Below are 55,487 nucleotides of genomic sequence, written 5' to 3' on the forward strand. Positions count from 1 at the left end.
ACGCGCAGTGGCGTGCCCACCCCGCGCCCGAACAGGTTGAGGAGACATGCGGACGACCACCGTGGGCGACGTGACCCTTCTCCTGCCCGACCTCGATCCGGAGGACCTCGACCAGGTCAGCGATCTGTCCGACGATGACGTCCGCGACGGCCTCGTCGATGGGGTCTCATGGCGTGGTGAGCAGTTTGCGGAGCAGAGCATCCGAGGTTGCCGGATCACCGGCGCGGACCTCGGTGAGGTCAGCTGGGAAGCGGGGGCTCTCTACGGGTGTGAGATCGTCGTGACGGACTTGTCCGGCGCGACCCTCACCGGCATCAGCATCGAGCGGTGCTCGTTCACAGGATCCAGGTTCACCGGCACCCGGTTCACCGACGTCCGCCTCAAAGACGTCCTGTTTGACAGTTGCCGGTTCGACTACGCCACCCTGAATCGCGTCAGCGCTGCCGGTTCGGTGGCCTTCACCAACTGCACCCTTGGCCACGGCAGTTGGTCGTCCTGCCGCCTGTCCGGCGTTGCCCTGCGCTCCTGCGATCTGAGTGACCTGGAGCTGGAATCCTGCCGCCTCGACGGCGCCGATCTGCGGGGCAGCCGGTTGCAACACTTCAGGACACCGTTGGACAACCTTCACGGCGTCGTTCTCGGTGAAGACCAGCTTCCTGACCTCACCCGCTTAGCCGTCGACGCGCTGAGTATCGTCGTCCGCGCCGAGGGTTGACCGAGGCCGAGGCAGATGATCACCTGACCATAGGTCGAGGCCGCCCTTGCCTGGGTGTCCACCTCAAACTCGGCGTCGCCTGACCTGACCTGCGCACCTTCATGGTTCAGCGCGGCCGATTACCTGCTTGCGGTCGCACGTCCGTCCTCGAGGTAGACGCCGCCATGTCCGATGGCGGTGACCGCTGCCGCTACCCGCCGAGCCAACCGAGGAATCAACACCTCGCCGAGGTGTTCCGGCTCGATGAAGTCGTACCGGTCCAGCTCGTCGGGGCACAGGCGGATCGTCGTGACCTGGTCCGCTGTCAGCACGCCGCCATCGAACACGAACATGAGTCCGCCGTCCCACGGTGGGCTGGCCGGCACCCAGTCGACGCACAGCAGCGCTCCTGCGGACACCGACAGGCTCAGTTCCTCCCTGACCTCGCGGACACATGCGTCCGCCGGGGACTCGCCTGGTTCCACTGTCCCGCCGGGGATCTCCCACACGTCCTTGTACGTCGGGTGAACTACCAATACCCGCCTGGCCTCGTCGCGGAGGACGATGCCGGCGGCTGCGCGGACGCGCGTCACGTTGGCGATGTAAAAGAGATCAGGTTCGGTCTGTGTCTCGGCCACGCGACCGACCCTACGGGCCCGCCTCGCGTGTTTCGCCTGGATCGAGCGGGTCCGGTGACCCTGGTTGCCGAGCACTCCAAGCAGGCCGGCCCGGCACTGACGCGAAAGAACGCGGAGCTTGCCCTCTACGGTCCGGCCGGGACGACGCCGAAGGTGGCCGGGGACAACGTCCAGGGATACGACGTGTTGTTCTACGACGCGTCGGGCAAGCTGGTGCTGGGACGCCAGATCAAGACGTTCGCCGGCAAACCCAACCAGTTTCCGAACCGACTCCGCGCCGCAGCGCCCACCATGGAATACGACGGAGAGCTGCTGATCCAGGTAGCGCCCGGTGTCGACGCGGCGGCGGCCGAGGGCATGATGAAAAGCTTCTGGGGCAACCGCTCCGATGCACGGCTAGCCGCCTACCAGAACATGTGGGTGGCGTTCCGGTCTCCGGACGGCAGGCCGCTGGGCTTGTGGATGCCGGGCGCGCGTGGCATGGGCGTGCCGGGCTGAACGGGGGACGACCGATGGGAATTGACGCCACCTTGTTCTGCCTGTGCCGACGGGTCCAGCTTGTCCTCGGCAAGCCGGTGCGTAACTCGTGGGACGACATCATCTACTTCGCCTACGCGCACCCGAGTACGCCGAAGCACAGTCAGTCGGGGCGGATGTCGGGGGCGTTGTGGAAGATCTTCGCGGAGCATGTCGGCCACCAGTTGCAGGTGATCTACGACTCTCAGTTGGAGTACGACGAGATGTGGGAGCCGCCTGGGCCTCCGGTCATGATCGGCGGCGATGAGCCTGGTGACACTGAGTTCGATGACTACCTTGCCGATTGGCCCGAGGATGACTTCGCCGACTACCCGAGTAACGGGTGGGATGTGTCGAAGGTCGGCTACCTTGCCTGTTTCCGTTGTCGGGAACGGCTCTGCCTAGGTCAGGCGGTGCGCGACGCCGACGGTCGGGTGTTGTTCTTCCATCGTGGTGGTCCGGAGGCTCCGGCCAACTCCCGGCAGCCGGTGCTCAACCGGGCGGCCTGGCGGTTCCTGGCCCGCCACTCCACGCATGAGCTGCCGATCGTCGTCGGCCCACCGTACGACCGGGAAACCGACAGTTACGTCGAGATCGGCGGCCAGCGGCCTGACGACGTGCCGTTTGACGACTACCTGGCCAACTGGCCCGGGTAGGCCGGGCGCATTCACCCGGCGTCGCTCCGCATCAACGGACGACGCCACGCCGACAGCCCACCCGAGGCGCGTCACGGTGGTGAGCAGGCCGTATAGCATCATGGCTATACGGCCTTGACCTTTGTGGGACATGCGTGGGGCGTACGTGAGACGTGCGCCTTCTGCGCCCGGAGCGGCGGCGGGATCGCTTGGGGTCCGGCTGCCGAGTCGGGGCGGGGGCTCGGACTTCGACGGGCCGCTTCCCGTCTGACTGCGGGGGCGTCGACCTGGGTTGCGGGCGGCGTGGACGAGGACGAGGAGGGCGGTGGCCTCGGCAGCGTCGGCGAGCAGTTCGGGCAGGACGCTGGTGTACGTGTCCGCGGTCAGCACGATGCTGGCATGGCCGAGTAGCGCTTGGACGGTCTTGAGGTCGGCGCCGGCGGCCAGGGCGAGGCTGGCCGTGCCATGTCGAAGATCGTGAAGGCAGACCGGTGGCAGGCCGGAGACGATGACCAGCCGCCGGAATCGGCGGGTCAGCCAGTCCGGGTGCAGCGGTGAACCGTCCGGTGTGGTGAACACGTAGTCAGAGTTCTGCCACTGGTCGTCGGCCGTGTCTCGCTCTGTCTGTTGCCGGCGGCGGTGCTTGCGCAGGAGGCGGATGGTGGCTCGATCGAGGGCGATGGTGCGACGGCTGGCGGCGGTCTTCGGCGGGCCGACATGCACGGTGCGGCCGTAGGCTATGCGTCGTTGGGCGGTGGTGAGCGTGCTGGCGTCCAGATCCACGTCGCACCAGCGCAATCCGGCCGCTTCGCCACGGCGAAGCCCGCGCAGCGCGATCAACCACCACATTGGATGGAACCGGTCGTCGGCGACGGCGGCGAGAAACGCGGCCAGTTGCTGCGCGGTCCAGACCGCAACGACGGGTCGCTGTCCCTGCTCCCGCCATGCGGTGATCTTATGGTTGGTCCACACCTCGGCGTGCGGACGCCGCGGCCCGGGCAGTTCGACGTGCCGGGCCGGGTTGTCGGAGCGCAGCCTTCGCGGACGGCGGCGTTCAGCGCCGCGCGCAGCGTGGCGCGGATGCGGTGCAAAGTGCCAGGCGTCGGTGGCTGGCCGCGTCCGGTGTCCGAGACGGCGAGCGCGCGGAACATCTCGGCCACCTGACGGCCGCTCAGCTCGTCCAACTGAATCTGGCCGAGGTGGGGACGAGGTACGCGTCTACGTGATGTTGGTAGGATCGCAGTGTGCTGGGCCGGATGCTGGTCCGGCTGGTCAGCCACTACCGCAGCCACCGGGACACCCCACGCCCGGACGCCGCCGGAGCCGAGTGCGGGACTGAGCAGCAGATCACGCGCGGACACCGCCTCGCGGCGGCTGGCATAGCCGCCGCGACGGACCCGCTCCCGCCGCCCCTGCAGCCCGGCGATCGCGCAGTCGAAGTACCAGCTTCCGTGTCCCCGCTCCGCCAACGCCGGGCAGGCGGTACCCATGAGCCGTCGGCTGCGGGCATCGCGACATCCGCAGCGTTTGAACACTCCGCCGTTGTTTCCCATAGCCGACCTCCCAGTGCGCTCTTCGACGGGCTTCCACGGTGGCCCGAGGCTGCCGAGCCATCGACGCCCTTTCGGGGGACACGACCTTGGTAATAGATCGTCGGCTGCACCAGATTCGGGTCGGCCTTGCTCGGGGGAAGCCCGCGAGCAAGGGCTGGTGCCAGGCTTCACCGCGTGGTACGTCACGGTCAGTCCGGCCGTACAGCGGGATCGCCGAGGTCAGAGATGCGGAACCGGACTCGTGATCGGGCAGGCAGTCGACAGATGGGACGACGCCGCAGCTGGAGCCCGCCGACTACTCGGCGTGACAGGTGGACGGCTCGGCGACGGCCGGATCTGTCGAGAAGAGGGTATAGGAAAGACCCGTTCGGCGGAGATCAGGTGCAGATCTGACCACGCCGAAGGTCTCCCGGGATTGTGGAGACCTCTTCGTCGGTGAAATCCCGGCCACCGATGATCTCGCAGAGGTGCTTCTGCCACAATTCAGGGTCGAGGGACATGGGTCCCCCGGTCTTGTCGGGGTCGATGCGGATCACGTGACTCAGGCTCTTCGTCACATGCATGAACGCTCCGTTGCCCTCGTCGGCGGTCGGGTGGCCGAAGTAGTAGGAGTCGGTGAGTCCGCCTTGTTCGATCCCGTACACGCTTAACGTGTTTCGCGTTCCGAGCAGGTATGTACCGTCATTCCCGGCGAATCCTGCCACGAATTGCACCTGTGTGCTCTCGACGATGCTCGGCAGCGGCCCGATTTCCCGTTTCAGCGGATCCAGACGCCACAGCTCGAGGATCGAGCCGCTGAGCAGCAGCGCCATGTATCGGCCGCTGGGGTCGAACTGTGCCGCGATCGTGTCCGGTGGGGTGTGGATCGTTTCGACCACCTGGCCCGACGCGACGTCAACGAGTAAAACGTCTGGGTGTCCGGCGGCGAAGATGGCAACCGCTCCTCGGCGCGGGGATCGACCCGCCGCCACGGCGTCTTTGTCGGCCTCCGGCCGGAACCGTGCTATGTCGAGCTTGTTGATCTCCTCGCCGGTGTTCGCGTCCCAGCGCTGGAGCATCGTGTCGGAGACCGTCACGACAGCATTCTTGTCATCGAAAAAGTACGTGAAGGTGGAGGTTGCTGGGGCGATGGTCATCGGGCCGGGGTCGGCGACACCAGACAGGAGTTCTGACAAAGGTTCATACACCCGTGGTGTATGGGCCTTTATCGTCGTCTGCAGCTCCAGTGTCCCTGCGTCCCGGACTGTCACGAGGTTTCGGCCCTCGCGTTCGAGTAGCCGTGTTCCGGTGGTGTCGAACTGGATGTTGTCACTGCCCTCGAAGTCCCAGTGGGGCTCCAGCCGTTCGGCTACCGCCAACTCGTCGCCGTACGACTCGGGAGCGAGCGACCGGAGCGACAGCCGGCCGTCCCGCAGGACGTTGTAGATCCGGGTACCGTCCTCGGAGATCGTTGACCAGGACGTGCTCTGGTGGTTGTCACCTGACCGCGGAACTTCCACATACGTGGAAGCACCGCCAACCGGTGCGGTTCCGTACAGCGTGCCGTTGTGCTCGAGGAGGGAGTAGCCGGACACGGAGACTCCCGGTCGTGAGATCACCTCGCCTCGTTCGAGGTCGATCAGCTCGGGTTTGAGGTACAGCAAGCGTGCCGTGGCGTCAATCGTCAAGCGCGGTGGGCATCGTGTAGGCGAGTCCGTGACGTAGGGCGTGCCGGCACGTGTTCCGTCGGCAGCACGATAGCGTTCGATCACCGGTCGGCCGCCTTGCACCCGGCAGGTCACCGCCGTGGTGCGGTCGCCGGACATGGTTGCCGCAGCGATGACCGGTGTGACGTCGTGAACCGTACCGGTCTCCATATCGATCGACACGAGATGTGTTTCGCCGCCCGTTTCGCCGTCATCCACGCGCGCGATCAGCCTTCTCGGATTCGCCTCGAACCAGAGGTCCCAGCGCAACTTGTCGACGACGGGGACACGGTGCGTGACCGCGCCACTGCCTCCATGCGCCAGGTCCCAGACGACGACCTGGTCCCACACCCGGGCGGCGACATGACGGCCGTCAGCCGAGATCGTCGGGTCGACGTTGACACTCCATCCCCAGAACTCTTCCATGCTCGTCGGTTTACCGAAGAACTCGAACTCTTCTCGGTCCTCCGGTCGGGTGCGCGGAACGGCGGGATCCGGCAGGCTCCGGACCGGCCCGATCGCCGCTTCCTGGGTGGGGTCGATGTCGAACCAGGCCCCGCTCCCATCCTTGTGGAACACGACCACGCGGCGGCCGTTGGCGGCGAGCCGGGCGTGGCGAACCGGTTCGGTGATCGGGACACGGTGCCTTGTGAGCGGACCGGACAGCACACCGGTGAGCACGTCCGTGGTGTGGTCCGACCACTCGATGACGACGTCACCGTCGCGGCTGTAGTCCCGCTGCGTCCCGTCGGGGATTGCCGAGACGAGGCGATCGGCTTCGCTGAATTCCCAGTACATGCGCATGAGCTGGTTGCGGGACTCGCGGGTCGGCGCAACCTGATACGCGGCGAGTGCTGTCATGACGGACAGCGGCGGGTCGGTGGCTTCCAGGTCCTGTGCCGCCCGTACGAGGGTGTGCGAGTCAGCGATCGCCTTGTTCTCCCGCGCCTGGACGAGCCCGAGCCCGCCCAACGTCGCGAGCACCACCGTGGCGGCCGCGAGGCCGCCGAGGCCGCTGCGGCGCCATCGGCGGGTCCGGATGCGACGGCGTCGGGCCGTGCGTCCGGCCGTCAGGTATCGGCGCTCACGGTCGTGCAGATCTCCGCGGTACGCCTGCTCCCAGACGTCGGCTTCCTCGATCGCCGCGTCGCCAGGCAGTAGTGCGTTGTCATGGCTGTGGGACTCCCAGCGGGATACGTCGCGGGCCAAGCCCGCGCGCCAGAGCAGAAACGCGCGGTCGTCATCGATCCATCGCGCGTACCGGCCCCACTGCCGCATGAGCACCTCGTGTACGACCTCCACGACTTCCTGCCCGACATCGCCATGGATGCTGAGCAGCCGCTCGGTGGCAAGCCGTTGCGCAACCCGCCACTGCGCGGGATCCGTCTCGGACCTCGATACCCTCCGGCGCACCGGAGTAGCGTCGGCATCCGGGATGTCCACGAGCCGGCGCAACAGCCCACGACCATGCGCCTTCTCCTCGTCGTCGAGCCCTGCCCACACCTGCTCGGCTCGTCCCCTGATCGCCCCCGTCACGCCGCCGAGCGAATGGTAGGCGGCGTGCGTCAGCACGAAGGGTGCGTCCGCTAGCCGGGAGTCGTCCCAGCAGCGGTCCCAGAGCCGTTCCATCAGATAGCCGAGCATTGACATCGGTGTGGATACCGATCCCAGATCGCGAAGGATCAGGTCGATCAGCCCGTCTTCGTACTCGACCGGTGCGGCCTGCTCGGACGCGGTGAGCACGGTCCGCAAACCGGTGGCGTCGAGCGGGCTCAGCGTGTAGACGCTGTCGGATCGCGTGAGCTGGGCATAGCGGTGGTCGCTGAGCAACGTTCCCAAGGTGTCGGGCCGCATCGCCAATACGACGCGCGCGGTGGGCAAGAGGTCGGCTGCCGCAACGAGCCTCAGCATCTCCTCGCCAGGTGGGGTTGCCAGGATCTCCTCGACCTGATCGAGGACGACCAGGTGGCGGGCGTCGGGGAGCGCGTCGAGCTCCCGCTGGATCCGCTCGAGCAGGTCGCCCTGGCTGTGGTCCGGCCCGGTCTCGCCGGCCGAGCCTCGGAATAGGGAGATCGCGTATCCCTGTGCGCGGAGCACCGGGACGACCCCGGCGCAGATCAAGGACGACTTCCCGGCCCCCGAGTCGCCGACGATGCTCACCCACCGGTGATCCCGAAGCAGCTCGACGACCGCTGTGGACTCCTCGTCGCGAGCGTGAAACACCGCACCGTCGGACTCGCCGTAGGCTGCGAGCCCGCGAAACGGCGAGCGCGGCCTCGCGAGCGCGGCGAGCTCGGGTCGTCGGGCGAGCCGCGCCACCGCGCTGAGCAGCGCACGCGTCGGTATCAGCGTTCCGGCTGGGTCACCGATCATCCCGAGTGCGCGGCCGGCGGCGTCCCGGACCGCCGCGCCAACGAATCCGTTGCCGAACGGATAGCCGCCCGGTTCAGAGTCGAGCTGGATGCCGCCGGACGTATCGGCGGCCCGAAGCGTCGCCTGCACCCAGGCTCCTGTGTCGATCCCATCCGGGAATCCCAGGACTTCGACGCGCTGACCCCATGTTGGTTGCGCTTCCACAAGCCTGGCCGGGCTCGTGCCGGGGAGGGGTTCAACGAGTTCCAGCAACACGACTCCTGGTTCCGAGCCCGTCACGACGGCGGCCTCGATCCGCTGGCCCGGACCGCCTGGAATGCTCTCCACGCTGACCCGGGACGCCGTCCCGGTCGTGGCCGGCGCCGCCACGGCGAGGGTCTGCGTCACCAGGAAGGCCGGTCCGGAGGTGTGCTCAGCCTCGCCCACAACGCGCAGGAGGTGGGCCGTCTCCCGGGTGGTTGTCTCCTCCGATGCCATCATTTGCCCCCCTGGCCGCAGATGTCCCTGGTGTCCGTCGGGTCTCCCGTCAGGTGAGCCAGCTCGCCGGCGGCGAGGTCCCGATGTCCGACCACCGCACACAGCGTCCGCTGCCACAGGCCAGCATCGAGCGGGACGACCAGCGGCGGGCCATCGGAACGTTGGTAGCTGACGCGGCCGCCGCCGCTCGACACGTCGTGCGGGATCCCGGACGACTCGCCGCCGAACCGGAACGACTCGATCTGGGTTCCTGTGCCGAGGTCGTAGGTCCGGACAGCGTTGTTCGCCGCCAGAAGGATCCGCTGCGCTCCGAGGAAGCGCGCGACGTACTCGTCGTCCTCGCCGACCTGGAACGGTCCTAGGACCAGGTCCAGCGATCCGGATTCCCGGACCTCGATCGTCCCGTCGTGGCTGTGCAGGACGACGTAGTTCCCGGCGGGATCAAACTGCACCGACGTCGTCTGCGGACCGGTCGGCAGCTCAGCCACGATTTCACCGGCAGCGAGATCGACCACCCGCGTCCTCTCGAAGTCCGGGTACGTCACCGCGATCTGCCCCGGCGACGACGTCGGCGCGACACTCGCCAGGGTTCTTCCCGCACCGGCAGGGCGCAACACCGACAGGTCGGACCGGGCGGCCTCGTCACCGGTCTGGGTGTCCCAGTACTGCACGACGTCGTCGGAGACGGTCACCAGATTTCCAGCGGCGTCGAAGAAGTAGGTGAAACCGTCCTTGGGGTAAGCGGCGGTCACGCCGGGGTTCCCGGCCAGGTCGCGGACAGCAGCGCGATCCTTCGGCGTATCGCTCTCCGGCGGAGAGACCGTTTCGACCGTCGCCCGTTTCCGCAGCGTTGCCGTGTCGCGGACGACGACCACGTTCGGTCCCTCCCGGTCCGCAATCAGCTCGCCGCGTGGGTCGACCCGAATACCGTCCCTCGCGCCGATTGCCCACCCGGATTCCCGGACCTCGACCTCGGCGATCACCTGACCGGGAAACTCCTCGGAGCGCAGCTGGAGCCTATGGTCGGCCGACGCGGCACCGGCTCCAGCATGGTCGACGATGCTCAACGTCCGCGTGCCGTCGCCCAGCAGCACCTCGTCGGCGAGTTCCGCCGTGTCACCGCCCGACGTCGCTACCTCGATATAGCCCAGCGGCACCCCGTCCGAAGGCTGCCCGAGCTGGTAGTAACGCCCGCCTCGCTCCGCAAGGACGCCCTCGCCTGGAGCACCCAACCAGCCGGACGGCACGGGTAACCGCGCCACCATTGCACCCTTATCAAGGTCGAGAACAGCACCCCCGGTCACCAGGAGTTGGCCGGAGCTGTCGGTCCCTTGCAGCAGACACACGGTCGAGTCGTCCTTGTAGGGCGTGCCGAAATCGACACCGTCGGCGACGCGGAACCTCGAGAACTCCACCGTGGACGCGCCCTTCCGGCAGCGGATAAGGGTGTTGCCGTCACCGGACAGCAGCCACTCGTCGCCGCCAGGAGCGACGACCCGGCTCCTCCCGGTTCTCAAATCCACCTCGACGAGGTTCTGCCGCAATGACCCAGCTTCCGTCACGATCGGCATGAGGACCGTCGCCGCATCGGGTCCGCCAAGCCAGAGAGCCCACAGGGTGTGGGCAGACGCGGGCGCGTCGTGGGTGATCCGGCCGCTTCGGACGTCCCACCGGACGAACCGGTGCCACACCCGGGCCACGACGTACCGGCCGTCCGCGGAGATCCTCGGCCGCTGGTTCTGCCACCACACGCTGGGGCTGGGCGCGTCGCCCCGGTCTGGGACCCGCTCCCGAGCGTCCTGCAGGTCGTACAACGGCCCGCGCAGGTCGGGCGAGTCGCGACGGACATCGAACCAGATCGCCGCTCCATCCTCGCGGAAGGCCACGACGCGGGTCCCATCCGCCGACACATCGACCAACTGGACCAGCCTCTCGTCCGTCACATGCGCCGACCGGATCGTCCCCGAAAGCACATCGACGTGAACAGTCAAGCGCCCGAACTCGCTGACGACCGCTACCACGTCGCCGTCCGCGCTGTGTGCCATCCACCGCGGGGAGCCGAGCCCCGCCGGCAGCACGCGCGCGTACTGCCGGTATTTGACGTACAGCGCCAGCATCCGGTCGCGCGCCTCGTCCGTCGGCGCCGTCCGCCATGCCGCGACGCCTGCCAGTATCCCGAGTGCTGGATCCGCCCGCTCGATCTCCGCCGCGCTCTCGGCCAAGACTCGCGACGCCGTCAGTCGCTGCTGCCCTGCGGTCGTGACCCGGGACGCGACAAGCACGGTGCCCAGCGCGAGCAGCAGGACCAGCACGGTCGCTATGCCCACGAGCGCCCGGCGCCGCCGTATGCTACGGGTGGCCCGCCGCGTCCGGCCGGCGACCAAGTACTCGCGCTGGACCGCTGTCAAGCTGTCGCCGCGCTCCCGCTCCCAGCGCGCGGCCACATCGAGCTCGGCGTCGCTGGGCAGGAGCTCGGCACGCCTGCCACCATCCTCGGCCCAGCGCTCCGCGTCATAGCGCAGGTTCTCAGACCAAACCAGGAACGACCGGTTCTCGTCAACGAACTCACGAAGGCTCCCCCACACACGGAACAGGGAGTCGTGGGCAAGCTCCACGATCACGTCGCGATCGCCGATCGCCTCCGCCGAGGCGTCAGGTTCGAGCGAACCACCGGAGACCAGCAGCCCTGCCGTCGTCAACCGTCGGGCAAGTTGCCGCTCCGGCTCGGCGAGGTCGGCGGCATTCACGACCCGGCGAGTTGGTTCAGCCGTGTGCGACGAGATGCGCACCAACTTGGCGAGCAGGTGCGGCAGATACTCCTCCGCAAGCCCCACGGGGACCTCGTCGAGCCAATGCCTCGCCGCCCGATCAAGTGCGCCGCCGACACCGCCGGCCCCGTCATAGGCGCGATGGGTCAGACAGCTGCCTGGCGAACCGTCCCACAACGCCGCGAGGGTGTGGCTCAGCAACGGCATGGCTGCCGCACTCGCCTGAGCGTCAGCGACGATCCGGTCGACCAAGCCGTCCTCGTACCGAGGAGCCGGCGCCGATGCGCCCGCTCGCGTCACGACGGCACGCAGTCCCTCTCCGTGGAGCGGGCCGAGCGGGTACAGCCGTCTACCCTGAACGGCGCGCCGCAGAGTCGGATGCGCGAGAGCCTGCCCTAGAAAGTCGTGCCGCAACGTCGACACGACGCGGACGCGTGACGGCAGACCATCGCCGAACAGCGCCCGGGCGAACCCATCTCGCACCTCCGCGGGAAGGTCGAAGAACTCCTCGAGCTGGTCGACGACGACCACCGTCCGGTTCTGCCCCACGCTGTCGGCAAGGCCGCCCACTACAGGCGTTCGGCCATCGACGGGGCGAATCACGACGACGTCGTCACTGGACTCTCGAAGCCATGGCACCACTCCCGCTAGGAGCAGCGACGACTTCCCGGAGCCAGACGGCCCGACGACGGTAACCCACCGCTCCGCGTTCATCCGATCGACCAACGCACGGACGTCCGCGTCTCGACCGAGGAACGCCTCGCGCATCGTCTCCGGGTACGGAACGAGGCCGGGAAACGGCGACGGCTGCCACAACTCGCCACGCAGCACGGGCACCGCAGCGAGCAGGTGTGCCGAGGGAATCGCGTAGGCCGCGCGGACCTCGCCCAGGTCCACCATCGTGATCATGCCGACCACCGCCTGCTGCGCCTCATCCCAAACCGGCCCGCCGCTGAAGCCCCGCTCGACCCGGTAGCCCGGCCCGCTGCCCTGATCTATCTGGAGCCACCCGGACGCGACCACGCCGCGCAGCGTTCCCGCGTGCCAGACTCCCTGCGGTCGCCCCGCTGGAATCCCGAACGCCCAGACCGGCAGGTCACCCTGTACGAACGGCGGGTTCCCCGTGCGCACTGGTCCAGTTCCCCCCACAGGTCTGCGTAGCCGCAGCACGGCGACATCGTCCGAGGCGTGCCGTGGCATCGCGACCGCCGACCAGTGCTCTACCGTGGCCTCCACCACGGCATCCTCGCTGGGGTAGAAGGCGGGCACCAGCTCAACACCTTTTCCGGTGGCGTCCTCACCGCGCGACGTGCCTGTCGCATTGTTGACAACATGGGCGCAGGTGAAGGCCAACGTGTCCGCAACCAGAAAAGCCAGACCAACAGTATGTCCACCGTGATCTCGAACCGAAAGGATCGACCTCCTGAGCGCATTGGCACCGCGTAAGACCTCGGCGACAGCCATCACCGCCTCCATTAATCAGCCCGACAACGTCCGCAGAGCGGTGGATCACCGAAGATGCGTTTCAGGTCCACCTAGGACCTGTCTACTAGAGTCTGCGAAGCAGCCGCCAGCGGTAGAATTTCAGGAGGCAATATGGTCCCGCCCGACCTCATCGAAGTACCCACGGACGGCGGACGGAGTGTCCTTGTCGAGATTCGTCGGCCGGACAGCGACGCCCTGGTGCCCGCCTCCCGGCCCGGGCACATGGTCAAACGTGCCTCTGAGACCCTGGACGCAGTGCTCGCCACCGTACACCCCGTCGTGGGATCTCTCGCGAAATGGGCCCGAGCGAGCGGCCCGGACCAGGTCGAGGTGGAGTTCGGCCTCTCACTCACCGGCGGGTCGTCCGTCATCGTTACCAGTGGCACCGCAGCGGTCAACTTCCTGGTTCGCGTCACCTGGACCGGAGGCCGAGAGAACAAGACGCTCAGTTAGCGGTCGTTGAAGAGGGTGACCTTGAGCCCACATCATCTAGTGCTCCACCGTGGCGAACCGCGTTCCGTCGCGAGGTGGAGCGGGAGGGCCACCATCGGCTCAGGCAGCCGGCGCCGACGCTGTCGTCACGTTCCGGTTGGTGACTCCTGAAGAACGGAACTTAGCCCGGTGGCCGGCGGACATGGCGGCCAGTTCGGCGACGCTGCGGACTGATACCGACATGATCTCCAAGTGTGCCGCATCAGCCCTGACGACAGCACGTTGATTACCGTCGGTCGCAGTCATGATGGCAGGGCAGACCCCGGATGGGTGATCGATGTGCGCCCGGCAGTTTCGGTACGCGATGACATAGCGCGTCATTTTCCGACAGGCGATCGGCTGGCGGACCGGCATGAAAAGCAGAATCCGGTAGAACTCCGTCAGTCGGGGCCTTTTTCGCGTACGCGGGTACGACAGCCCATCCGTCGGAGCTTGATCAACGCAGGGCTGTGATGTTGTCGAGCTGATCGGGGCGAAGGTTCTCCCTGATGATGCCGGGCGGTCGCGCCCGGTCAGGCGCGCACGCGACGACCTCCTCGGGGGTGATCGCGTAGTCGACGCTGAAGTCGTGATCGGCGTGGGGAAGTTCCTCGTCAAAGAGTTGGCTCTGGTGGACGGTGGTGGCTATGACGGTGTCCCTGGTGACCAGCCCGACCTCGGTCAGGAGCGCGATCTCCAGGTCGGAGTAGCCAGCGCCCTTGCCGACTCGTACGCCGTTGCGTCGGCTGATCGCGACGCTGCCGCACACGATCATGTCCACCGGCCGCATGTCGTCGAGGCCGACTGTGGGGGCGATCTCGGGCACGCCTGTGCTCGTGGCGAAAGTCTCGAAGGGGACTGTCAGCATCGCTGGTCTCGTCCTTGTCCTGCCACCGGCTCTGAGCGTTGTCGAAACCGCCGGTCGGCTGCCCCGAAGCGCTTGCCGGTCTGCCTGATCCACGGGCCCGGAGAGGTGACCGGCACCGGCTGAGGGTAGTGGTCGCCGCAGTTGTGTTCCGTGACAGCACCGCTTCCAACAAGCCGGGCAGTCGCGCAGCGGCGGGACTGCCGAGGTGACGCCGAGTTGGCCGTTCAGGACGTTCCCGGCGCCTGAACATCCAGCCCTGTTCGTTGAATCCAGGTCAACGATCCTAGTTCGATCTTGGCTTGATGGATGCTGCCAGCCGCCGAAGACTGCAGGTCATACCGCTTCGACTCCTACAGATGGGAATCCATGCATGAACATCGAAAGCACCGTCGAGCCGGTCGCGCCAGCGGGCGCGGGGCCCCGAACCACAAGTACTCGAACTCGTCCAACGAGCCCGTTGCTGATGGGCTGCGGTATCGCCGCGGGCCCGCTGTTCCTGGCGGCGGGCGTGATCCAGGGCCTGACCCGCGAGGGCTTCGACTTCACCCGCAACGCCATCAGCCAGCTCAGCCTCGGAGATCTGGGCTGGATCCAGGTGATGAGTTTCGTCGTCTGCGGAATGCTGATCATCGCTGGCGCGATCGGCCTGCGGCGGGCGCTGCGGGACGGGCCAGGCGCCACCTGGGCGCCCCCACTGGTCACCGTGTTCGGCGCCTCATTCCTGGTCAGTGCGGTGTTCGCCGCCGACCCCGGTGCCGGCTTTCCCGTCGGCACCTCCGACGGCCCGACCACCTCTCTCAGCACCCACGGCGCCGTCCACATGGCCGGCGGCATGATCGGCTACCTGGCGTTGTGCGCGGCGTTGATCGCGCTCGCGCGTCGTTTCTCCGCCCAGGGCCGGCGTGGCTGGGCGCTGGCTTCTCGCATTGTTCCGGTGGTCGTCGTCGCCGGTTTCGTCGGTTCGGCGGCAAACGTCCTGCTCTTCTTCGTGGGAGCGGCCCTGGGTCTTGTGTGGCTCTCCGCGACGATCGCCAGGCTCGCCACGACCCCCCAGCCACCGCTTCACCAGTCCCGCTGACCGTGTGGATGGCTCGGACGCTGTCATCGCGGGTTTGCTCACCGCAACCGGCATCAAGCAGCGCCTCGTACTGCCGACCTCGCTACAACCCAGGGCCGAGACGGCGATTCCCGCGTCACGTCGGCGATGTACGAGGAGACTCAGGCCCGGTCTGCGTCACGGCTGTAGGTGCTCGGAATCCGCTGGCCTCGGATGGCGATGCGGGGACCAGACGTCGCTGGTGAATGCGGCCTGGAGGGGGCGATCACGGGCGGGTGATCTTGGCTCGGTCGATCTCGCCATCCGCGACTGTGGTGGGTGGCTGGTGGACTGCGAACCGAGGACCTGGAACGCATCGCGAGCTTGACCGACACTGTGACAATAATGATCATGAGTGTGGGTCGAATGTCAGCCTTCGGCCACGTCAACTCGCGTCGTCGCCCCGGAGGTTCTCGTATCAATGGATGTCGCCCTTTCGCTCCTCGTCGGGATCCCGATTGGAGTCTTTCAGTCGATTCTTATGCTCTGGATAGTGTTCCGGGTGTTTTCCCCACGGCTTGCCTGGTCCTCGCCGATGGCTGTGGCGGCGGGTGGAGGTAAGGACGCGGCGGAACTCGCCTGTACGGTGTCCAACGTCGGGCGTCGCGACGCAGTTGACGTAGCCTTTCACGCCGACCTCCGAGTTGACCACGAAAAGACCGTCGACGGGGTGACGCGCTCACTTATCAAGCTTCCCTTGAATTCGTCGTGGATGCCCCGGCTCCGTCGCGGCAGCATGAGGCGCATTCGAATCGAAGACTCTCGTGTGCCTGCCAGTGAGTGGAAGCGCCTCAAGCTTCGGACGGGAATTGAGGCTGAAACACTCATGGACGTCATCCAGGGGTGCCCGACCGCGCACATCCGCCTATACGGGCTGGCTTCGGATCCCTTCAGTGGATCTCGTCAGGTCTTCATTTCACTTGATCTCTACGCTCGTGACTTCGAGCCGGTCGAACCCCCGTTGGACGCCTAACTTGTGCGGCGGAACGAGGTGGTCGTTGCGCGCTGGCGCTCGCCAGAGCACGTGGGTGGCGTTCCGGTCTAACGGCTGGAAAGAAGCTCACCGGTAATCGTTGGACCCATCGCGACACAAGCCAGGGTGAGAGTTGCCGAGGCAATGGGGGTTCGGGTGGGTCCACCGAAGAAAAGGGACGAGGGCTGGTTCACCGGCCTCTACGTCGCCGAGTACGCGAACGTCGTGAGGTATGGCCTGCGCCGACTCCCGGACTCCGACACGTCGGTGGAGCTCGCGCAGGAGGTCTTCGTCGTCGCTTGGCGTCGTCGTGACGAGGTGCCGGACCGCAGCCTGCCCTGGCTGTACGGGGTGGCCCGGCGGCTCCTGGCGAACCACTGGCGGTCGCGGCGCGGCGCCCCCGATGTGCTGCCCATCACTGGTGCCGACCTGGCGCGGGTCGCCAGCTCGTCGGGTGCCGATATCACCGTCGGGGTCGCCGACGTCCGGGCCGCGCTGACCAATCTCAGCGAACTCGATCAGGAAATTCTCCGGCTGATCGGCTGGGAGGAGTTGACGGTGTCCGAGGCGGCGCAGGTTCTCGGCTGCACTCGGGCGACCGCGGCGGTGCGCCTGCATCGCGCCCGCCGCCGCCTCGCCGAAGCGATGTCGGACCGGCCCGCTCAGTCTCGGCGCCGCCCCGTGCTGGCGACCACGCGAGAGGAACTGTGATGTTCGGAGCAGAGCGCACCCGTACCCTCCTCGGCCCGGTGGACCCGGCCCGGACCGCCGCCGTCGCGCCGCCGCCGGTCTCGGCGCAAGAACTGATCAACCGCGCCGGCACCACCGAGATGGACGCCGGGCGTCGTCGCGTACGCCCGACCCGCCGGCTGGTTCTGACGGCGGGGACGCTGGCGGTCGCGGCCGGTGCCGTGGCCGTTCTCCAGCCGTTCGACAGGCCCGCACCGGACGTTCCGGGCGGGCCCGGGATTGCAGCGGGATCGGTGCTCGTGCCGGTCTCGTACCAGTTCGACACGAACCCGCCGGAGGCTGGCCCGCAACTGCGCGCGCTGGCCGCCAAGATCAAGGACGCGGAGTACGACCATCTCGACGGGCGCTACATGTACCACCACACGAAGGTGTGGGGCGATCCGGTGATGACCTCCGCCGACCGCCGTCACCACGTCGCCTTCGCTGGCGAAACAAGGGTCTGGCAGGCCGCCGACGGGACCGGCAGCCAGATCAACAAACAGTTGGAGCCGCAGTACCCCGATCAGGAGTCCCGCGACTACTGGCAACGCAACCTGGCCTCGCTACCCACAGTTGACGCCACGGCGGCTCCGGCCATGATCCCGCTGCCGCCCATGGAGCTGACGCCACCGTCGGCCGACCCGTCGCAGCTGCGCGAACTGCTCAAGGTCGAGTACGGGCCGGGCGCCGCGAGTAAGGAGGTCAGCACTCTCTATTCGCGGTTCGTCGTACCGCGTGCGGCCCGAGCGGAGATCCTGCGGGTCCTCGCCGACGTGCCCGGCTTCCGCTGGCGGGGGCAGGTGACGGATCGCGCCGGTCGGGCCGGGCTCGCCATCACCTTCGACGACCGCGAACACGACGCGCAGTCTCTCCTGATCTTCCATCCGAAGACAGGTGAGCTGCTCGCCCACGAGCGACTGACGTTGTCGCCCGTGCGGATCAGCGCGTACAAGGTGATTCTCGATGCCGCCTGGACTGATCGAATTGGTTGAACGCCGAACTGCGGGGCCGCTCCTTCCGGGAGCGGCCCCGCTGCAATGTCGGATTCCAGAGCTGGGGGATCAGCGGTTCGCTGGCTCGCTGCTCGGGGCTGGCTGGACGCGCTCGAACCGTACCCGGCTCAGCCAGCCCGGTAGGTCGCTGAGCACGTACAGTTCGCCGTGCACGTCGGCGTCGATGGCGGTCGGCTGGATGGGGAAGTTGCCGATGATGGCGGACTCGTAGCCACCCCAGGGCTTCGGGCGTACGGCGAAGGCGAGGGTCGAGCAGTAGTCGCTGGCGACGTAGGTGCCCCAGGCTTCCGGGGTCGCGGACCCTCGGTACACCACGCCGCCGGTGACCGAGCAGCTCTCCGTCATGTAGTGCTCGTACTCGAAGACCGGGTCGGTGTACTTCACGCCCGGCCGGCACTGCTCCGGGTCGAACACCGGGGTGCCCTCGCGGCAGGACCAGCCGAGGTTCGCGCCGCCCTGCCACGGGCGGATGTGGTTGATCTCCTCGACCAGGCCCTGGCCGACGTCGCCGATCCAGAGTGAGTTGTCGAGCTTGTCGACGGAGAACCGCCACGGGTTGCGCAGCCCGTAGAGCCAGATCTCGGGGCGTGCGTCGCGGTTGCGGACGAAGGGGTTGTCGGGGGGTACGCAGTAGGGCTTCGCCCCGCAGCTGCGGTTGACGTCGATCCGCACGATTTTGCCGAGCAGGGTGCCGAGGTCCTGGCCGGCCTTGTACGGGTCGTTCGCGTGGCCGCCGTCGCCGAGGGACCAGTAGAGGTAGCCGTCGCGGCCGAACGCCACCTGTCCGCCGTTGTGGTTGTTGTACTCGGCGTGCTCCTGGGTGAGCAGCACCTGTAGCCGCTCAGGAGCGGTGATCGGCAGTCGTGCCAGGGTCAGGGCGCCGTCCGGGAGGCTGGTGTAGGCCACGTAGAGCATCCCGCTCCGCGTGAAGTTCGGCGCGGGGGTGATGCCGAGGAGGCCGCGCTCGTTGCCCGACGTGTCGACCAGGGCGGTCAGGTCGAGCACCGGCTCGGCGGCCAAGCCGGTGTCGGGGTGGTAGGAGCGGACGGTGCCGTTCTTCTCCGCGATCAGCATCCGGCCGTCCGGCAGCCCGGTCAGCGCGATCGGGCGCTGAAGCCCGAAAGCCACCTGTTCGGCTACCACGGTAAGTTCGGTGAGGGGCACTTTGCCGGGGCGGGGTGCGCCGGCCGTGGCGGTGCCGGCGGCCGACGCCGACAGGAGCGCGGACAGGACCAGGGCGAGCAGGCCGGCCAGTACGGGTACTGGGCGCCAACGCGGTCGCGACATGTTCTCAGCTCCTTAAGCAGGTGGTGGGAGTGCGCAGGCTGGGAGCGTGCCCAACACTACATCAACTCTTATCAATGCATTACATGAGACGTGGCATCGGCGGCCGGTGGAGTGGTCTTCGTACGATGACCGCCATGGATGTTGCGATCGTGACGAACGCGGTCGTGGCCGCGGTCTCGGTGATCACCGTCGGGGTCTCGGTGTTCTTCGCGCTCCGGCAACTGCGGCTGTCGCAGAGTGCGAACCACACCCTGGTCGCGATCGAGCTGCTCACCCGGGACCGGATGAGCGACGCCTTCCTGGACAGCCAGCAGTTCGTGCTCACCGAGCTGAGGGCGAGGTGCTCGCCGGAGCTGCGGGTCAGCGATCTGCCGCCCGACGCCCGTAAGCATGTGAACCGGATCGCGTTGTACTACAACGGCCTGGGTCAGATGTTGGCCTTCAACGTCGTCGACCCGGCGCTGCTGATCGGCACGGGTGGCTTCCGCGCCCGGGAGGCGTGGAGTGTCCTGGAGCCGTACATCCTCGCCGAGCGGGCGGCCCGCGGGGAGTCGTACCTGGCGAACTTCGAGCATCTCGCCGTGCTCGCCACCGAGACGCCGTGGTCGATGGCGGTGCGCAAGCTGGGCCTACGCCGATTCGACAGCTACCCCGCCGACCTGGGCCTGGCGACCGGAGCGGGTAACGCGGATGGGAAGGCACCGGCCGCTGAGCCGGCCAGTGAGCGTGGCGTCAGTTCTGCGGGCTCCGTTTGACAGCCTCCGCGCCTACTGACCGAACGCGGGTCAGGTAGGTCGGGGTCGGCCCGCCGCCGGGCATCAACGGCCGATCGCTGGCCGCCGCCTGCTCGTCCAAGACATGCGTCGGAGTGACTGATGTTCACGTGCACATTGCGCGCCATGGTGGTGACCCCAACCGGCGCGTCACACCGCTCTGGATCATCAAGCTGTGATTCACATCGATCTAAAGCACTCTGGTCGAGCTGGCCGGCCGGTGCGGTACCACTCGTCGTACCTGCTATTTTTCCGGTCGTCGGGATGAACTCCTTGAGTGCCCCGTAACTTTGTGGCAATCTCACTGCCATCGATGCGTAGCGTTGTGTCGTCTCTTGTGGTCTGCCCCTTGAGCACGTGAGTCGCCGGGCGATGTTAGCGCTAACCCGTCGAAGTGACGCGACTCTGGAAGGTGCTGAGACACATGAAGAATCTCGTACATCCGAGCGGTTCTCCGCGACGAAGGTGGTCCACCACGGCGACGATGCGTGCGCTGGCGGTCGGGTTGCTGGTGGCCGGTATGGCGCTGGTGCCCGCCGGTCCCGCCAGCGCGGGCACCACGTTGGGCACCGCGGCGGCGGAGAAGGGCCGCTACTTCGGCGCAGCCGTCGGTACGTACAAGTTCAACGACAACACGTACATGACGGTGCTGAACCGCGAGTTCAACAGCCTGGTCGCCGAGAACGAGATGAAGTGGGACGCGACCGAGCCGCAGCGGGGCGTGTTCAACTTCAGCGCCGGTGACCGCATCGTCGACCATGCCCGGTCGCGGGGCATGAAGGTGCGGGGGCACACGCTGTTGTGGCACGCCCAGCAGCCCGGCTGGGCGCAGGGTCTGTCCGGCGGTGACCTGCGCAACGCCGCGATCAACCACGTGACCCAGGTGGCCAGCCACTTCCGGGGGCAGATCTACTCCTGGGACGTGGTGAACGAGGCGTTCGCCGACGGCGGCAGTGGCGCGCGGCGGGACTCGAACCTGCAACGCACCGGCAACGACTGGATCGAGGCCGCGTTCCGCGCCGCCCGGGCGGCCGACCCGGGCGCCAAGCTCTGCTACAACGACTACAACACCGACGGCATCAACGCGAAGTCGACAGGCATCTACAACATGGTGCGCGACTTCAAGCAACGCGGCGTGCCGATCGACTGCGTCGGCTTCCAGTCCCACCTGGGCACCACGATCGCCGGTGACTACCAGGCCAACCTGCAACGCTTCGCCGACCTCGGCGTCGACGTGGAGATCACCGAGCTGGACGTCACCCAGGGCGGTAACCAGGCCAACATCTACGCCACAGTCACCCGCGCCTGCCTGGCGATCTCGCGCTGCACCGGCATCACCGTGTGGGGCGTACGGGACTGTGACTCCTGGCGCGGCGGCGACAACGCCCTGCTCTTCGACTGCGCCGGCAACAAGAAGCCCGCGTACACGGCGGTCCTCGACACCCTCAACGGCGGCAGCACCCCGAACCCGACCGGCAACAGGTTCCGCAACGACGCATCCGGACGGTGCCTGGACGTCAACGGTGCGAGTTCGGCAAACGGCGCACAGATGATCATCTGGGACTGCCACAACAACGCCAACCAGCAGTTCACCCAGAACGGGCGGGCGTTGCAGGTGATGGGCAAGTGCCTGGACGTGCCGAGCAACGCCGCCGCCGGCACCCGGGTGCAGATCTACGACTGCCACGGTGGGGCGAACCAGCAGTGGGTGATCAACAGCAACGCCACGATCAGCAACGCGCAGACCGGGTTGTGCCTGGACGTCAACGGCGCCGCCACCGCCAACGGCTCCGCGGTGATCGTGTGGGGCTGCCACGGCGGCGCCAACCAACGCTGGACCCGGGCCTGAGCTGATGAGCGCGACAGTCGGCACCGCACAGAAGGGAACGACTATGGACCTGTCCCGCTCACGTCGCCACCTGAGCCGGATATTCACCTGCGCCCTGGCCGCTCTCCTGGCGGTGCCGACTGCCGTGCTCGGTAATGCCTCACCGGCCGCCGCCGACACCAGCCAGTTCCGCGGTGTCAACTGGGCGAGGTTGGGAGACAACTTCCACGGCGGACCGCTGGTCCTGCACGGTCTGAGCAGCTCCGACAGCTACGCGACGGTGGTGGCCAAGGCCAACGCGATCTACACCGGCTTCCAGAACAACCTGGACGCCAACACCGTACGGTTGCCGATCAACACCTACACCGTCGGTACGAACTGGTGGAATGCGTACACCGGCGCGATCGACGCCGCCACCGCGAAGGGCCTCAAGGTCGTCCTCTCCTACTGGGACGACGGCGTGGCCGCCAGCGGCGGCCGGATCGTCAACACCACCGCCTTCAACAACATGTGGAACACCGTGGTCGCCAGGTACGGCAGCAACGACCTGGTGTACTTCGAGCCGATGAACGAGCCCGGCGGGCACAGCGCGGCAGACTGGGCCAACGTGGTGAACAACTGGCTCACCGCCCGTCCCTCGATCCCCCGCCACCGGGTCTTCGTCAGTGGTGCCGGCCTGAACACCGACATCAAGTCGATGTGCGCCGACCGTCGGCTCGACGGGACGATCGTGTCGCTGCACCACTACACCTTCTTCAGCGGCGCGAAGACCTACGACCAGTGGGTGACGTTCCTGCGGGACGCGATCGGCTCCTGCGCCGCCCGTACCGTGATGGACGAGTTCGGTGCGCCGATGGACACCGGGCTCAACTACCACGACGCCACCAGCACCGACAACTTCGTGCGCTACTTCCGCGCCACCACCGAAGTGCTGCGGGAACTGCGCATCGGCTCGATCTACTGGCCGGCCCTGGGCGGCAAGGTCACCGCCGGCCAGGGCGACGACTGGTACGCCATGCAGAAACTGCACGGCACCGGCACCAACCTCACCCTCAGCACCCCCAACGCCAGCGGTCTCGACCGCCTCCGGTACGCGTGGGGACTGACCGGCGGCGGCACTCCGGACCAGGCGAGCCGGCTCCGGAACGTCGGCACCGGGCAGTGCCTGGACATCCCGGGCGCCACCACCGCAAACGTCCAGGTCCAGGTGTACGCCTGCAACGACACCGCCGCCCAGCGGTGGACCGTGACGGCCGGTGGGCAGATCAGCGCACTCGCCGGCCAGCGGTGTCTCGACGCGTACAACCGGGGGACGACGAACGGCACGGTCGTCGGCACGTACGCGTGCAACGGCGGCGACAACCAGCGGTGGACGATCGGCGGCGACGGCACGATCCGCGGCGCGCAGTCCGGCCTCTGCCTGGACGTGAACACCACCACGTCCAAGGTCCAGCTCTGGTCCTGCTGGGGTGGCGACAACCAGAAGTGGCAGGTGGAGAACGCCTGACTCGGCTCACCCACCCGCGCTCGTCAGGGCGGGTCCGTGCTGTCCGTGCCCATTCGGCGGCGCGGTGTGTCAAAGGCTTCCGGGTGGCGGCCCGACTGTCGCTGGCCGGGGCGTAACGCCTCGGCGAGGCACGTCTCGTCGACGGGAGCGGAGGGAGTGGAGATGAGATCCTTTGTCCGTACCGGAAGAGGTCCATTACTTGCGCTAGCGGTGTTCGTCTCCGCCGCGGTGCCAGCCGTGGTCGCAGACCAGGATCCGGCTTCGGCCGCGGTCCAGGAGACGCTCTATGTGGCACCTGGTGGAAACGACGCCAACCCCGGCACGATCGCCGCACCGTTTCGAACCCTGCAGCGCGCGCGGGACGTGGTCCGTACGAAGACCGCGACCATGACCGGTGACATCCAGGTCTACCTTCGCGGTGGCAGCTATCCGGTGAGCAGCACGATCGAGTTCGGGGCGAGCGACTCCGGCACCAACGGCCACCGGGTGATCTACGCCGCGTACCCCGACGAGACGCCGGTGCTTGAGGCCGGTGTGCAGGTGACCGGCTGGACCCAGCACAGCGGCAACATCTGGAAGGCGCCGCTCGACCGGGCCAACAAGCTGCGGGCGCTCTACGTCAACGGCCAGCGGGCCCACATGGCGGCCAAGACCATCACTTCGTCTGGCTGCCACGGCACCTACACCATCACCGCAGGGCAGGCCGACTGGGCGTGGGAGTCAGGCTCGCAGTGTGAAGGCGCGAGATACAACCCGGCCGATTTCCCCGCGATCTCCCGGAATCAGGAAGACATCGAGATCGAAACGGCCACCACCTGGACCACGGCCATCGTCGGAGTTCGGCAGGTGACGACAAGTGGTGACGGTCAGAGTCGTATCGCGCTGTTCCAGCAGCCGGGTGCCGCCATCGCGCAGGGGGCGTTCAACGGCAACGCCCAGATCAACGGTGCCCACAAGGTCATGAACGCCTACGAGTTCCTGGACACGCCGGGGGAGTTCTACTTCGACAAGTCCAGCCGGACGCTCTACTACTACAAGGCCGGCGCCGACAACATGTCCACCGCGTCGGTCTTCGCACCCAACAACGTGACCACAGTGCTGCGGGTCGCCGGCACCTCGACAAGCAACCACGCGCGCAACATCACGTTCGCCGGCCTCACCGTGCGGCACTCCGACTGGAACCTGTTCAACGTCGCCGGCTCGGTGTTCAAGCAGGCCCAGCAGGGCAATCTGGGCGCGCAGGCGTACGCTCGCGGCAATTTCCACGTCTACTACTACCGCAACGTCGACGTCACTCCCGGAATCATCCACATGCAGAACGCCAGCGGAATCCGGTTGGAGCGGAACCGGATCGCGCACACCGGGGCCGACGGAATCAACATGATCAACGACGTGACGAACACGCAGTTGGTCGGCAACTACACAAACGACATCGCCGGGTCGGCGATAAGCGTGGGTCACCCGCAGCACGTCTACGTCGGCGACCACACGTCGAGCAACCGCGAGAAGTACCCGCCCCAGGTCGAGGGACTTCCGAAGAACATCGAGATCCGGAACAACTACATCCACGACAGCTCGGTGCTGTTCAACGGGCACGGCGCGGTCGCGGCGTACTTCGCCGACACCTTGACGGTGCAGCACAACCGCATCGAGAAGGCCCCGTGGGCGGGTATCACGATGGGCTGGGGGTGGTGGAACTTCGACGGCTCCTCAGGATCGATCGCGCCCAACCGGCCCACCACCACGGCGAAGAACAACACCATCAGCCACAACCACATCATCGACACGGTGCAGCGACTCAGCGACACGGCACCCATCTACACGCTGGGCAGCCAGCCGGGGACCGTCATCCACGACAACTACTTCCAGGGCGTTCCGGCTGGCCACAAGTACGGACTCCACCCGGACGAGGGCTCGGCGTTCATCACCTTCCGGGACAACGTCCTGAGCGTGGACAAGAACATCACCTGGATGATCAACTCAGACGACTTCGGCCGCAAGCACGATCTGAGCATCACCCAGACGTACGGCCCGATCAACAAGGTCTCCAACAAGAACCTGCCCAACAGCACCATCCACGACATCCTCGTCTCCTCCGACTACGTCTGGCCGGCGGCGGCCTATGGAATCGCGGTCAACTCCGGGCTCGAAGCCTCGTTCCGGGACATCACCCAGCCGCGCAACCTGCCCATTCAGGACTACGTCCTACCGGCCAGCACGTTCGTCGGCAGCGGCACGTCCTCGATCCCGATCCGCAACGGCGGCGATGCGACCAGGTCGCTGTGGCTGGCTCCCTCCGGCACCACCACCTTCACCGCCGGTCCGACGATGACCAGGGCGGACGGCAACGCCACGTCCATCGCGGTGCCGACGTCGTCGGGTGACTACCGCCTCTACGTCGTCGACGCGCAAGGCAACCGATCGGCTCAGTCGACCTCGATCGTCCGGCGGCAGGGCACCGGTGGTACGTCGGACACGCAGCTCGTCGGCGGCCAGTCCGGCCGTTGCATCGAGGTCTCCGGCGCCACCACCACCAACGGCACTCAGATGCAACTGTGGGACTGCTCCGGCGGCTCGCACCAGCGGTGGACCTACACCGCCAGCAAGCAGTTCACCGTGTACGGCAACAAGTGCCTGGACGCGAATGGTGCCGGCACCACGAACGGCACCACGGTCATCATCTGGGACTGTCACGGCGGTCTCAACCAGCAGTGGAACGTCAACGCCAACGGCACCATCACCAACGTCCAGTCCGGACTGTGTCTCGATGCCAACGGCGCCGCCACCGCCAACGGAACGAAGATCATTCTTTGGTCCTGCAACGGCGGCGCGAACCAGCAATGGAGTCGGCGCAGCTGAGAGCCGCATCCCGGGGGCCAGGCACCGTCGGTGCCTGGCCCCCGGTGAGTTCGCCCGCCCGTGCGCTGACGCACCGCCATGCACGACGGCGGCTTCTCGGGGCTGTCTCGCATCCGGTCTGATCCGACGAGTGGTCCGACATCAGAGAGGGCGCCGCGTGCGGGCGGACTGACGGTGTCGACGAGGCGCGGGTGAGCTGGCACCATGTGCCGATCATGAAGCGGGCCCGGACGGAGAACCTGTTGAACAGCGTGTGGTCGGGGCCGGGTGGGCTCCCGGGGCGATCGGGTCCTCGCCCGGTGGGCAGGATGGCTGTGGCGGTAGGTGCCGCCGTCGTGCTGGCCGTGGCGGCTGGCTGCGCCGACGCGGCGTCGCAAACGTCGGCACCGAGCCCGTCGGCAAGCATGGTGGAGAAGGACCTCCACACGTGGCTGCACGAGGGCGCGAGAAAAGTCGGTCAGGACACCTACTCGACCCGGCTGACCATGACCCGCAGGGACGTCGAGGGAGCTTCGGTCAGTACGAGAGTCGAGATGACGGTGGACCCGGCCAGGCGCCGGAGCGACATGGCTATCCACTTCCCCATTCAGCAACCTGGCCACTTTCAGTGGATCGAGATCAAGACCGTCGACGAAGAGAGTTGGGTGCGGTTCTTCGGCTTCGGGGCGCCTCCCGAGGGGTGGCTACCGGTCGACCTGCCGCGTCTGCTGGGTGCGGGCTCCTCGATCTTCATCGGTATGCAGGCGACGGACGATCTGCAGGAACTGGTGAAGACGTCGGTCGAGCTGCGGCTCGTCACCGAACGAGCCGTTCGTGGTGTCCTCGACCTCCGTCGGCATCCGCACCTGACCGCCGAGCTGCGTGCGGAACTGCCGGCGACCAACACGATGGTGCCCTTCGACGCCACCCTCGACGCGCAGGGCCGGCTCACGAACCTGACGCTGCACTTCGATCAGGTGGAAACGGGCGCCGGTGGGTGGCGGTTTCTCTACCACTCGTTCGGTCGGCGACAGCCGATCGAACCGCCACCCGCCAAGGACGTACTCGATCCGGACGACCTCGACCCGCAACTGCTTGCCGAACTGCGCGACGTCGGCTGGTTGTAGGCGGGCCGCCGCCACCCCCACCGCCGGGACTGCCGCGTCTACGATCGGCCGGTGGCCCGATCCCTTGACCGCATCGCCCTCATCTCCGACGTCCATGGCAACCTGACGGCGCTGGAGGCCGTGCTGGCCGACATCGACGCGCGCGGCATCGAGCGGATCTTCAACCTCGGCGACTACGTCGGCAAGGGGCCGCGCGGTCGCGAGGTGATCGAGGTCTGCCGGGAGCGCTGCGAGGTCAACATTCTCGGTAACTGGGACGACTTCCTCCCCGACCCGGACCGGACCTACGACAACGAGGCGATGGCCTGGTGGCTGGCGCAGCTCGCCGACGGCCAGGGCGACTGGCTGCGCGGCCTGCCGTTCAGCCACGACTTCCTGCTGAGCGGGCGGCGGGTCCGACTCTTCCACGCGTCGGCGACAAGCGTGCACCGTCGGGTCCGGTTCGACCACGACGAGGCCGAGTTCCTCGGCATGTTCGCCAACACCCCGGCCACCGGCGACGGACCGGAGCCCTCGGTCGTCGGTTACGGCGACACCCACGATCCGTTCTACGAGGTCGACCGGGAACGCCGGACCCTGTTCAACACCGGCAGCGTCGGCAACTCGATGGGCGATCCGACCCCGGTCTACGTGATCCTCGAAGGTGTCCTGGGCTCCGAGGTCGACGCGTCCTTCTCGATCCAGTTCGTCCGCGTGCCGTACGACGTCGAGGCCGAGTTGGCCGTGGCGGCCCGGTTGGGCATGCCAGAGTTGGAGGGGTACGTCTCCGAGCTGCGGCGCGGCATCTACCGGGGCGCGATGCACGTTCCGGGCGGACCGAGGTACCACCGGCAGCCGAGACCGCAGCAACCGGCCGCGTGACCGGTCCGGAACCATATGGCGTACGCGCGGCGACGGCGGCCGACGCCGGGTGACCTGGCGACGGCCAGCGACCGAAACCCGTAGCCCTCGGGCACCTGCGCAGTTGCGTCCGGATTACCGCGAGAGCGTCGCGTCGAGCATGTCGATGAGCTGCTCGGCCGCCGCCGCCGTGTCGTAGTCGGGATCGTGGAGTTGCTCGGCGACGATCGCGTCGATGCCGCCACCGACGATGATCGCCGTCGTGCGTGCGTCGATGTCGCCGCTGCCGCCGCGCGCGAGCCGGGCCGCGCTGATGAGCTCGGCCAGGGGCCGCCAACGGGCGGCCGGATCCTGGTCGCCGTCGTCGTGCACCATCGCCTCGATGATCATCCGGGTGTGCCGGGGATGCTCCCGCAGGTGCCCCACCATCGACCTGACGTACGCGGCGGGCCGGCTCGCCGCGTCGGCGGCCTCGACCGCACCGGCCACGTCGCCGACGAGAGCGGCGAGGGCGTGCTCGTGGGCGGCGCGTACCACGGCGTCCTTGGTCGGGAAGTGGTAGAGCACGGCGGCCTTCGTGATTCCGGCGCGTTCGGCGATGGCGGCCAGTGAGGCGCCCGCGTAGCCCCGGTCGGCGACCAGCTCGATGGTGACCTCGATCAGTTGGGCGCGGCGGGCGCGCTCGATCAGGGTCAGTTCGCCCGTCGCGCCCTCTCGTCTCCTTGTCACCCGCCGAATTCTACCGTACGGTCAAAAAATCTACCGATCGGTTAGGAGGGGTGTCGTGGGTGTCTGGTTGAAGAAGGCCGGCAAGCGACTGCGCCCCCGGAGGCGGCGGGTCAAGGTGCTCCTGCTCGGGATCGGGCTCAGTGTTTTGGTGATCATCTTCGTCATGCGTACGCCGGCTCCGATCGGTCACTGGGACAGCGCGGACGGCCAGGACCGGTTCCTCCGGGCCTATGCGGAGGCCTTCGCCGCCCTGCCCGACCCGGCGGAGACCATCGACGTACGCACCGACTTCGGCATCGTCCGCGTCTACCGCTTCGCCGGCACCGGCGCGGAAGGCGGCGCGGAGATTCCGTTGCTGCTGCTGCCCGGGCGTGCCTCGGCCACGCCGGTCTGGGCGGACAACGTGCCGCTGTTGCTGCGGATCAGCGACGTCTACGCCATCGACCTGCTCGGCGAGCCGGGCATGAGCGTGCAGGCCCGCCCGATCGACAGCGACGAGGCGCAGGCCGAGTGGTTGCACCAGACCCTCGATGCGCTCACACCGGACAAGTTCCACCTGGTCGGCCTGTCGATCGGCGGCTGGACCGCGGTCAACCTCGCGCTGCACCGACCGGACCACGTCGCGTCGATGACCGTCATCGACCCGGTGTACGTCTTCGCCGACCTGCCGTTGGGCACCATCGTGCGTTCCATCCCGGCCGCGCTGCCCTGGCTGCCGAGGTCGTGGCGGGACAGCTTCAACTCCTACACCGCCGGTGGTGCATCGGTCGAGGACGAGCCGGTCGCCGACATGATCGAAGCCGGCATGCAGCACTACAAGCTCCGGCTGCCGCAGCCCTCCCGGATCAACGAGGAACGACTCGGTCGAATCGACCTGCCGGCCCTGGCGATCATCGCGGGAGAATCGGTAATGCACGACCCGCAGTCGGCCGCCGAGACCGCGCGACGCAGCCTGCCGCACGGCACCGTCCGGCTGTACCCGGGCGCCTCCCACGCCGTCAACGGAGAGCAGCCCGACCAACTCGCCGCCGACATCGCCGGTTTCATCGCCTCGCAGCCGTGATGGATGATCGCTTAGCTCGTCGTCCGGCTGGACGAGCCGGCGGAGTTGTCAGAAGAGTGTGGTGGGTTCCGTCGGGACCGGTTCGGGCAGCGGCGCCAGCCCGGGTACGCGGGCGCGTACCTCGTCGTGGAAGCGGCGGGCCAGGGGCGGCGCATCGGCGTTGTCCGGCGTGTGGATGAAGACGGTAGGCGACCGGCCCTCGCGCAACCACTCCGCGGTGACGTCCACCCACCGTCGCCAGCCCTCGACGGTGCGCGCCGGGTCGTCGCGACCGAGGTAGCGGATGATCGGTCGGGCGGTGAGCGCGACCGTACGCGGCGGCATCCTCGGCTTCTTCGTCCAGGCGTCCCGCTCGGCGTCGCTTGTCGGCGGGTCGGCGAAGAACGCGGTGGTGTCGAACGGTATCCACTCGGCGTCCGTCTCGGCCAGGGTGGTCTCCAGCAGCCGGGTCGCGCGGCGGTCGGTGAAGAAAACCGGGTCGCGCACCTCCACCGCGGGGTGGTGGGCGGCGGGCAGGCGGCGCAGGAAACGGGCGAGCGTCGGTACGTCGTCCGGGCCGAAGGAGCCGGGCAACTGGACCCAGAGGGCGTACGCCCGGGAGCCGAGTGGCTCGATCGCGTCGAGGAAGGCGCGCATCGGCTGGTCGACGTCGGTGAGGCGGCGCTCGTGGGTGACCACTTTTGGCAGCTTCACCACGAAGCGGAAGTCGGGTTCGGTCTGCTCCGCCCAGGACGCGACCGTCTCGCGGGCCGGCGTGGCGTAGAAGGTGGTGTTGCCCTCGACCGCGTCGCACCAGCCGGCGTAGTGCCGGAGCCGCTCATGCGCCGGCAGTGGATGGGGGAGCAGCCTGCCCTGCCACGACCGATGGGTCCACATCGCACACCCGACGTGCAGTCGCATGGCCACCTGTTCAGCCGGCGTCGGTGCGGTCGACGGTGATTGTGGAAACGCCTACCGTTGCGTCGATGTCGTAGCGGTCGGTCGCGGAGTTCCACTCCGGCGGGGTGAAGGTGGTGCCGCCGGCCACTCCGGAGTGGGTGGTGCCGTCGATGGTGACCGAACCGGCGCCGCCGCCCGCGCGTACCTGCACGGGAGCGTCGCCGGCCAGATGGACGACGACCTGGCTCGCGCCGCCGCCGAGCAGGGTGCGCTGCGTCCCCTCCGGAGCGGGCAGCGTCAGCTCGACCCGGTTCGCGCCGGCGGTGAACTCGACGTCGCCGACCTGCGCGCCGCGCAGGTCGAGGTGCTGTTCCTTGGCGCCACCATTGAGCCGGACGTGCCAGCGGACCGACTCGGCCAGCACCACCTCCACGACCGCCGGGCCGTCCCGGTCGGTGCCGCGCAGGCTGGTCAGCAGGCTTCCGTCGGTGAGGGAGACGGCGGGACGGACGTTGGCGTCGCGGGGCGTCGACACCCGGTACGCGTCGTCGCCGAGGTCGGCGGTGCGCACCTGGACCACGTCGGCACCGTCGAGCAGGACGAAGGTGGCCTCCCGCAGATCGCCGACGGCACCGGTGACGACGTGACCGTTGCGGCCGTCACCCCGGACCGACACCCATGTCCAGGTGGCGACCACCACCACCACGATGACCAGTACGGCCGCACCGATCCACCACCACAACCGTCGTCCGCCGGCTGCCTGAGCGTTCTCCACGTCGCCTCCCGTACATCGATGACCGCACGGGTTACTACCCGCCTGTCACCGACTCTTACGCGTGGGACGCCAGGCGGGCTCACCGCGGGCAGCGCCCGGCGTGCTTGCGGACGCTCAGTGTGCGCCGCGACATCGACTCCGGCCCGGAAGCAACATGGGTTGGAGCCGACATGTCTGAGCGACATGATTATGTCGCTCAGACATGTCGATGCAGAAGCTTATTGACTCAGGCGGTCACTACGGACGGTGGTGACGTCAGGCGCGGGACCACTTCTGGTTGGGGGTGCCGGCGCAGTCCCACAGTTGCAGCCGACCACCGTTGTTCGGGTTGTTGTCGCGTACGTCGACGCAGCGGTTGGCGTTGAGGTTGACCAGGTCACCGGCGGCGTTGAGGGTGAAGCGTTGCGCCGGGTTGCCGTTGCAAGCGACGAGGTTGACCTCGGTGCCGTTGGCCGTGCCGGCCCAGGCCGGGTCCATGCACTTGCCCATCGCGCGGATCGTGCCGTCGGCGGCGAAGGTCCACGCCTGCGCGGCGGTGGTGTTGCAGTCCCAGACCTGTAGCGGCGCGCCGTCGACCGGGTTGGCGCCGGGGATGTCGATGCACCGGCCGCTCTGCTGTCCCCGGATCCGGGTCGTGCCGGTGTTGCCGTCCGGGACGTAGCCGTAGACCCGGACGTAGTCGACGACCATCTGCTGCGGGAACTGGGTGCTGCCGTCGGGGTAGCCGGGCCAGTTACCGCCGACGGCCACGTTCAGGATCATGAAGAAGGGGTGGTCGAAGACCCAGCGGTTGCCACCGAGCCGGCTCGGGTCGACGCGGAAGAACTCCGACCCGTCGAGATACCAGCGGATGATGTTCGGCTCCCAGTCCACCCGGTAGGTGTGGAAGCTGTCGGCCAGCGGCTGCCCAATGGTGCGGCTGCCGGTGATCCCGCCGCCGCCGGAGTAGCCCGGCCCGTGGATGGTGCCGTGCACGGTGTTCGGCTCCCGCCCGACGTTCTCCATGATGTCGATTTCGCCGGAGGCGGGCCAGCCGACGTCGCCGAAGTCCCGGCCGAGCATCCAGAACGCCGGCCAGATGCCCTGCCCTCGGGGGATCTTGATGCGCGCCTCGAACCGGCCGTACGCCTGGCTGAAGGTGGCCGCGGTCAGCAGCCGGGCCGAGGTGTACTCGCACCGGCCGTAGTGGCACTGGTAGTTGGCCGGGTTCTCCCGGCGGGCGGTGATGACGAGGTTGCCCTGGCCGTCGTGCACCGCGTTGCTGGTGCTGTTGGTGTAGTACTGCCGTTCGTTGTTGCCCCAGCCGTGGCCGCCGATGTCGAAGCGCCACTTGGACTGGTCGACCGGGGTGCCGGCCGGCGAGTTGAACTCGTCCTGCCAGGTGATCCCGCCGATCGCGGCGGCGGCCGGTGCGGACTGCACGGGTAGCAGGAGCGCGCTTGTGACGAGGGCCGCGCCCAGGGCGGCGGCTGCCCGCCGGAGGCTGCGGGAGGTGGCGTACACGATGGAATCTCCTCGGGGTGGAGGGACGGATGCGCTGGCGAGGCGGTTGGAGAGCGCTCTCCATATCCGAGTCTGTCGATTTCGACAGAATTAGTCAAGGTTGTTAACAGCTATCGTCCGGCCGGGCTTGAGGTAAGGGTGCGTCAACCGGTGGTTGACGAATGCAGATCGTCAACCTAAGGTTGACGCATGACTGAACCCGTGCAGATGAGCAACCCGGTCCGGCTCGACGACCTGATCCAGACCATCAAGCGGACCCGTACCGACGCCCTCGACCAGCTCAGTGACGCCGTCATGATCGCCGACCACATCGGTGAGGTCGCCGACCACCTGATCGGCCACTTCGTGGACCAGGCCCGCCGCTCCGGGGCGTCCTGGACCGAGATCGGTCGCAGCATGGGGGTGAGCAAGCAGGCCGCCCAGAAGCGTTTCGTGGCCTCGGCGTTGGATCCGCAGGAAGGCTTCCAGCGGTTCACCCCACGCGCCCGCAACGTGGTGATGGCTTCGCAGAACGAGGCGAAGGCCGCCGGTAACGCCGAGATCACCCCGGCGCACCTGGTGCTGGGCCTGCTGGCCGAGCCGGAGGCGCTGGCCGCCAGGGCGTTGGCCGCCGGCGGTGTGTCCGTCGAGGCCGTGCGCGAGGCTGCCACGGCGGCGCTGCCGCCGTCGTCGGAGGAGGTCCCGGACCTGATTCCGTACGACACCGCCGGCAAGAAGGCGCTTGAGCTGACCTTCCGCGAGGCGCTGCGGCTCGGGCACAACTACATCGGCACCGAGCACATCCTGCTGGCCCTGCTGGAGCAGGAGAACGGCGAGGGCGTGCTCACCGGCCTCGGTGTGGACAAGGCCGCCACCGAGGCGAACATCGTGGCGGCCCTGGCCAAACTGCGGACCTTCGAGTAGCCGGTCAGGGCTCGACGGGGAAGCCGTACCGGGCGGCGTGCTCCGGGTCGACCGGATCGATCTGGCGTAGCCCGGCGTCGGCGAGGCGCTTGTTCACCTCGTCGAGTCGCTCGCGCACCAGCCGGGCCTCCTCCTCGGTGACCCGCCCCCGGTGCGGCCGACCCGCGTGCTCGATCGTGCCGTAGTCGACCTTTTCGGCGCTGCGGCGGGTCTTCGGCGGGCGTACCCGCTCGGCGGTCTTCAGCAACTGCGCCATCGGCACATCGGTGGCCATCGCGTCGAACTCGCTCGCGGTCAGCACCACCCGACGCGGCTCACCGTGGCCGTGCCGGTCATGGATCTCGACCACCGCCACGTCCAGTGCCGCGTCGTCGATGCTCTCCACCTCCATCGGGGTGGCGTCCAGTTGCACGGGCCCGGCCACCAGGTCAGGGTGCTCGAGAACGACGATGCGAACCGCCTCGTCGTCGGCACCCAGCACCGTGCCGCTGAAGTCGGAGACGTGGATCGTCTTCTTGCCCATGGATGTGCCAACTCCCGTCGTGACCCGTCGAAGGACCAGCAGACGTTACCCGACAGGTGTGCGAAAGCGCGCGGTGGCTCGCCGCCCTACAGGCTTCCTCGGCGCGCCACCCACTCGGTCGGCTGACCGGTGATCGCGGCGATCCGGTCGTAGTCGGCGTCGTAGTGCAGCACAGTCGCTCCGTGCACCTCTGCGGTCGCCGCGATCACCAGGTCGGGTAGTCGGAAGTTGCGATGCTGGCTGTCCGCGGCGAGCATGCGGTGCACGGCGAGAGCGCGATCCATCGCCTCGGTTGTCACGTCCATCCACCGGTGGCCGCGCAAGGCTTGCCACAGGATCTCGTACCCCTTCGGATGAGGAGCATTGTTGAGGAACTCGAGAGCTGCCATGTGACAGGCCGCCAGTCGTCCCTCGGCCAGCAACGTCTCAAAGCGGCGTCGGACCGCCGGATATCGCCCCTGAAGCACGAACACCGACGTGTCGGCGAGATAGATCGCTCCTGCCATCACGCGGCCTCGGAGTCGCGCGCATCCTCCACGAGTCGACCGAGATCCCGGCCGCCGCCGTAACGCCACGCCTCTGCGGAGTCGGTGAAGTCCATCTCCACCTGATCGAATGCGGAGACGATCTCCCGTGCCTGGCGACGCAGGGCAAAGGCGTGCAAGGCGGCGTTGATGGTCGCCACCTTGGTCTCGGTGCCGAGCACCTCGCGGGCTGCCTCAAGCCACTCGTCGTTCACGTCCACGGTGATGCGTGTCATGCCCACAATCATACGCCAGATAAGCGGATTTCAAGGCACCAAGATTGCGTTGTGGTTGGTGTGTCAGTGGGGGTTCAGGTGGTGCCGAATGGGGCCGGCAGGCAGGCTGTTCAGCTCGCCCCAGGAGAGCGCGCCGGGACGAGTGCGGTGACCCCGGTACGACGCCTGGGCCGGAAAACGGCCGGTGAGCCCGTGGTTGCGCCAGGCGCGCTCGGGGTCCTGCTGATCACGGTCCTGCGGCTGTTTCTGCATGCCCCCACCGTTCCAAAGAAAGTTGTCCATGTATGGAAATGAATATGACGGTCGATCGATCGTTCAGGTTCCCCGGAACGGGCCCACCTACGCCCCGAACTGACCGCGTCGTCGTACGGTGAGCGGCGTCGACGGTGACGGACCGGGAGGTGTTGATGCTCGACCGGCGGCTCCACCTGCACCTGGCGACCTGGCTGGGACAGTGGCCGGCCGGCCCGGGCCTGCACGTGGTCGGGTCCGGGCGGCGTACCCGACCCGCCTGGGACGGTCGGCCGCGCCCGGCCATCGCGGTCCACGCCGGGGCGAGCGGCGTGCTCTCCGTGGCGCCCGACCGGCTCGCGACCGTCCGTGAGCTGGCGCGGCACCCGGACGGTCTGCTGACCGCACTGCCGGCGGCGGTCGGCTATCCGAACTGGGCGGTGCACGACGACGTGTTCCGGTGGAGTGTGGCGCCGGCGGCACTGCCGGACGTCGGTGAGTGGGTGCCGCCCACCACCGCCGGCCTGCCCTCCTGGCTGCGGCTGTTCGACCGGTCGGTGCTCATCGTGCGCGACCGCCGGGGCCGCTACCTGGCCGGCGTCGGGATCAAGCGCCATGACCGGCACGGACACGAGTTGGCGGTGGGCACCGTCCCGGCGGCTCGCGGCCGCGGGCTGGCCCGACGGTTGGTGGCCCAGGCGGCTCGCCGGGTGCTCGACGACGGTGCCGTGCCGACCTATCTGCACGACCGACGCAACGGGGCCTCGGCGCGGGTGGCGGAGGCCGCCGGGTTCCCCGACCGCGGCTGGCGCTCCTACGGCGTCTACCCGAGCTGAACGCCGACCGGCAGGGCGCGGACCGTGGATCCCGGGCCGGATCCACGGTCCGCAGCCTCCCCCCAGGTCCGCGTGAGGCTTCAGTGCCGATCACGCTACGTATCCAGAACCCTCTCGGCAAGCTGCCGCCACCGTCTCATTGCTGTCCAATTGTGGACTTGACCTGGGGAAAAACAGCTCCCCCGCTCGTCTCGGTCAGTGACGCAGGGTGCTAATCAGGCTGACGACCTGTTGCGTCACTGGCCGCAGGACGCGCAGTCGCGACAGCTTCACCAGTCGGTCGACAAGCGGCACCGCGCCGTCGATCAGTTGCCGGGTCCGGGTCTGTCCCGGTGAACGGTCGTAGACCCAGAAGAGCACCACCCCCATGTAGGCGAGCCAGAGCAGCTCGGGCAGTTGGGGGCGCAACTCCGCGTCGACCTTGGCGGTGGAGCCGGTCAGCACGTCGGCGTAGAGGCCGATGGCCGCCTCGCGGGGCCCGGAGGACTCCGCGGAGAAGGGGCTCAGCGGCGAGGTGGGTTCCGCGGCGGTCTTGAAGAAGCTTGCCGCGAACTCGTGTGACGGGGTCAGCACGTCGATGCCCGCGTGCAGCACTCCGCCCAGCCGGGCGGCGAAGTCGGATTCGCGATCGAGCACCGGCTGTGCCGCCGCCCGGTGCTCCTTCTGCGTCCGGGCGTAGAACTCCTGGATCAGGTGTTCCTTCGACTGGAAGTAGTAGTAGGCGTTGCCGACCGCGACGCCGGCCTCCGTCGCGATGGCGCGCATGGTGGTGCGGGCGTAACCACGTTCGCGGAACAACCGCATCGCGGTCTCCAGGATCAGCTGCCGCGTCTGCTCGCCCCGGGCGGTCGCCGCCTCACCCGCAGCGGTCGTCGGCACAGTCTGGTCGGTCATTCCGGTCACCGTATCCCGTCGCACCGTCGATCGGTTCCGGCGACGGTTCGCGGACCCGTTCGCGCACCGCGGACGCGGCGGACACCACCCGCCGGGCCAGTGGCAGCAGGTGGGGGCGGGCGAGGCGCTGGGCCGTCTCCCGGTGGTCGGCCAGCGCCCACAGGCACGCGAACCAGGCGCCGTCGCCCGCGTACACCTCGCCGGTGTCGGCGATCACCGTGAGGTCGCGCAGCGTGGCGTCGTGGTCCAGGCTCGGGAAGCGCAGCCGGGCAGCCGCCGAACCGGCTGGCACGAACTCCAGCGGTACGAGCTGTGGACGCGACGCCAGCCAGCCGCGCGCGGCCCGGCACAGTGGGCAGTGTGCGTCGTAGAGAACGGTGAGGCTGCGGATGCCACCGCCCCCGTGCGCGGTGGCATCCGGCAGTCCCTCCATCCCGCCCCGGCCCGGCGTTGTCATCGGGCCGGCGGCGCGGGCGGGGCCTGCGGGTTGGCCTGGCCAGGCGGGGCCGGCGGAACACCCTGCCCAGGCATGCCCGGCCCGGGCGGCACCGGTGGATAGGCGTGCTGCATCGGGAGCCGACCGACCGGAGCCAGGGGCGGATGGGTGGCGAGCTGGCGCAGCCGGTTCCGCCGGTACCGGCCCAGGGCGAAGACGTTGAAGAAGTGCAGCGCGCCGAGCACGAGCAGCACCAGCCCGATCTTCAACGAGAGTTCCTCCATCGCGACGCTTGTCGAGCCGACGGGCTCGGAGTGCTGCATCGCCACCGTGACGTAGCCGAGGTTGAGCAGGTAGAAGCCGACCACGAGCAGGTTGTTCACCGCCCGTGCGAGGCGTTCGTCGGCGAACACCTCGTCGAGGAAGACCATTCCGTTGCGAGTGAGCGCCCGCGCCACCCAGACGGTCAGACCGATGCTGATCGTCAGGTAGGCCAGGTACATCCAGACCTTGGTGTCCATGTGTCGCCCAATCTTGAACGCGTTCAACTTGATGGACGTCAGCGTACGGCAGAAGTTGAACGCGTTCAAGATGGAGGAGTGGCTCAGCGGGCCAGGCCGAGTACCTCGGCGGCGGCCCGGCCGTTGGCGTGGCTCGCGCCGTACGTGGTGACGAAGGCCCGCACGGCGTCGGGGCGCCAGGTGGCCGGCCAGCCCATCTCCACCACGGCCACCGGATGTGCGGCGGCCAGCGCACTGGCCAGTTCCGGGCCGCCGGCCAGCCGGTGCAGGTGGCGGACGACCAGGACGATCGGCCGGTCGCCGGCGCGTCGGCGCAGATCGGCCGGGTCCGTCTCGGCGGCGACCACCCGGATCTGCTCGGTGGCGTCGAGGTGCGGGCCGAGTCCCCACGGCACCCGGCCCTCGGCGATGGTGGAGTTGGCGTGCAGGTGCACCACGAGCGACCGGTCCAGCCCGGTCAGCACGCCCTCCACCCGCACGGCTCGGCGGGCCGCCGCGTACCCGAGGTCGGTGGGGGTGGCGGTGGTGCGGTCGGTGGTCCGGGTCCAGGCGGCGAGATCCGCAGCGCGGCCGGCGGCCTGTTCGACGCGGGTCCGCTCCAGCCGGCCGTCGCCGAGCGCGGCCACGATCTCGGCGACGACCCGCTCGACCAGGTCGGCGTCGACCTTGGCACCGATGCAGAGCAGGTCGGCACCGGCGGCGAGGGCGCGTACCGCCCCGGGGGCGATGCCTCCGGCGGCCAGGGCCGCGCCCTTCATCTCCAGCGCGTCGGTGACGATGACACCGTCGAAGCCGTACTCGTGGCGCAGCAGGTCCACAAGTACGGCCCGGCTGAACGTGGCGGGTCCGTCCCCGGTCAGCGCGGGTACCCGGATGTGTGCGGTCATCACCGCCTTCGCCCCGGCGGCGACCACCGCGGCGAACGGGGGCAGATCCCGCTGCCGCAGCAGGTCGGGCGCGACGTCCACGGTGGGCAGTTCGTGGTGGGAGTCCGCCACGGTCGCCCCGTGGCCGGGGAAGTGCTTGGCGCAGGCCGCCACCCCGGCGGCCTGGAGCCCGGTGGTCGCGGCGGCGGCGTGTGCGGCGACGCTTTCCGGGTCGGCGCCGAAGGACCGGGTGCCGATGATCGGGTTGTCGTCCGCGGTGTTCACATCGACCGTGGGCGCCAGATCGAGGGTGATGCCCAGGCTGGCCAACTCGGCGCCGATGGCCTGGTAGACCTGGCGGGTGAGCGCCACGTCGCCGATCGCGCCGAGCGCGGCGTTGCCCGGGTACGGGCTACCGGTGGCGTGCGCCAGCCGGGTGACGTCGCCGCCCTCCTCGTCGATGGCGATCAGTACGTCGGGCCGGCCGCTGCGCAGCGCCGCCGTGCTGGCCGACACCTGCACCGCGTCGTGGACGTTGCTGCCGAACAGGGTGTGCCCGGCGAGCCCGGCGGCGACCAGGTCGACGGCCCACTCGGGCGGCACCGGCCCCGGGTACGCGGCCAGCAGGGTGCCCAGCGCCAGCCGGCGCAGTCCTGGATCCAACCCCACGCGTGCTCTCCTCTCGCTGCCGGCTGGCGCGGATCTCGTACCGGGTCGGCGGAGGGTCGCGTTCCCGCGTGGCCGATACGCTACGGCTTACCCGTTCGCCTGTCGGTCTACAGTTACTTAAAAGCTTAAAGGTTAGCAAAGTTTACTAATACTTGAGGACAGATGGCATGAGTGCGACCCGGCTGCCCGGCACCCCACGTCTGTTGCGGGCCCTGAACGACCGCGCGGCGCTGGAACTGCTGCTGGAGCAGGGGCCACTGACCCGGGCCCGGATCGGCGAGCTGACCGGCCTGTCCAAGGTCACCGCCTCGCAACTGGTGGAGCGGCTGGAGGAGCGCGGGCTGGTCACCCGCGTCGGCGAGCAGGCCGGCGGGCGAGGGCCGAACGCCCAGCTCTACGCCGTACGACCCGGCAGCGCTCACGTGGTCGGTGTCGACGTGGGCCCGGAGCGGGTGGTGGCCGCCTGCGCCGACATCACCGGTGCGGTCATCGGCCGGGTCGAGCAGTCCACCCAGGACACCGATGACCCGGTCGGCGTGGTGCACAACGCGGTGGTCCGGGTGGCCGGCAGCGCCGGGGCGCAGCTGTCGAGCGTACGCCGGATCGTGCTCGGCACCCCCGGCCTGGTCGATCCGGGCACCGGCGACATCACCTTCGCGTACAACCTGCCCCGCTGGCATCGTGGTCTGCTCGCTGCGTTGCGGGACGACCTGGACACGCCGGTCGTCTTCGAGAACGACGTCAACCTGGCCGCGGTGGCCGAGGCGCAGTCCGGGGCGGCCCAGGGCCTGGCGGACTTCGTCCTGGTCTGGGTCGGTGCCGGCGTCGGTCTGGCGATCATGTTGGGTGGGCGGCTGCATCACGGCAGCAGTGGTGCGGCCGGTGAGATCGGCTACCTGCCGGTGCCCGGCGCACCCATCCCGCGCGACGTGTCGCGGCGGGCGAAGCCGGCCTTCCAGCAGTTGGCCGGCGCCGACGCGATCCGCGGCCTGGCCCGGGAGCACGGCTACCCGGACGCTGCCGCCGCCGACGCGGTCCGGGCCGCGATCGCCGACGGCACCTCGGGTGGGCCGATGCTCGACGAGGTGGCCCGCCGGCTCGCTCTCGGCGTGGCAAGCACCTGCGTGGTGCTGGATCCGCCGCTCGTGGTGCTCGCCGGGGAGGTGGGGCAGGCCGGCGGGGCGGCCCTGGCCGAGCGGGTGCAGCACGAGGTCGCCGCGATCACCCTGGTGCGCCCCCGGGTGGTGCCCACCGGCCTGACCGAGGAGCCGATCCTGCACGGCGCCCTGCGCACCGCACTGGACGCCGTCCGCGACGAGGTCTTCGACTCCACCATCACCTGACCAAGCCCGCCTTTTCGCCGTTGATCATGAAGTTGTTGGTCCGGGAAGCGCTTGCCTGTGACAACAACTTCATGATCAACTTGGGGGGTTGGGGCGAGCCGGTCAGATCAGGTCGCGGCGGCGGAAGAGGGCGAAGGCGGAGGCGGCGAGGCCGGCGGTGAGCAGCAGGAGCACCGCCAGGGCGGGCTGCCAGGTGAGGGTGTAGCTGCCGTCGCAGTAGCCGTCGGTGACGGTCCGGCAGGCCGTACTGTCCCAGAAGCGGACCTCTCCGGCCAGCCACGCGCCGACGTAGCTGGCGAGCATGAGCTGATCGGGTCGGGCCACCTCGAGGATCTGCAACACGATCCGCCCACCGAGCTCCCACACCACCAGGTACGCGGCCACCGCGCCGAGCGCCGCCGCGGTGTGCCGCCCCATCGTCGCGATGGCGAAGCCGGTCGCCGCCGCGAGCAGCACCAGCGTCAACCCGCGACCCCAGATCGCGCCCAACTCGGCCCAGAAGGCCACGTTTGTCGGCCCGGGATAGCCGGCGACCTGGGCGATGACCCAGAAGGTGACGAGATAGGCGAGGGTGGCGAGCACCGACACCGTGAGCACCGCACCGAGCAGCGTGCCGAGCTTGGCCCCGAGCACGGTCAGCCGGCGTGGTCGCCACAGCAGCAGGTTTACCACTCCGCCGGAGTTCAAGTCGGCACCGATGTACGAGGCGCCGACCAGAAACCCGAAGAGCACCAGGTACGCCACCAGGAAGTAGAGCAGCGGCTCGGCCTGCCGGGTGAAGGTGAACACCCCGGTAAGGAAGTCGGCGGCCACCGGCAACCGGTCCCGCAGCGCCGGATCCAGCTCGGAGCAGTCCGGCGGCAGGTAGAAACTCTCGTCGCCGGGGAGCGATTCGCCCCGCTCCCGGGCCAGGCACCGCTCGTGCTGCAACTCCATGCCGCGCAGGTTGGCGGTGGCCTGCCGCTGCGCCTCGGCCAGCTCGACGGCGGAGGGTTGGTGCGACCCGGCCAGCGTGGTCGCCGCGGTCACCCCGAACGCCAGCATCAGCAGGACGATCATCAGCTGTACGAAGCGGCGGGCACCGAGCCGCTCCACCTCGGCACGGATCAGGTTCATGCGTCCACTCCCCGCATCCCGAGGTCGATCTCCTGGTCGGCGGCCGGACTGCCCGGCGGTGCCGAGCCGTCCACCTGCCGAGGAACAGCGGGGTGGGCGGGGGTGCCGGTCAGCTCCAGGAAGACGCTCTCCAGATCCGGCCGCAGCGGCGTCAGCTCGCGTACCCAGACCCCCTGCTCGCCCAGCGTCCGGCTGACCACGGTCGGATCCGGCACCCCGCTGACCACCAGATGGTCGGCGTGCCCGGTGACGGCCAGCCCGGCAGCCAGCAGCAGCTCCTCGGCCCGGCCCAGGTCGTCGGCGCGGACCAGATGCTCGTTGTGGTCGAAGCCGGCGAGCACCTCCGCCACCGGGCCGGCCGTCACCCGCCGGCCGTGCGAGATGATCGTGACGTGGTCGCAGATCAGCTGGATCTCGGCCAGGATGTGGCTGGAGAGCAGCACCGTCACGCCGTTGGCCGCCAGCGCCCGCACGAGATCCCGCATCTCCCGGATGCCCGCCGGGTCGAGCCCGTTCGCCGGCTCGTCAAGTATCAGCAGCTCGGGTCGCTTGAGCAGCGCCGAGGCCACCGCCAGTCGCTGCTTCATGCCCAGCGAGTAGCCCTTCACCCGCTCGTCGCCCCGGTCGGCCAGCCCGACCTGCTCCAGCACCTCGTCCACTCGGGCGACCGGTACGCCGCCGGCAAGGGCGAGCAGCCGCAGCGTCCGGTACCCGGTGAAGTTGCCGTAGAACTGCGGACTCTCCACGATCGCCCCGACCCGGCCGGCGACCTGCGGCAACTGCTCCGGCGCGTTGGCGCCGAGCACCCGCATCCGTCCGTCGTCGGCGCGTACCAACCCGAGCAACGCACGCAGGGTGGTCGTCTTGCCCGAACCGTTCGGCCCGAGGAAGCCGTGCACCTGACCGGCCTCGACCAGCAGGTCGAAGCCGTCGACCGCGATCCGTCGCCCGCGACGCAGGCTGTGGAAGGTCTTCCGGAGACCTTCGATCTCGATGACCCCACTGGTCATGGGCGATCCTCCGGATGGGGTGAACAACGACACGGCGCCTCACCCTACGGCGGCGACGCCCGCCCGTGGGGGCACCTCGGCGGTGCGTGGTTGGATGGGCTGGTGACTGGTGACCTGATCCCTGGCGCCGCCGGCGCCGCACCCGCCCCCTCGCCCGTGGACGCGGATCTGGTGGTCAGCCTCGACGGCGTCGCCGTACGCCGGTCCGGCACCGCCCTGCTGCACGACGTCGACTGGCGGGTGGAGCTGGACGAACGCTGGGTGGTGCTGGGGCCCAACGGCGCGGGCAAGACCACCCTGCTCAACCTCGCCTCCGGACGACTGCACCCGACCACCGGCACCGCCCACGTGCTGGGCGAGCGGATCGGCCGCACCGACGTGATGGAGTTGCGTACCCGGATCGGCCTGTCCACCGCCGCGCTGGCCGAGCGGTTGCCCGCCCAGGAGCGGGTCGTCGACGTGGTGATGACCGCCGCCTGGTCGGTGGTCGGCCGGTGGCGGGAGAGCTACGACCCGGCCGACGAGGCCCGCGCCCGGGCGTTGCTTGACCAACTTGGCGTCAGCGCGTTGGCCGACCGGGCGTACGGCACGTTGTCGGAGGGGGAGCGCAAGCGGACGCAGATCGCCCGGGCGCTGATGACCGACCCGGAACTGCTGCTGCTCGACGAGCCGGCGGCCGGGCTGGACCTGGGCGGCCGGGAGGACCTGGTCGCCCGCCTCGCCGACCTGGCGCAGGATCCGGACGCTCCGGCGTTGGTCCTGGTCACCCACCACGTCGAGGAGATTCCCCCGGGTTTCACCCACGCGTTGCTGCTGCGCGACGGTGCCGTGAGGGCGCAGGGCCTGCTCCAGGACACCCTCACCGCCGACAACCTCACCAAGACCTTCGGGCTGCCGCTGCTCGTCGAGCGCAACGGCGACCGCTACACCGCCCGCGCCGCCTGAGGCGACGCCCGCGCGAACCGGGAGGTGCCCGTGCGACAGACCCGCGTCGTGGTGGTGGGCAGCGCCAACATGGACCTGGTCGCCACCGCGGAGGCGCTGCCCCGGCCGGGGGAGACCCGGCTCGGCACCGACTTCGTCACCGTGCCCGGCGGCAAGGGAGCCAACCAGGCCATCGCCGCCGCGAGAGCCGGTGCCGCCTGCGTCTTCCTCGGCGCGATCGGCTCGGACGCCTTCGGCGTGACCCTGCGGGCCCGGATCACCGCCGCCGGGGTCGACACCAGCCAGTTGCGCACCACCTACGGCGCATCCGGGGTGGCCCTGGTCATGGTCAACGCCGAGGGCGAGAACGCGATCCTGGTGACGCCGGGGGCGAACACGTCGTTGACCGACCTGACCGAGACCGAACTCGCCACCGTACGCGACGCCGACGTGCTGGTCGCGCAGCTGGAGATCCCGGTGGAGACGGTGACCGAAGCGGCGGTGGCGGCCCAAGCCGCCGGTACCCGGGTGGTGCTCAACGCGGCACCGGCCGTGCCGCTCCCGCCGGAGCTGCTCGCCGCCGTGGACGTGCTGGTCGTCAACGAGAACGAGGCGCAGGCGTACACCGGGCGGGGCCGGGAGGATCCGCACGCACTACTCGACCTGGTGCCCCGGGCGGTGTTGACCCTCGGCGCGGAGGGTGCCTGGTACGGCGACCGGGACGGCACGGCGGTGCACGTGCCGGCGGTCAAGGTGGACACGGTCGACTCGACGGCTGCCGGTGACGCCTTCACCGGTGCGTTCGCGGTGGCCTGGGGCGAGGGACGTGACCTGGTGGACGCGGTGCGCTGGGCCTCGGCCGCCGGTGCCGCCTGCGTACGCCGGCTCGGTGCCAGCGTCTCCCTGCCGCACCGGGTCGAGATCGACCAGCTGTACGTACCCGCGTCCTGACCGGATCAGCGTCGCTCGGTCGGGTCGTGCCGGCCCACCCGCCGGGCACCCGGAACGGCGTCGACGCCGGTCCGGAACGCGCGGCGGTACGCCGACGGTGAGGTCCGCATCGCCCGGGTGAAGTGGTGACGGTAGGTGACCGGGGCGTCGAAGCCGACGGCCGTCGCGATCTGCCCGACCGGCGCGTCGGTGGCCTCCAGCAGCGCCAGGCTGGCCCGGACCCGTTGCTCGACCAGCCACCGGATGGGGCTGGTCCCGGTGGCTCTCGCGAAATGCCGTAGATAGGTGCGGGTCGACATGTGGGCCTGCCGGGCCAACCGGGCCACGGTGAGCGGCTCCGCCAGGTGCGCCAGCGCCCAGTCGATGCTGCTGGCGATCCGGTCGTCGTCCGGGTCCACCGTCACCGGTGCCTCGATGAACTGCGCCTGGCCGCCGTCACGGTGCGGCGGAATGACCAGCCGGCGGGCCACCGCGTTGGCCACGACCGAGCCGTGGTCACGTCGCACGACGTGCACGCACAGGTCGAGGCCGGCGGCACTGCCGGCACTGGTGAGGATGTCGCCGTCGTCGAGGTACAGCACGTCGGCGTCGACCGTGACCCGCGGGTACCGGCGGGCCAGCAGGTCCGCGTACCGCCAGTGGGTGGCGGCCCGCCGACCGTCGAGCAGCCCGGCACCGGCCAGCGCGAAGGCGCCCGAACAGATGGACAGCAGCCGGGCACCGGCTCGGTGCGCCAGGCGTAGGGCCGCGACCAGTTCCGGCGACGGTGTCCCGTGCACGTCGGGCACGCCGGGGACGATGACGGTCGCGGCGGCGGCCAGCACGTCGAGGCCGTACGGGCTGTGCAGGCTGGCACCGCCGAGCAGCGGAACGGGGCCCGGTCGCTCGGCGCAGAGCCGCAGGTCGTACCAGGGCACGTCGAGTTCCGGCCGGGGAAGCCCGAAGACCTCCGTGACGATCCCGGTCTCGAAACCCGACATCCCGGGGTACGCGAGCACGGCCACGCTACGGTCGACCGGATCCATGGCCGGATGTTAGCGGAGTACGGCGTTACCGCCACTGGCCCACCGCTCGGCCGCGGCCGACCATCGAAGACATGACCCGAGCCTTCGCCGTACCGGCTGCCGAACCGTCCACCGCCGTCGCCCATTTCCTGGACCGACTGCGCTTCGAGACCGACGTGGCCGACGTGCACGCCGACCTCAGCGCGGTCGTGCCGGACCTGGTCGTGGTCGATTCGCGCGGCGACGCGGCCTGGGCGCAGGGCCACCTGCCCGGCGCCGTGCACCTGCCCACCGAACTGATCGCCGAGCGGGCCGCCGGGGCGGTGCCGCCCGGCGCGCGCGTGGTCACCTACTGCTGGGGGCCTGGCTGTGACGGCGCCACCCGGGCCGCGTTGGAGTTCGCCCGGCTCGGCTACCCGGTCAAGGAGATGCGCGGCGGCTACGAGTACTGGGTCCGGGAGGGCCTGCCCGTGGTGACCGCCACGGGACTCACCCACCGGCCGGTGGACGACCTGACCGCCCCACGAACCGCCGTCGCCTGCGACTGCTGACCGCCGCCCGTCAAGCGGGGCGCGGACCGACCATCACGGGCCGGGTGGTCAGCCGGCGTCGTCGTTGAGCTTCTCGCCCCGCCTGCGCAGCATCGACAGGCCGGGGATGCCCGCCACCGCGAGTTTGAGGTCCCGGGTGACGTCGAGCAGGTCGTGCAGGTCCGGGCCGACCCGGTCCAGGGTGGCCAGGATCGGCAGGATGTCGGCGGTGAGGTGCTGCCGCAGCTTCGGCAACTCGTCGACCAGCCGGACCGCCGCGGTCACCTCCTCGTGGCTGAGCTGCTCGACGAAGTGGTTGGCCATCGGGGCGGCCCGTCGCAGCGCCGGCTCGTACGCCTTCAGCAGTTCCGCCGCGGTGGCGGCAGCCTCCGCCGCCGTACCCACGGTCTCGGCGGCCCGCCCGGCCACCGACCGCGCCGACTCCACGACGACGGCCGCCGCTGCGGCCACCTCGGTGGCATTGTCCACGGCGGCGGTGGCGGCGGCACTGATCACCGCGACCTCACGGACCGCCACCTCGGCGTCGGTGACCATCTGGTCGGTCCGGTCCAGGGTCTGCTCGACCCGGTCCACCACGCCGTTGATCCGGGCGAGCAGCGCCTCCACCTCGTCGAGCACCGCGAACGCGCGGGACGGGATGGCGGCGAAGGACGCGGCCTGGTCGAGGGCGGAACGGGTGAGACCGAGAACCGCGGTCGGCCGGGGAAGGGGGAGTGCCATGGGATCAAGTGTGCGTCGGGCGGGCCACCACCGCCCGACGACGGGTTTCAACGATCGCTCTGCTGCTCGACGGCGCGCTGCACCGCCCGGTAGATCTGACCGAACCGCAGCGCGTCCGGCGTGCGCAGCACCAGCACCTCCTGCCGCCGGTACTGCACCCACAGTTCCAGCACCCGGTTGCCGCGTTCATAGGAGCGGTCCAGCCAGCCCAGGGGTATCTCCAGGAACGGGACCAGGGCGAGTGGGACGATGACGCACGCGGCGAGCACGATCAGCGCCGGCAGCCACTCGCCCCGGTCCTGCGCGGACCAGGCCAGCGAGAGCACACAGATCAGCCCTACCAGTGGGGGCAGGGACAGCAGCAGGACCAGGACGCCCCGACCGATGACCCGACCGCGTACGGCGAGGGTGGTGCGCCCTTTCGCATGCCAGACGTAGGTGACCTCGGTGATCGGGATGACGTGCCCACCGGCCCGGATCGCCTCGGAGGTCACCTGTACCGCGTCGTCCCGGTAATAGAGCGCCATCACTAAGCCTAAGCACCACCGGGCAACCTTTCGTAGTCAGATGGGCGCTCAGCGTCGACGGGGTGGTATCGGTCGGCCGACCTCCATGGCCCGTTGCACGGCCCGGTAGATCTGCCCGAAGCGCAGCGCGTCCGGTGTGCGGAGCAATTGCACCGGGCGGCCGCGCCAGCGGATCCAGATCTCCCGCTGCCGGCTGCCCCGGGCGTAGGAACGGTCGAGGTGCTCGAAGAGGAAGTCGGCGACCGGCCCGACCGCCAGCCCGACCAGCACGGAGGCCCCGATGATCGCGATCGTGACGGTCGCCGAGCGGTCCAACCAGACGGCCAGCGCGACTCCGGCGGCGGCGGCCACCAGCGGGGCGACCATCGCGGCACCGATGGCGCCGCGCCCGGCCAGCACCCGCCAGGAGCGGGTGCCGTGGTGGTGCCAGATCTCGGTGATCTCGGCAAGCGGGTAGACCCGGCCTTCGACGGTCACCGCGGCTGAGGTGACCCGCACCAACCGGTCGTCGTAGTAGGTGACCACGGAACGCCTGTCGGCCTGCCCGGGTGCCGCACGCGGGTGGGCGGCCGGCGTCGCGGCGCGGCCACCGCGCGGCTCGGGCTGACCAGGGTTCATCGTGCGACTCCCGACTGACGGGGCTGGCACCAGACTACTTACCCCAACGAGCCGGGTCGTAAGGTTGGCACGCGACTTCGACGAGGAAGTGAGGCTCAGCGTGGGCGAGTTCGTGCGGCTGGAGACCCGGGACGGCATCGGCACCATCCGGCTGGAGCGGCCGCCGATGAACGCCCTCAACACCCAGGTGCAGGAGGAGTTGCGCGCCGCCGCGACCGCCGCGACCGCCGCCGACGGCGTCCGCGCGGTCATCGTGTACGGCGGCGAGAAGGTCTTCGCGGCCGGCGCGGACATCAAGGAGATGGCGGACATGTCCTACGTGGACATGGCGGGGCGGGCCGCCGACCTGTCGAGCGCGCTCGGCGCGATCGCCCGGATCCCCAAGCCCGTCGTCGCCGCGATCACCGGCTACGCCCTCGGCGGCGGCTGCGAACTGGCGCTGGCCTGCGACTGGCGGGTGGTGGCCGAGGACGCCAAGCTCGGCCAGCCCGAGATCAAGCTCGGCATCATCCCCGGCGCCGGGGGTACCCAGCGGCTTGCCCGGCTGGTCGGGCCGGCCCGCGCCAAGGATCTGATCATGTCGGGTCGGATGGTGGACGCGCAGGAGGCGCTGCGGATCGGCCTGGCCGACCGGATCGCCCCGGCGGCCGAGGTGTACGACACCGCGGTGGCGATGGTGCGGCCGTATCTCACCGGTCCGGTGCAGGCGCTGCGGGCGGCGAAGCTGGCCGTCGACGGTGGCCTGGACATGGATCTGAACTCGGGGCTGGCCTGGGAGAGCCAGCTCTTCGCGGCGCTGTTCGCCACCGACGACAGGCGTGAGGGAATGGCGGCCTTCGTGGCGAAGCGGAAGCCGGACTTCACCGGACGCTGAGCGTGCCGAGAATGGTTCACATTCCTTCTACCGGCCAGTAGCGTGTGACTCCGGTCAGGCGACGAGAAGGAGCGGGAATGACGGAGCGGATCGAAGGCCACGGCGGGGAGCTCGCCCTCGCGGCGCTGCGCGCGTACGGGGTGCGGGAGATGTTCACCCTCTCCGGCGGGCACGTGTTCCCGCTCTACGACGCCGCCCACAAGACCGACTTCCCGATCTACGACGTGCGGCACGAGCAGTCCGCCGTCTTCGCCGCCGAGGCGGTGGCCAAGCTCCAGCGCCGGCCCGGTCTGGCCGTCCTCACCGCCGGCCCCGGCGTGACAAACGGCATCTCCGGTCTGACCAGCGCCTTCTTCAACGCCTCGCCGGTGCTCGTGCTGGGCGGCCGGGCGCCCCAGTTCCGCTGGGGCTCGGGCAGCCTCCAGGAGATGGACCACCTCCCGCTGGTCGCCCCGGTCACCAAGCACGCCGAGACGGTCTTCAGCGCCGACGACATTCCGCGGGCGGTGGCCGCTGCGCTGACCACCGCCCTCACCCCGCACCGGGGGCCGGTGTTCCTCGACTTCCCGCTGGAGGCGGTCTTCTCGGTCGGCGACGCGGAGCTGCCGGCCGGGCCGCAGCTCAGCCCGCTCGAAGCCGACCCCGACGAGGTGGCCCGCGCGGCCGCGCTGATCGCGGGCGCGACCCGTCCGGTGATCATCGCCGGGTCGGACGTCTGGACCGGTGACGCCGTCGACGAGCTGCGGGCCGCGGCCGAGGCGCTCACCGTGCCGGTCTTCACCAACGGCATGGGTCGGGGCGCCCTGCCGCCGGAGCACCCGCTGGCCTTCGCCAAGGCCCGTCGGGTGGCCCTGTCCAACGCCGATGTGGTTGTGGTGATCGGCACCCCGTTGGACTTCCGGCTCTCCTTCGGCGACTTCGGCGAGGCTCAGGTGGTGCACATCGTCGACGCGCCCAGCCAGCGCGCCGGTCACGTACAACCCGCCGCCGCCCCCGCCGGTGACCTGCGGCGCATCCTCGCCGCCCTGGCCGATCACCCCGGCGACCGGGTCGACCACGACGACTGGGTCGCCCAGCTGCGGACCGCGGAGGACGCGGCGAAGGCCCGCGACACCGAGGAGATGGCGGCCGAGACCGACCCGATCCGCCCGGCTCGGATCTACGGCGAGCTGCGCAAGGTTCTCGCCCGCGACGCGGTCACCATCGGCGATGGCGGCGACTTCGTCTCGTACGCGGGGCGCTACCTGGAGCCGGCCCAGCCCGGCACCTGGCTCGACCCCGGCCCGTACGGCTGCCTCGGCACCGGCATGGGCTACGCGATGGGTGCCCGGGTCACCCACCCGGACCGGCAGGTCTGCGTGCTGATGGGTGACGGCGCGGCCGGCTTCTCCCTGATGGACGTGGAGTCACTGGCCCGGCAGAAACTGCCGGTGGTCATCGTGGTCGGCAACAACGGCATCTGGGGCCTGGAGAAGCACCCGATGCGGGCCATGTACGGCTACGACGTGGCCGCCGACCTCCAGCCCGAGCTGCGCTACGACCAGGTGGTCGGTGCGCTCGGCGGGGCGGGCGAGACGGTCGCCAAGGCCGCCGAGCTGGGTCCGGCCCTGCAACGGGCCTTCGACGCCGGGGTGCCGTACCTGGTCAACGTGCTCACCGATCCGGCCGACGCGTACCCCCGCTCCTCGAACCTGGCCTGAGCAGGGGCACCCCGCCCCGGCCGCTACATCTCGGGGCGGGGTTCCTCGCGCGGTGGCTCGCCCTCGCGTTTGCGCAGGTCGTCCTCGCGTTTGCGCAGGTCCTCCTCCCAGCGGCGGAAGAGTTCCTGGTCCTCCTGGCGCGAGCGTTCCTCGATCGAGCGGAGGAACTCCGGATCGTCGTCCGGCGCGGGCGGCCGAGGACGCTCGGCCGGGCGTGCGCCCGGAGCCCAGGACGTCGACCCACCGGCAGGCGTGCGCTCCCGACCGGCGACGAACCAGGCGATCGAGCCGACCAGCGGGAAGAACAGAATGATCAGCAGCCAGGCGATCCGGGGGAGGTGGCGGATGCCGTCCTCCTCGGCGGAGAGGCAGCTGATCAGGGCACAGACGGCGAGGACGACCTGCACCAGGAAGAGGAGGATGTACAGCCGGGCCATGTAACCATCATTACCTACCGGGCACAGCGGTCACACCCCGCGCAGCACCAGCAGTGCGCCGAGGAGTGCGAATCCGGCGGCGGCCAGCCCCACCAGGGCGAAAAGCCGACCGCCGGTCGGGGGCACGCCGCTGCCGGTGGCCCGTCGCCAACAGAGCGTGACGACCACGCCCCAGCCGAGGATGGTCAGCGCCGCCAACCCGGCTCCGACCGGGCCGCCGGTGAGCGCGAGCCGGACCGTCAGCAGCGCCACCACGGTCAGCGTGAGCAGGGTGCGCCGCCAGGCCAGCCGGGTGCGTTCGGGTTGCAGCCCCGGGTCGCGGACCGTGCTCATCCGCTGATCGCCCCGGCCAGCACCGCCACCACCAGCGACAGCGCGCCGAGGCCGACGATCAGGGCGAGGACGGCCGGGAAACGGGACGCGGGCAGTTCCTCGCCGAGCCGGATGGCCCGTTCGGTGCGTGCCCAGTGGTCGACGGCCCGGATCGCGACCACACCGCCGAGCAGCAGCAACGCCACGGCGATCGCCTCGCGCAGGTGGACCAGGGCGAGGTTCGGCAGGAACTGCGCGGCGGCGAGTCCACCGGCGATCAACGCCAGTCCGGTACGCAACCAGGCCAGGAACGTGCGTTCGTTGGCCAGCGAGAAGCGGTAGTCGGGGGTGCTACCCACCGACCGCAACTCCTGCGGATCGAACCAGTTCCTGATCATCTGCATCACGATGGTGATTATCCGGTTTCCAGCGGGAATAGTTTGGGGGCATGACGGATCTTGACGCGATCACCCTGCGGGCGGCGTACGACACCCAGCTGCGGCCGGATCTGCCCGACCCGGTACCCGACGGCGTCGTGGTGGAACCCGACGGTCCGTTGTTCCGGGTGCTGGGCCTGGACCAGTGCGGTTCGGTGACCTACCGCGACCTCGGTGGGTTGGCCGGCGCCGAGCTCGACGAGCTGATCGCCCGGCAGGTGGCGGTGTCCCGCGAGCGGGGTGAGCCGGTCGAGTGGAAGCTGCACGGTCACGACGAGCCGGCCGACCTGCCGCAGCGGTTGCGAGCCGCCGGCTTCGTGCCGGAGGAGCAGGAGACCGTCGTGGTCGGCCCGGTCGCCCCGCTGGCCGCCGCGCTGCCGGTGGTCCCCGAGGGCGTACGCCTGCGGGAGGTGACCGGGCGCGCGGACCTGGACCGGATCGCGGAGCTGAAGACCCAGGTGTGGGGGCGTGACCTGTCCGGACTGGCCGACGGGCTGGAACGGGAGATCGCCGCCGATCCGCAGGCGATCACGGTCGTGGTGGCCGAGGCGGGCGAGACGATGGTGAGCGCCGGTTGGGTGCGGTATCCGGCCGACAGCACGTTCGCCACGCTCTGGGGCGGCTCGACGCTGTCACAGTGGCGGCGCAGGGGCATCTACCGGGCACTTGTCACCTACCGGGCCCGGCTGGCCGGGGCGCGTGGCCGGACCTTGGTGCAGGTCGACGCGTCGGATGAGAGCCGTCCGGTGCTGGAGCGGCTCGGGCTCGTCCCGGTCACCACCACCACGCCCTACGTCTACACTCCGTGATCATGAGCCAGCGGCTGACGGACGACGAGAAGATGACCCTGAAGACGGGTGCCTTCGGTGCGGTGCTGATGGTCTCGAACGCCGACCCGGGGGTGATCGCGTTGTTCCGGGAGAGCTTCGCGGCCTCCGGGGCGATGGCCGATGCCAGTGGCGTGGTGAAGGAGGCGTTGACCAGCGGGCCGTTGCCGAAACTGCCGCGCGACTCGGCGCTGGAGGTGGAGTCGGTGGTGCTGCCGGCGCTGCGCCGGGGGGTCGAGATCCTGACCGAGAAGGTCCCGCAGGACGTCCCGGTCTACCGCGCGGTGGTGCTGGCGGCGGCCGATCGTACGGCCCGCGCCCACGACGGCGTGAGCCCGGCCGAGGCCGAGGTGATCGAACGCATCAGGGGCGTGCTGGGCGCCGATGCTACTGGCAGGTAACATGGCGCCGTGGGCAACCGCACAACAGCCCTTGGTTGACCGGACGGCACCGCACGCGCGAGGCTGCGCCCAGATCGGGGCGAAAAATCACATAACCACAGCAGGAGGGTCGTCGAAGCGCGATGAACATCGTCGTACTCGTCAAGCAGGTGCCTGATTCGGGCGCGGACCGCAACCTGCGTACTGACGACAACACTGTCGACCGCGGTTCGGCGAACAACGTCATCAACGAGATGGACGAGTACGCCATCGAGGAGGCGTTGAAGATCAAGGAGGCGCACGGCGGCGAGGTGACGATCCTGACCATGGGTCCGGACCGGGCGACCGAGTCGATCCGCAAGGCGCTGTCGATGGGCCCGGACAAGGCGGTGCACGTGGTGGACGACGCTCTGCACGGCTCCTGCGCCGTCGCCACCTCGAAGGTGCTCGCCGCCGCGCTCGGGCAGCTCAACGCCGACCTGGTGCTCTGCGGCTCCGAGTCGACCGACGGGCGGGTGCAGGTGATGCCGCACATGCTCGCCGAGCGGCTCGGCATCGCCGCGCTGACCGGTGCGCGCAAGCTCACGGTCGACGGGGCCACGCTGACCGTGGAGCGGCAGACCGAGGAGGGCTACGAGGTGGTCACCGCCTCGACCCCGGCCATCGTCTCCGTGTGGGACACGATCAACGAGCCCCGGTACCCGTCGTTCAAGGGCATCATGGCCGCCAAGAAGAAGCCGGTGCAGACGCTCTCCCTGAGCGACCTGGGTGTGGCCGCGAACGAGGTCGGCTTCGACGGGGCGACAAGCACCGTGGTGGAGCACAGCAAGCGTCCGCCGCGTTCGGGTGGCGTCAAGGTCACCGATGAGGGCTCCGGCGGCACGCAGCTCGTCGAGTTCCTCGCCACCGAGAAGTTCGTGTGAGGGGTGTGGGACATGTCTGAGGTTCTCGTCGTCGTCGAAGCCACCGCGGAGTTCGGCGTCAAGAAGGTCACCCTGGAGATGCTCACCCTCGCCCGTGAGCTGGGCACCCCGTCGGCGGTGGTGCTCGGCGGCACCGGTGCCGCCGAGGCGCTCGCGGGCAAGCTGGGCGAGTACGGCGCGGAGAAGATCTACGCGGCCGAGGGTGACGAGATCGACGGCTACCTGGTGGCGCCGAAGGCCACCGCGGTCGCCGACCTGGTCAAGCGGGTGCAGCCGGCCGCCGTGCTGCTCGCCTCCTCGCAGGAGGGCAAGGAGATCGCCGCCCGGCTGGCGGTCAAGCTGGACAACGGCATCCTGACCGACGTGGTGGGCCTGGCCGCCGACGGCACCGCCACCCAGGTGGCCTTCGCCGGGTCGACAATCGTGAAGTCCAAGGTCACCCGGGGCCTGCCGCTGGTCACCGTCCGGCCGAACTCGGTGAACCCGACGCCGGCCGCGGCCACTCCCGCGGTCGAGCAGCTCACCGTCGCCGTCACCGACAACGACAAGCTGGCCAGGGTGGTCGACCGGGTGGCCGAGCAGAAGGGTTCCCGTCCCGAGCTGACCGAGGCCGGCGTGGTCGTCTCCGGCGGTCGCGGCGTCGGCAACGCGGACAACTTCAAGCTGGTCGAGGAGCTGGCCGACCTGCTCGGCGGTGCCGTCGGCGCCTCCCGGGCCGCGGTCGACTCCGGCTTCTACCCGCACCAGTTCCAGGTGGGCCAGACCGGCAAGACCGTCTCCCCGCAGCTCTACGTCGCGCTGGGCATCTCCGGCGCGATCCAGCACCGGGCCGGCATGCAGACCTCGAAGACCATCGTCGCGGTCAACAAGGACGGTGAGGCGCCGATCTTCGAGCTGGCCGACTTCGGGGTGGTCGGGGACCTGTTCAAGATCGTCCCGCAGGCCGCCGAGGAGATCCGCAAGCGCAAGTGAGTCGTACGCGAGCAGCCGCCGTCCGGGTTTCCGGGCGGCGGCTGTGTCGTCGGTGGCATGGGGGAGCTGATCGGCGGGCCGGGGAGCTGAACCGGCCCG

Annotated in this window: 53 protein-coding genes and 1 pseudogene; 27 read left to right on the top strand and 27 right to left on the bottom strand. The window is 69.3% G+C overall.

Annotated elements, in window-relative coordinates; translation table 11 throughout:
• Positions 1-46: 46 nt before the first annotated feature.
• Positions 47-715, top strand: coding sequence for a pentapeptide repeat-containing protein (locus tag AB0J93_RS00555; protein WP_363916695.1), 669 nt, complete (start codon positions 47-49; stop codon positions 713-715).
• Between the two features lie 119 nt (positions 716-834).
• On the opposite strand, the gene AB0J93_RS00560 is transcribed toward AB0J93_RS00555, so the two are convergent.
• Positions 835-1,332, bottom strand: coding sequence for an NUDIX hydrolase (locus AB0J93_RS00560; RefSeq protein ID WP_363916697.1), 498 nt, complete (start codon positions 1,330-1,332; stop codon positions 835-837).
• Between the two features lie 54 nt (positions 1,333-1,386).
• Here AB0J93_RS00560 and AB0J93_RS00565 point away from each other — a divergent pair, with 54 nt between their 5' ends.
• Together AB0J93_RS00565 and AB0J93_RS00570 are read left to right on the top strand one after the other, a co-directional pair.
• Complete coding sequence (locus AB0J93_RS00565; protein ID WP_363916699.1) at positions 1,387-1,830, top strand: hypothetical protein; 444 nt, start codon at positions 1,387-1,389, stop codon at positions 1,828-1,830.
• Positions 1,831-1,844: 14 nt separating this feature from the next.
• Positions 1,845-2,504: a hypothetical protein gene (locus AB0J93_RS00570; RefSeq protein WP_363917727.1), complete on the top strand. Its 660-nt coding sequence runs from the start codon at positions 1,845-1,847 to the stop codon at positions 2,502-2,504.
• 396 nt (positions 2,505-2,900) lie between these two features.
• Here the strand turns inward: AB0J93_RS00570 and AB0J93_RS00575 are convergent.
• From AB0J93_RS00575 to AB0J93_RS00585, 3 genes and pseudogenes are all read right to left on the bottom strand, one after another.
• A pseudogene (locus tag AB0J93_RS00575) lies at positions 2,901-3,332 on the bottom strand (site-specific integrase); the annotation flags it as partial.
• Positions 3,333-4,413: 1,081 nt separating this feature from the next.
• Positions 4,414-8,571, bottom strand: coding sequence for a hypothetical protein (locus AB0J93_RS00580; protein WP_363916700.1), 4,158 nt, complete (start codon positions 8,569-8,571; stop codon positions 4,414-4,416).
• Positions 8,571-12,803 (bottom strand): trypsin-like peptidase domain-containing protein, encoded by a 4,233-nt coding sequence (locus AB0J93_RS00585; protein ID WP_363916702.1) that lies wholly within the window; start codon positions 12,801-12,803, stop codon positions 8,571-8,573. Before AB0J93_RS00585 ends, AB0J93_RS00580 begins: the two co-directional genes overlap by 1 nt.
• 132 nt (positions 12,804-12,935) lie before the next feature.
• Here AB0J93_RS00585 and AB0J93_RS00590 point away from each other — a divergent pair, with 132 nt between their 5' ends.
• Positions 12,936-13,277, top strand: a complete 342-nt coding sequence (locus AB0J93_RS00590; RefSeq protein ID WP_363916704.1) for a CU044_2847 family protein — start codon at positions 12,936-12,938, stop codon at positions 13,275-13,277.
• A 475-nt stretch (positions 13,278-13,752) separates the two neighbouring features.
• Here AB0J93_RS00590 and AB0J93_RS00595 read toward each other — a convergent pair whose 3' ends face one another.
• Positions 13,753-14,121 (bottom strand): 5-formyltetrahydrofolate cyclo-ligase, encoded by a 369-nt coding sequence (locus tag AB0J93_RS00595; RefSeq protein ID WP_363916706.1) that lies wholly within the window; start codon positions 14,119-14,121, stop codon positions 13,753-13,755.
• Between the two features lie 505 nt (positions 14,122-14,626).
• Here AB0J93_RS00595 and AB0J93_RS00600 point away from each other — a divergent pair.
• From AB0J93_RS00600 to AB0J93_RS00615, 4 genes are all read left to right on the top strand, one after another.
• Positions 14,627-15,241: a DUF998 domain-containing protein gene (locus AB0J93_RS00600; RefSeq protein WP_363916708.1), complete on the top strand. Its 615-nt coding sequence runs from the start codon at positions 14,627-14,629 to the stop codon at positions 15,239-15,241.
• 439 nt (positions 15,242-15,680) lie between these two features.
• Positions 15,681-16,232 (top strand): hypothetical protein, encoded by a 552-nt coding sequence (locus tag AB0J93_RS00605; protein WP_363916710.1) that lies wholly within the window; start codon positions 15,681-15,683, stop codon positions 16,230-16,232.
• Between the two features lie 144 nt (positions 16,233-16,376).
• Complete coding sequence (locus AB0J93_RS00610) at positions 16,377-16,943, top strand: sigma-70 family RNA polymerase sigma factor (protein WP_363916712.1); 567 nt, start codon at positions 16,377-16,379, stop codon at positions 16,941-16,943.
• A complete protein-coding gene (locus tag AB0J93_RS00615) occupies positions 16,943-17,953 on the top strand; it encodes a CU044_5270 family protein (RefSeq protein WP_363916714.1) in 1,011 nt (336 codons plus the stop codon). The genes AB0J93_RS00610 and AB0J93_RS00615 overlap by 1 nt, the downstream gene beginning before the upstream one ends.
• 69 nt (positions 17,954-18,022) lie before the next feature.
• On the opposite strand, the gene AB0J93_RS00620 is transcribed toward AB0J93_RS00615, so the two are convergent.
• The gene (locus AB0J93_RS00620; RefSeq protein WP_363916716.1) at positions 18,023-19,261 is read right to left on the bottom strand and encodes a PQQ-dependent sugar dehydrogenase; all 1,239 of its coding nucleotides are present in this window, start codon (positions 19,259-19,261) and stop codon (positions 18,023-18,025) included.
• A 134-nt stretch (positions 19,262-19,395) separates the two neighbouring features.
• Here AB0J93_RS00620 and AB0J93_RS00625 point away from each other — a divergent pair, with 134 nt between their 5' ends.
• From AB0J93_RS00625 to AB0J93_RS00650, 6 genes are all read left to right on the top strand, one after another.
• Positions 19,396-20,016: a hypothetical protein gene (locus AB0J93_RS00625; protein ID WP_363916718.1), complete on the top strand. Its 621-nt coding sequence runs from the start codon at positions 19,396-19,398 to the stop codon at positions 20,014-20,016.
• Positions 20,017-20,518: 502 nt separating this feature from the next.
• Complete coding sequence (locus AB0J93_RS00630) at positions 20,519-21,883, top strand: endo-1,4-beta-xylanase (RefSeq protein ID WP_363916720.1); 1,365 nt, start codon at positions 20,519-20,521, stop codon at positions 21,881-21,883.
• Positions 21,884-21,887: 4 nt separating this feature from the next.
• On the top strand, positions 21,888-23,369 hold the full coding sequence (locus AB0J93_RS00635) for an RICIN domain-containing protein (RefSeq protein ID WP_363916722.1): 1,482 nt from the start codon (positions 21,888-21,890) through the stop codon (positions 23,367-23,369).
• A gap of 162 nt (positions 23,370-23,531) precedes the next feature.
• Positions 23,532-26,228: a ricin-type beta-trefoil lectin domain protein gene (locus AB0J93_RS00640; RefSeq protein ID WP_363916724.1), complete on the top strand. Its 2,697-nt coding sequence runs from the start codon at positions 23,532-23,534 to the stop codon at positions 26,226-26,228.
• Between the two features lie 308 nt (positions 26,229-26,536).
• Complete coding sequence (locus tag AB0J93_RS00645) at positions 26,537-27,334, top strand: hypothetical protein (protein WP_363916726.1); 798 nt, start codon at positions 26,537-26,539, stop codon at positions 27,332-27,334.
• Between the two features lie 51 nt (positions 27,335-27,385).
• Entirely contained in the window at positions 27,386-28,195 is an 810-nt protein-coding gene (locus AB0J93_RS00650; RefSeq protein ID WP_363916728.1) for a metallophosphoesterase family protein, read from the top strand.
• Positions 28,196-28,309: 114 nt separating this feature from the next.
• Here the strand turns inward: AB0J93_RS00650 and AB0J93_RS00655 are convergent, their stop codons facing one another.
• Positions 28,310-28,903 carry a helix-turn-helix domain-containing protein gene (locus tag AB0J93_RS00655; protein ID WP_363916730.1) on the bottom strand — a complete coding sequence of 198 codons (594 nt, stop codon included), beginning with the start codon at positions 28,901-28,903 and terminating at the stop codon, positions 28,310-28,312.
• 55 nt (positions 28,904-28,958) lie between these two features.
• Here AB0J93_RS00655 and AB0J93_RS00660 point away from each other — a divergent pair, with 55 nt between their 5' ends.
• Complete coding sequence (locus AB0J93_RS00660) at positions 28,959-29,966, top strand: alpha/beta hydrolase (RefSeq protein WP_363916732.1); 1,008 nt, start codon at positions 28,959-28,961, stop codon at positions 29,964-29,966.
• Between the two features lie 48 nt (positions 29,967-30,014).
• Here AB0J93_RS00660 and AB0J93_RS00665 read toward each other — a convergent pair whose 3' ends face one another.
• The 3 genes from AB0J93_RS00665 to AB0J93_RS00675 form a co-directional block, all read right to left on the bottom strand.
• Positions 30,015-30,842, bottom strand: a complete 828-nt coding sequence (locus tag AB0J93_RS00665) for a DUF72 domain-containing protein (protein ID WP_363916734.1) — start codon at positions 30,840-30,842, stop codon at positions 30,015-30,017.
• Between the two features lie 34 nt (positions 30,843-30,876).
• Complete coding sequence (locus AB0J93_RS00670) at positions 30,877-31,620, bottom strand: hypothetical protein (protein WP_363916736.1); 744 nt, start codon at positions 31,618-31,620, stop codon at positions 30,877-30,879.
• A 255-nt stretch (positions 31,621-31,875) separates the two neighbouring features.
• Positions 31,876-33,123: a family 16 glycosylhydrolase gene (locus tag AB0J93_RS00675; RefSeq protein ID WP_363916738.1), complete on the bottom strand. Its 1,248-nt coding sequence runs from the start codon at positions 33,121-33,123 to the stop codon at positions 31,876-31,878.
• Between the two features lie 189 nt (positions 33,124-33,312).
• Between AB0J93_RS00675 and AB0J93_RS00680 the strand changes: the two genes are divergently transcribed.
• The gene (locus tag AB0J93_RS00680) at positions 33,313-34,026 is read left to right on the top strand and encodes a Clp protease N-terminal domain-containing protein (protein ID WP_363916740.1); all 714 of its coding nucleotides are present in this window, start codon (positions 33,313-33,315) and stop codon (positions 34,024-34,026) included.
• A gap of 4 nt (positions 34,027-34,030) precedes the next feature.
• On the opposite strand, the gene AB0J93_RS00685 is transcribed toward AB0J93_RS00680, so the two are convergent.
• The 4 genes from AB0J93_RS00685 to AB0J93_RS00700 all read right to left on the bottom strand — a co-directional run bounded on the left by AB0J93_RS00685 (position 34,031) and on the right by AB0J93_RS00700 (position 35,591).
• On the bottom strand, positions 34,031-34,549 hold the full coding sequence (locus AB0J93_RS00685; RefSeq protein WP_363916742.1) for a hypothetical protein: 519 nt from the start codon (positions 34,547-34,549) through the stop codon (positions 34,031-34,033).
• Between the two features lie 86 nt (positions 34,550-34,635).
• Positions 34,636-35,055, bottom strand: a complete 420-nt coding sequence (locus tag AB0J93_RS00690) for a PIN domain nuclease (protein ID WP_363916744.1) — start codon at positions 35,053-35,055, stop codon at positions 34,636-34,638.
• A complete protein-coding gene (locus AB0J93_RS00695) occupies positions 35,055-35,309 on the bottom strand; it encodes a type II toxin-antitoxin system VapB family antitoxin (protein ID WP_093401820.1) in 255 nt (84 codons plus the stop codon). Before AB0J93_RS00695 ends, AB0J93_RS00690 begins: the two co-directional genes overlap by 1 nt.
• Positions 35,310-35,372: 63 nt before the next feature.
• Complete coding sequence (locus AB0J93_RS00700; protein WP_363916746.1) at positions 35,373-35,591, bottom strand: DNA repair protein; 219 nt, start codon at positions 35,589-35,591, stop codon at positions 35,373-35,375.
• Positions 35,592-35,716: 125 nt separating this feature from the next.
• Here AB0J93_RS00700 and AB0J93_RS00705 point away from each other — a divergent pair, with 125 nt between their 5' ends.
• The gene (locus AB0J93_RS00705; protein WP_363917650.1) at positions 35,717-36,376 is read left to right on the top strand and encodes a GNAT family N-acetyltransferase; all 660 of its coding nucleotides are present in this window, start codon (positions 35,717-35,719) and stop codon (positions 36,374-36,376) included.
• Positions 36,377-36,571: 195 nt separating this feature from the next.
• Here the strand turns inward: AB0J93_RS00705 and AB0J93_RS00710 are convergent, their stop codons facing one another.
• From AB0J93_RS00710 to AB0J93_RS00725, 4 genes are all read right to left on the bottom strand, one after another.
• The gene (locus AB0J93_RS00710) at positions 36,572-37,270 is read right to left on the bottom strand and encodes a TetR family transcriptional regulator (RefSeq protein WP_363916748.1); all 699 of its coding nucleotides are present in this window, start codon (positions 37,268-37,270) and stop codon (positions 36,572-36,574) included.
• On the bottom strand, positions 37,233-37,727 hold the full coding sequence (locus AB0J93_RS00715) for a DCC1-like thiol-disulfide oxidoreductase family protein (RefSeq protein ID WP_363916750.1): 495 nt from the start codon (positions 37,725-37,727) through the stop codon (positions 37,233-37,235). The genes AB0J93_RS00710 and AB0J93_RS00715 overlap by 38 nt, the downstream gene beginning before the upstream one ends.
• Positions 37,724-38,227: a hypothetical protein gene (locus tag AB0J93_RS00720; RefSeq protein ID WP_363916752.1), complete on the bottom strand. Its 504-nt coding sequence runs from the start codon at positions 38,225-38,227 to the stop codon at positions 37,724-37,726. Before AB0J93_RS00720 ends, AB0J93_RS00715 begins: the two co-directional genes overlap by 4 nt.
• A gap of 83 nt (positions 38,228-38,310) precedes the next feature.
• Entirely contained in the window at positions 38,311-39,762 is a 1,452-nt protein-coding gene (locus AB0J93_RS00725; RefSeq protein ID WP_363916754.1) for a glycoside hydrolase family 3 N-terminal domain-containing protein, read from the bottom strand.
• Positions 39,763-39,929: 167 nt separating this feature from the next.
• On the opposite strand from AB0J93_RS00725, the gene AB0J93_RS00730 reads away from it, so the two are divergent.
• Complete coding sequence (locus AB0J93_RS00730; RefSeq protein WP_363916756.1) at positions 39,930-41,105, top strand: ROK family transcriptional regulator; 1,176 nt, start codon at positions 39,930-39,932, stop codon at positions 41,103-41,105.
• A gap of 102 nt (positions 41,106-41,207) precedes the next feature.
• On the opposite strand, the gene AB0J93_RS00735 is transcribed toward AB0J93_RS00730, so the two are convergent.
• Both AB0J93_RS00735 and AB0J93_RS00740 read right to left on the bottom strand, forming a co-directional pair.
• The gene (locus tag AB0J93_RS00735) at positions 41,208-42,221 is read right to left on the bottom strand and encodes an ABC transporter permease (RefSeq protein WP_363916758.1); all 1,014 of its coding nucleotides are present in this window, start codon (positions 42,219-42,221) and stop codon (positions 41,208-41,210) included.
• Positions 42,218-43,231 (bottom strand): ATP-binding cassette domain-containing protein, encoded by a 1,014-nt coding sequence (locus AB0J93_RS00740; protein WP_363916760.1) that lies wholly within the window; start codon positions 43,229-43,231, stop codon positions 42,218-42,220. Before AB0J93_RS00740 ends, AB0J93_RS00735 begins: the two co-directional genes overlap by 4 nt.
• A gap of 102 nt (positions 43,232-43,333) precedes the next feature.
• Between AB0J93_RS00740 and AB0J93_RS00745 the strand changes: the two genes are divergently transcribed.
• Positions 43,334-44,176 carry an ABC transporter ATP-binding protein gene (locus tag AB0J93_RS00745; RefSeq protein ID WP_363916762.1) on the top strand — a complete coding sequence of 281 codons (843 nt, stop codon included), beginning with the start codon at positions 43,334-43,336 and terminating at the stop codon, positions 44,174-44,176.
• A 30-nt stretch (positions 44,177-44,206) separates the two neighbouring features.
• Entirely contained in the window at positions 44,207-45,106 is a 900-nt protein-coding gene (locus AB0J93_RS00750) for a ribokinase (protein ID WP_363916764.1), read from the top strand.
• Between the two features lie 5 nt (positions 45,107-45,111).
• Here the strand turns inward: AB0J93_RS00750 and AB0J93_RS00755 are convergent, their stop codons facing one another.
• A complete protein-coding gene (locus tag AB0J93_RS00755) occupies positions 45,112-46,131 on the bottom strand; it encodes a helix-turn-helix domain-containing protein (RefSeq protein WP_363916766.1) in 1,020 nt (339 codons plus the stop codon).
• A 71-nt stretch (positions 46,132-46,202) separates the two neighbouring features.
• On the opposite strand from AB0J93_RS00755, the gene AB0J93_RS00760 reads away from it, so the two are divergent.
• Positions 46,203-46,661 carry a rhodanese-like domain-containing protein gene (locus AB0J93_RS00760; protein WP_363916768.1) on the top strand — a complete coding sequence of 153 codons (459 nt, stop codon included), beginning with the start codon at positions 46,203-46,205 and terminating at the stop codon, positions 46,659-46,661.
• Positions 46,662-46,709: 48 nt separating this feature from the next.
• Here AB0J93_RS00760 and AB0J93_RS00765 read toward each other — a convergent pair whose 3' ends face one another.
• The 3 genes from AB0J93_RS00765 to AB0J93_RS00775 are packed head-to-tail and all read right to left on the bottom strand — an operon-like array spanning position 46,710 to position 48,433.
• Complete coding sequence (locus AB0J93_RS00765; RefSeq protein ID WP_363916770.1) at positions 46,710-47,381, bottom strand: hypothetical protein; 672 nt, start codon at positions 47,379-47,381, stop codon at positions 46,710-46,712.
• Positions 47,382-47,428: 47 nt separating this feature from the next.
• Entirely contained in the window at positions 47,429-47,908 is a 480-nt protein-coding gene (locus tag AB0J93_RS00770; RefSeq protein WP_363916772.1) for a DUF6232 family protein, read from the bottom strand.
• Positions 47,909-47,956: 48 nt separating this feature from the next.
• Entirely contained in the window at positions 47,957-48,433 is a 477-nt protein-coding gene (locus AB0J93_RS00775; RefSeq protein ID WP_363917652.1) for a DUF6232 family protein, read from the bottom strand.
• 193 nt (positions 48,434-48,626) lie between these two features.
• On the opposite strand from AB0J93_RS00775, the gene AB0J93_RS00780 reads away from it, so the two are divergent.
• Together AB0J93_RS00780 and AB0J93_RS00785 are read left to right on the top strand one after the other, a co-directional pair.
• A complete protein-coding gene (locus tag AB0J93_RS00780) occupies positions 48,627-49,400 on the top strand; it encodes an enoyl-CoA hydratase-related protein (RefSeq protein WP_363917654.1) in 774 nt (257 codons plus the stop codon).
• A gap of 77 nt (positions 49,401-49,477) precedes the next feature.
• The gene (locus AB0J93_RS00785; RefSeq protein WP_363916774.1) at positions 49,478-51,100 is read left to right on the top strand and encodes an acetolactate synthase; all 1,623 of its coding nucleotides are present in this window, start codon (positions 49,478-49,480) and stop codon (positions 51,098-51,100) included.
• 23 nt (positions 51,101-51,123) lie between these two features.
• Here AB0J93_RS00785 and AB0J93_RS00790 read toward each other — a convergent pair whose 3' ends face one another.
• Genes AB0J93_RS00790 through AB0J93_RS00800 form a run of 3 tightly spaced genes read right to left on the bottom strand, consistent with a single transcriptional unit; the run spans position 51,124 to position 52,256 of the window.
• Positions 51,124-51,537, bottom strand: coding sequence for a PLD nuclease N-terminal domain-containing protein (locus AB0J93_RS00790; protein ID WP_363916776.1), 414 nt, complete (start codon positions 51,535-51,537; stop codon positions 51,124-51,126).
• Between the two features lie 30 nt (positions 51,538-51,567).
• Complete coding sequence (locus AB0J93_RS00795) at positions 51,568-51,870, bottom strand: DUF202 domain-containing protein (protein WP_363916778.1); 303 nt, start codon at positions 51,868-51,870, stop codon at positions 51,568-51,570.
• A complete protein-coding gene (locus AB0J93_RS00800) occupies positions 51,867-52,256 on the bottom strand; it encodes a DUF202 domain-containing protein (RefSeq protein ID WP_363916780.1) in 390 nt (129 codons plus the stop codon). The genes AB0J93_RS00795 and AB0J93_RS00800 overlap by 4 nt, the downstream gene beginning before the upstream one ends.
• Positions 52,257-52,297: 41 nt before the next feature.
• Here AB0J93_RS00800 and AB0J93_RS00805 point away from each other — a divergent pair, with 41 nt between their 5' ends.
• The 4 genes from AB0J93_RS00805 to AB0J93_RS00820 all read left to right on the top strand — a co-directional run bounded on the left by AB0J93_RS00805 (position 52,298) and on the right by AB0J93_RS00820 (position 55,388).
• Positions 52,298-53,095 (top strand): GNAT family N-acetyltransferase, encoded by a 798-nt coding sequence (locus AB0J93_RS00805; RefSeq protein WP_363916782.1) that lies wholly within the window; start codon positions 52,298-52,300, stop codon positions 53,093-53,095.
• 2 nt (positions 53,096-53,097) lie between these two features.
• A complete protein-coding gene (locus tag AB0J93_RS00810; RefSeq protein ID WP_363916784.1) occupies positions 53,098-53,514 on the top strand; it encodes a hypothetical protein in 417 nt (138 codons plus the stop codon).
• Positions 53,515-53,636: 122 nt separating this feature from the next.
• Positions 53,637-54,416 carry an electron transfer flavoprotein subunit beta/FixA family protein gene (locus AB0J93_RS00815; RefSeq protein WP_363916786.1) on the top strand — a complete coding sequence of 260 codons (780 nt, stop codon included), beginning with the start codon at positions 53,637-53,639 and terminating at the stop codon, positions 54,414-54,416.
• A 12-nt stretch (positions 54,417-54,428) separates the two neighbouring features.
• Positions 54,429-55,388, top strand: a complete 960-nt coding sequence (locus tag AB0J93_RS00820) for an electron transfer flavoprotein subunit alpha/FixB family protein (protein ID WP_363916788.1) — start codon at positions 54,429-54,431, stop codon at positions 55,386-55,388.
• Positions 55,389-55,487: the final 99 nt, after the last annotated feature.

This window comes from Micromonospora sp. NPDC049374 (assembly GCF_040677165.1).
Lineage (GTDB): Bacteria > Actinomycetota > Actinomycetes > Mycobacteriales > Micromonosporaceae > Micromonospora.

What these genes read in the sequence shown, in the direction of transcription:
- AB0J93_RS00555 (WP_363916695.1), top strand. Translation starts at nt 47, where the DNA reads ATGCGGACGACCACCGTGGGCGACGTGACCCTTCTCCTGCCCGACCTC.
- AB0J93_RS00570 (WP_363917727.1), top strand. Translation starts at nt 1,845, where the DNA reads ATGGGAATTGACGCCACCTTGTTCTGCCTGTGCCGACGGGTCCAGCTT.
- AB0J93_RS00580 (WP_363916700.1), bottom strand. Translation starts at nt 8,571, where the DNA reads ATGGCATCGGAGGAGACAACCACCCGGGAGACGGCCCACCTCCTGCGC.
- AB0J93_RS00585 (WP_363916702.1), bottom strand. Translation starts at nt 12,803, where the DNA reads ATGGCTGTCGCCGAGGTCTTACGCGGTGCCAATGCGCTCAGGAGGTCG.
- AB0J93_RS00590 (WP_363916704.1), top strand. Translation starts at nt 12,936, where the DNA reads ATGGTCCCGCCCGACCTCATCGAAGTACCCACGGACGGCGGACGGAGT.
- AB0J93_RS00600 (WP_363916708.1), top strand. Translation starts at nt 14,627, where the DNA reads ATGGGCTGCGGTATCGCCGCGGGCCCGCTGTTCCTGGCGGCGGGCGTG.
- AB0J93_RS00605 (WP_363916710.1), top strand. Translation starts at nt 15,681, where the DNA reads ATGGATGTCGCCCTTTCGCTCCTCGTCGGGATCCCGATTGGAGTCTTT.
- AB0J93_RS00610 (WP_363916712.1), top strand. Translation starts at nt 16,377, where the DNA reads ATGGGGGTTCGGGTGGGTCCACCGAAGAAAAGGGACGAGGGCTGGTTC.
- AB0J93_RS00615 (WP_363916714.1), top strand. Translation starts at nt 16,943, where the DNA reads ATGTTCGGAGCAGAGCGCACCCGTACCCTCCTCGGCCCGGTGGACCCG.
- AB0J93_RS00620 (WP_363916716.1), bottom strand. Translation starts at nt 19,261, where the DNA reads ATGTCGCGACCGCGTTGGCGCCCAGTACCCGTACTGGCCGGCCTGCTC.
- AB0J93_RS00625 (WP_363916718.1), top strand. Translation starts at nt 19,396, where the DNA reads ATGGATGTTGCGATCGTGACGAACGCGGTCGTGGCCGCGGTCTCGGTG.
- AB0J93_RS00630 (WP_363916720.1), top strand. Translation starts at nt 20,519, where the DNA reads ATGCGTGCGCTGGCGGTCGGGTTGCTGGTGGCCGGTATGGCGCTGGTG.
- AB0J93_RS00635 (WP_363916722.1), top strand. Translation starts at nt 21,888, where the DNA reads ATGAGCGCGACAGTCGGCACCGCACAGAAGGGAACGACTATGGACCTG.
- AB0J93_RS00640 (WP_363916724.1), top strand. Translation starts at nt 23,532, where the DNA reads ATGAGATCCTTTGTCCGTACCGGAAGAGGTCCATTACTTGCGCTAGCG.
- AB0J93_RS00645 (WP_363916726.1), top strand. Translation starts at nt 26,537, where the DNA reads ATGGCTGTGGCGGTAGGTGCCGCCGTCGTGCTGGCCGTGGCGGCTGGC.
- AB0J93_RS00665 (WP_363916734.1), bottom strand. Translation starts at nt 30,842, where the DNA reads ATGTGGACCCATCGGTCGTGGCAGGGCAGGCTGCTCCCCCATCCACTG.
- AB0J93_RS00680 (WP_363916740.1), top strand. Translation starts at nt 33,313, where the DNA reads ATGACTGAACCCGTGCAGATGAGCAACCCGGTCCGGCTCGACGACCTG.
- AB0J93_RS00685 (WP_363916742.1), bottom strand. Translation starts at nt 34,549, where the DNA reads ATGGGCAAGAAGACGATCCACGTCTCCGACTTCAGCGGCACGGTGCTG.
- AB0J93_RS00690 (WP_363916744.1), bottom strand. Translation starts at nt 35,055, where the DNA reads ATGGCAGGAGCGATCTATCTCGCCGACACGTCGGTGTTCGTGCTTCAG.
- AB0J93_RS00695 (WP_093401820.1), bottom strand. Translation starts at nt 35,309, where the DNA reads ATGACACGCATCACCGTGGACGTGAACGACGAGTGGCTTGAGGCAGCC.
- AB0J93_RS00700 (WP_363916746.1), bottom strand. Translation starts at nt 35,591, where the DNA reads ATGGACAACTTTCTTTGGAACGGTGGGGGCATGCAGAAACAGCCGCAG.
- AB0J93_RS00705 (WP_363917650.1), top strand. Translation starts at nt 35,717, where the DNA reads ATGCTCGACCGGCGGCTCCACCTGCACCTGGCGACCTGGCTGGGACAG.
- AB0J93_RS00710 (WP_363916748.1), bottom strand. Translation starts at nt 37,270, where the DNA reads ATGACCGACCAGACTGTGCCGACGACCGCTGCGGGTGAGGCGGCGACC.
- AB0J93_RS00715 (WP_363916750.1), bottom strand. Translation starts at nt 37,727, where the DNA reads ATGACAACGCCGGGCCGGGGCGGGATGGAGGGACTGCCGGATGCCACC.
- AB0J93_RS00720 (WP_363916752.1), bottom strand. Translation starts at nt 38,227, where the DNA reads ATGGACACCAAGGTCTGGATGTACCTGGCCTACCTGACGATCAGCATC.
- AB0J93_RS00730 (WP_363916756.1), top strand. Translation starts at nt 39,930, where the DNA reads ATGAGTGCGACCCGGCTGCCCGGCACCCCACGTCTGTTGCGGGCCCTG.
- AB0J93_RS00735 (WP_363916758.1), bottom strand. Translation starts at nt 42,221, where the DNA reads ATGAACCTGATCCGTGCCGAGGTGGAGCGGCTCGGTGCCCGCCGCTTC.
- AB0J93_RS00740 (WP_363916760.1), bottom strand. Translation starts at nt 43,231, where the DNA reads ATGACCAGTGGGGTCATCGAGATCGAAGGTCTCCGGAAGACCTTCCAC.
- AB0J93_RS00755 (WP_363916766.1), bottom strand. Translation starts at nt 46,131, where the DNA reads ATGGATCCGGTCGACCGTAGCGTGGCCGTGCTCGCGTACCCCGGGATG.
- AB0J93_RS00760 (WP_363916768.1), top strand. Translation starts at nt 46,203, where the DNA reads ATGACCCGAGCCTTCGCCGTACCGGCTGCCGAACCGTCCACCGCCGTC.
- AB0J93_RS00765 (WP_363916770.1), bottom strand. Translation starts at nt 47,381, where the DNA reads ATGGCACTCCCCCTTCCCCGGCCGACCGCGGTTCTCGGTCTCACCCGT.
- AB0J93_RS00770 (WP_363916772.1), bottom strand. Translation starts at nt 47,908, where the DNA reads ATGGCGCTCTATTACCGGGACGACGCGGTACAGGTGACCTCCGAGGCG.
- AB0J93_RS00785 (WP_363916774.1), top strand. Translation starts at nt 49,478, where the DNA reads ATGACGGAGCGGATCGAAGGCCACGGCGGGGAGCTCGCCCTCGCGGCG.
- AB0J93_RS00790 (WP_363916776.1), bottom strand. Translation starts at nt 51,537, where the DNA reads ATGGCCCGGCTGTACATCCTCCTCTTCCTGGTGCAGGTCGTCCTCGCC.
- AB0J93_RS00795 (WP_363916778.1), bottom strand. Translation starts at nt 51,870, where the DNA reads ATGAGCACGGTCCGCGACCCGGGGCTGCAACCCGAACGCACCCGGCTG.
- AB0J93_RS00805 (WP_363916782.1), top strand. Translation starts at nt 52,298, where the DNA reads ATGACGGATCTTGACGCGATCACCCTGCGGGCGGCGTACGACACCCAG.
- AB0J93_RS00810 (WP_363916784.1), top strand. Translation starts at nt 53,098, where the DNA reads ATGAGCCAGCGGCTGACGGACGACGAGAAGATGACCCTGAAGACGGGT.
- AB0J93_RS00815 (WP_363916786.1), top strand. Translation starts at nt 53,637, where the DNA reads ATGAACATCGTCGTACTCGTCAAGCAGGTGCCTGATTCGGGCGCGGAC.
- AB0J93_RS00820 (WP_363916788.1), top strand. Translation starts at nt 54,429, where the DNA reads ATGTCTGAGGTTCTCGTCGTCGTCGAAGCCACCGCGGAGTTCGGCGTC.